Origin of the sequence: Kitasatospora sp. NBC_00070 (assembly GCF_045041205.1) — a bacterium.
Lineage (GTDB): Bacteria > Actinomycetota > Actinomycetes > Streptomycetales > Streptomycetaceae > Kitasatospora.
Map to the genome: position 1 here is coordinate 5,981,123 of NZ_CP108247.1, position 55,991 is coordinate 6,037,113.

General features: G+C 72.7%; 52 protein-coding genes, 1 pseudogene and 1 riboswitch (2 of these 54 running past the window's edge). Of the genes and pseudogenes, 32 read left to right on the plus strand and 21 right to left on the minus strand.

Translation table 11 applies throughout. From position 1 onward, the window contains the following. From OHV05_RS27150 to OHV05_RS27160, 3 genes and pseudogenes are all read right to left on the minus strand, one after another. Positions 1-432: the 5' portion of a leucyl/phenylalanyl-tRNA--protein transferase gene (locus OHV05_RS27150; RefSeq protein WP_405019977.1), read on the minus strand. It extends 252 nt beyond the left edge of the window; only the first 432 of its 684 coding nucleotides appear in the window; it begins with the start codon at positions 430-432; its stop codon lies off the left edge, out of view. A 7-nt stretch (positions 433-439) separates the two neighbouring features. After that, positions 440-3,439 (minus strand): amino acid adenylation domain-containing protein, encoded by a 3,000-nt coding sequence (locus OHV05_RS27155; protein ID WP_405021557.1) that lies wholly within the window; start codon positions 3,437-3,439, stop codon positions 440-442. 63 nt (positions 3,440-3,502) lie between these two features. Next, positions 3,503-3,631, minus strand: a pseudogene (locus tag OHV05_RS27160) (MbtH family NRPS accessory protein); the annotation flags it as partial. A 105-nt stretch (positions 3,632-3,736) separates the two neighbouring features. On the opposite strand from OHV05_RS27160, the gene OHV05_RS27165 reads away from it, so the two are divergent. The 4 genes from OHV05_RS27165 to OHV05_RS27180 all read left to right on the plus strand — a co-directional run bounded on the left by OHV05_RS27165 (position 3,737) and on the right by OHV05_RS27180 (position 8,376). Further along, positions 3,737-6,874: an EAL domain-containing protein gene (locus OHV05_RS27165; protein WP_405019978.1), complete on the plus strand. Its 3,138-nt coding sequence runs from the start codon at positions 3,737-3,739 to the stop codon at positions 6,872-6,874. Between the two features lie 85 nt (positions 6,875-6,959). Next, the gene (locus OHV05_RS27170; RefSeq protein ID WP_405019979.1) at positions 6,960-7,475 is read left to right on the plus strand and encodes a DUF4396 domain-containing protein; all 516 of its coding nucleotides are present in this window, start codon (positions 6,960-6,962) and stop codon (positions 7,473-7,475) included. 2 nt (positions 7,476-7,477) lie between these two features. After that, a complete protein-coding gene (locus OHV05_RS27175; RefSeq protein WP_405019980.1) occupies positions 7,478-8,110 on the plus strand; it encodes a DUF305 domain-containing protein in 633 nt (210 codons plus the stop codon). A gap of 53 nt (positions 8,111-8,163) precedes the next feature. Continuing rightward, on the plus strand, positions 8,164-8,376 hold the full coding sequence (locus tag OHV05_RS27180; protein ID WP_405019981.1) for a DUF4287 domain-containing protein: 213 nt from the start codon (positions 8,164-8,166) through the stop codon (positions 8,374-8,376). Between the two features lie 16 nt (positions 8,377-8,392). Here the strand turns inward: OHV05_RS27180 and OHV05_RS27185 are convergent, their stop codons facing one another. Further along, entirely contained in the window at positions 8,393-8,947 is a 555-nt protein-coding gene (locus OHV05_RS27185; protein ID WP_405019982.1) for a histidine phosphatase family protein, read from the minus strand. 150 nt (positions 8,948-9,097) lie between these two features. Next, a riboswitch (cobalamin riboswitch) is annotated at positions 9,098-9,183 on the plus strand. A 60-nt stretch (positions 9,184-9,243) separates the two neighbouring features. Between OHV05_RS27185 and OHV05_RS27190 the strand changes: the two genes are divergently transcribed. Beyond that, the gene (locus OHV05_RS27190; RefSeq protein ID WP_403039306.1) at positions 9,244-9,456 is read left to right on the plus strand and encodes a CbtB-domain containing protein; all 213 of its coding nucleotides are present in this window, start codon (positions 9,244-9,246) and stop codon (positions 9,454-9,456) included. A 14-nt stretch (positions 9,457-9,470) separates the two neighbouring features. Further along, on the plus strand, positions 9,471-10,280 hold the full coding sequence (locus OHV05_RS27195) for a CbtA family protein (protein WP_405019983.1): 810 nt from the start codon (positions 9,471-9,473) through the stop codon (positions 10,278-10,280). A 97-nt stretch (positions 10,281-10,377) separates the two neighbouring features. On the opposite strand, the gene OHV05_RS27200 is transcribed toward OHV05_RS27195, so the two are convergent. Then, positions 10,378-11,742 carry a PepSY-associated TM helix domain-containing protein gene (locus OHV05_RS27200; protein WP_405019984.1) on the minus strand — a complete coding sequence of 455 codons (1,365 nt, stop codon included), beginning with the start codon at positions 11,740-11,742 and terminating at the stop codon, positions 10,378-10,380. Between the two features lie 160 nt (positions 11,743-11,902). Further along, entirely contained in the window at positions 11,903-12,535 is a 633-nt protein-coding gene (locus OHV05_RS27205) for a hypothetical protein (protein ID WP_405019985.1), read from the minus strand. A gap of 213 nt (positions 12,536-12,748) precedes the next feature. On the opposite strand from OHV05_RS27205, the gene efeO reads away from it, so the two are divergent. From efeO to OHV05_RS27225, 4 genes are all read left to right on the plus strand, one after another. Further along, positions 12,749-13,888 carry an iron uptake system protein EfeO gene (gene efeO, locus OHV05_RS27210; protein ID WP_405019986.1) on the plus strand — a complete coding sequence of 380 codons (1,140 nt, stop codon included), beginning with the start codon at positions 12,749-12,751 and terminating at the stop codon, positions 13,886-13,888. Between the two features lie 16 nt (positions 13,889-13,904). Next, the gene (efeB, locus tag OHV05_RS27215; RefSeq protein ID WP_405019987.1) at positions 13,905-15,191 is read left to right on the plus strand and encodes an iron uptake transporter deferrochelatase/peroxidase subunit; all 1,287 of its coding nucleotides are present in this window, start codon (positions 13,905-13,907) and stop codon (positions 15,189-15,191) included. Positions 15,192-15,228: 37 nt separating this feature from the next. Further along, on the plus strand, positions 15,229-16,074 hold the full coding sequence (gene efeU / locus OHV05_RS27220) for an iron uptake transporter permease EfeU (protein WP_405019988.1): 846 nt from the start codon (positions 15,229-15,231) through the stop codon (positions 16,072-16,074). Between the two features lie 77 nt (positions 16,075-16,151). Beyond that, the gene (locus OHV05_RS27225) at positions 16,152-17,309 is read left to right on the plus strand and encodes a magnesium and cobalt transport protein CorA (protein WP_405019989.1); all 1,158 of its coding nucleotides are present in this window, start codon (positions 16,152-16,154) and stop codon (positions 17,307-17,309) included. Here the strand turns inward: OHV05_RS27225 and OHV05_RS27230 are convergent. Further along, positions 17,276-17,770 (minus strand): anthrone oxygenase family protein, encoded by a 495-nt coding sequence (locus OHV05_RS27230; RefSeq protein ID WP_405019990.1) that lies wholly within the window; start codon positions 17,768-17,770, stop codon positions 17,276-17,278. The genes OHV05_RS27225 and OHV05_RS27230 overlap by 34 nt on opposite strands. A gap of 124 nt (positions 17,771-17,894) precedes the next feature. Between OHV05_RS27230 and OHV05_RS27235 the strand changes: the two genes are divergently transcribed. After that, positions 17,895-18,647 (plus strand): GntR family transcriptional regulator, encoded by a 753-nt coding sequence (locus tag OHV05_RS27235; RefSeq protein ID WP_405019991.1) that lies wholly within the window; start codon positions 17,895-17,897, stop codon positions 18,645-18,647. 175 nt (positions 18,648-18,822) lie between these two features. Next, on the plus strand, positions 18,823-20,319 hold the full coding sequence (locus tag OHV05_RS27240) for an alkaline phosphatase family protein (RefSeq protein WP_405019992.1): 1,497 nt from the start codon (positions 18,823-18,825) through the stop codon (positions 20,317-20,319). A 49-nt stretch (positions 20,320-20,368) separates the two neighbouring features. Here OHV05_RS27240 and OHV05_RS27245 read toward each other — a convergent pair whose 3' ends face one another. Together OHV05_RS27245 and OHV05_RS27250 are read right to left on the minus strand one after the other, a co-directional pair. Next, positions 20,369-21,850: a M1 family metallopeptidase gene (locus OHV05_RS27245; protein ID WP_405019993.1), complete on the minus strand. Its 1,482-nt coding sequence runs from the start codon at positions 21,848-21,850 to the stop codon at positions 20,369-20,371. A gap of 96 nt (positions 21,851-21,946) precedes the next feature. Then, complete coding sequence (locus tag OHV05_RS27250; RefSeq protein WP_405019994.1) at positions 21,947-22,462, minus strand: hypothetical protein; 516 nt, start codon at positions 22,460-22,462, stop codon at positions 21,947-21,949. Between the two features lie 320 nt (positions 22,463-22,782). Here OHV05_RS27250 and OHV05_RS27255 point away from each other — a divergent pair, with 320 nt between their 5' ends. Together OHV05_RS27255 and OHV05_RS27260 are read left to right on the plus strand one after the other, a co-directional pair. Beyond that, entirely contained in the window at positions 22,783-25,338 is a 2,556-nt protein-coding gene (locus tag OHV05_RS27255) for a collagenase (protein ID WP_405019995.1), read from the plus strand. A 260-nt stretch (positions 25,339-25,598) separates the two neighbouring features. Continuing rightward, the gene (locus OHV05_RS27260) at positions 25,599-26,156 is read left to right on the plus strand and encodes an RICIN domain-containing protein (RefSeq protein ID WP_405019996.1); all 558 of its coding nucleotides are present in this window, start codon (positions 25,599-25,601) and stop codon (positions 26,154-26,156) included. A 76-nt stretch (positions 26,157-26,232) separates the two neighbouring features. Here the strand turns inward: OHV05_RS27260 and OHV05_RS27265 are convergent, their stop codons facing one another. Both OHV05_RS27265 and OHV05_RS27270 read right to left on the minus strand, forming a co-directional pair. Next, a complete protein-coding gene (locus OHV05_RS27265; protein WP_405019997.1) occupies positions 26,233-27,423 on the minus strand; it encodes a PLP-dependent aminotransferase family protein in 1,191 nt (396 codons plus the stop codon). A gap of 60 nt (positions 27,424-27,483) precedes the next feature. Next, positions 27,484-28,530 (minus strand): phosphatidylinositol-specific phospholipase C domain-containing protein, encoded by a 1,047-nt coding sequence (locus OHV05_RS27270; protein WP_405019998.1) that lies wholly within the window; start codon positions 28,528-28,530, stop codon positions 27,484-27,486. 207 nt (positions 28,531-28,737) lie between these two features. Between OHV05_RS27270 and OHV05_RS27275 the strand changes: the two genes are divergently transcribed. Continuing rightward, complete coding sequence (locus tag OHV05_RS27275; RefSeq protein ID WP_405019999.1) at positions 28,738-30,084, plus strand: M14 family metallopeptidase; 1,347 nt, start codon at positions 28,738-28,740, stop codon at positions 30,082-30,084. Positions 30,085-30,130: 46 nt separating this feature from the next. Here OHV05_RS27275 and OHV05_RS27280 read toward each other — a convergent pair whose 3' ends face one another. Next, a complete protein-coding gene (locus tag OHV05_RS27280; protein WP_405020000.1) occupies positions 30,131-30,982 on the minus strand; it encodes a helix-turn-helix transcriptional regulator in 852 nt (283 codons plus the stop codon). Between the two features lie 136 nt (positions 30,983-31,118). Here OHV05_RS27280 and OHV05_RS27285 point away from each other — a divergent pair, with 136 nt between their 5' ends. Together OHV05_RS27285 and OHV05_RS27290 are read left to right on the plus strand one after the other, a co-directional pair. Then, entirely contained in the window at positions 31,119-32,156 is a 1,038-nt protein-coding gene (locus tag OHV05_RS27285; RefSeq protein ID WP_403039606.1) for an NAD(P)-dependent alcohol dehydrogenase, read from the plus strand. Positions 32,157-32,166: 10 nt separating this feature from the next. Continuing rightward, complete coding sequence (locus OHV05_RS27290) at positions 32,167-32,436, plus strand: putative quinol monooxygenase (protein ID WP_405020001.1); 270 nt, start codon at positions 32,167-32,169, stop codon at positions 32,434-32,436. 4 nt (positions 32,437-32,440) lie between these two features. Here the strand turns inward: OHV05_RS27290 and OHV05_RS27295 are convergent, their stop codons facing one another. After that, entirely contained in the window at positions 32,441-33,310 is an 870-nt protein-coding gene (locus OHV05_RS27295) for an Fpg/Nei family DNA glycosylase (RefSeq protein WP_405020002.1), read from the minus strand. A gap of 10 nt (positions 33,311-33,320) precedes the next feature. Further along, the gene (locus OHV05_RS27300; protein ID WP_405020003.1) at positions 33,321-34,775 is read right to left on the minus strand and encodes a PLP-dependent aminotransferase family protein; all 1,455 of its coding nucleotides are present in this window, start codon (positions 34,773-34,775) and stop codon (positions 33,321-33,323) included. Between OHV05_RS27300 and OHV05_RS27305 the strand changes: the two genes are divergently transcribed. After that, positions 34,774-35,670 carry a DMT family transporter gene (locus OHV05_RS27305; RefSeq protein ID WP_405020004.1) on the plus strand — a complete coding sequence of 299 codons (897 nt, stop codon included), beginning with the start codon at positions 34,774-34,776 and terminating at the stop codon, positions 35,668-35,670. The genes OHV05_RS27300 and OHV05_RS27305 overlap by 2 nt on opposite strands. A gap of 25 nt (positions 35,671-35,695) precedes the next feature. Here the strand turns inward: OHV05_RS27305 and OHV05_RS27310 are convergent, their stop codons facing one another. Then, positions 35,696-36,778 (minus strand): sugar ABC transporter substrate-binding protein, encoded by a 1,083-nt coding sequence (locus OHV05_RS27310; RefSeq protein WP_405020005.1) that lies wholly within the window; start codon positions 36,776-36,778, stop codon positions 35,696-35,698. Positions 36,779-36,985: 207 nt separating this feature from the next. Beyond that, entirely contained in the window at positions 36,986-37,939 is a 954-nt protein-coding gene (locus tag OHV05_RS27315) for an EamA family transporter (RefSeq protein ID WP_405020006.1), read from the minus strand. A 221-nt stretch (positions 37,940-38,160) separates the two neighbouring features. On the opposite strand from OHV05_RS27315, the gene OHV05_RS27320 reads away from it, so the two are divergent. Together OHV05_RS27320 and OHV05_RS27325 are read left to right on the plus strand one after the other, a co-directional pair. Further along, complete coding sequence (locus OHV05_RS27320; RefSeq protein WP_405020007.1) at positions 38,161-39,588, plus strand: lipase maturation factor family protein; 1,428 nt, start codon at positions 38,161-38,163, stop codon at positions 39,586-39,588. A 170-nt stretch (positions 39,589-39,758) separates the two neighbouring features. Continuing rightward, positions 39,759-41,306, plus strand: a complete 1,548-nt coding sequence (locus OHV05_RS27325; protein WP_405020008.1) for a hypothetical protein — start codon at positions 39,759-39,761, stop codon at positions 41,304-41,306. A 77-nt stretch (positions 41,307-41,383) separates the two neighbouring features. Here the strand turns inward: OHV05_RS27325 and OHV05_RS27330 are convergent, their stop codons facing one another. Then, positions 41,384-41,872 carry a cupin domain-containing protein gene (locus OHV05_RS27330; RefSeq protein WP_405020009.1) on the minus strand — a complete coding sequence of 163 codons (489 nt, stop codon included), beginning with the start codon at positions 41,870-41,872 and terminating at the stop codon, positions 41,384-41,386. Between the two features lie 137 nt (positions 41,873-42,009). Here OHV05_RS27330 and OHV05_RS27335 point away from each other — a divergent pair, with 137 nt between their 5' ends. From OHV05_RS27335 to OHV05_RS27360, 6 genes are all read left to right on the plus strand, one after another. Next, positions 42,010-42,411: a PPOX class F420-dependent oxidoreductase gene (locus OHV05_RS27335; protein WP_405020010.1), complete on the plus strand. Its 402-nt coding sequence runs from the start codon at positions 42,010-42,012 to the stop codon at positions 42,409-42,411. 171 nt (positions 42,412-42,582) lie between these two features. Then, positions 42,583-44,112 (plus strand): alkaline phosphatase, encoded by a 1,530-nt coding sequence (locus tag OHV05_RS27340; RefSeq protein WP_405020011.1) that lies wholly within the window; start codon positions 42,583-42,585, stop codon positions 44,110-44,112. 105 nt (positions 44,113-44,217) lie between these two features. Next, positions 44,218-44,736: a hypothetical protein gene (locus OHV05_RS27345; RefSeq protein ID WP_405020012.1), complete on the plus strand. Its 519-nt coding sequence runs from the start codon at positions 44,218-44,220 to the stop codon at positions 44,734-44,736. A gap of 27 nt (positions 44,737-44,763) precedes the next feature. Next, complete coding sequence (locus tag OHV05_RS27350) at positions 44,764-45,549, plus strand: EI24 domain-containing protein (protein WP_405020013.1); 786 nt, start codon at positions 44,764-44,766, stop codon at positions 45,547-45,549. Positions 45,550-45,611: 62 nt separating this feature from the next. After that, positions 45,612-46,883 carry a cytochrome P450 gene (locus OHV05_RS27355; protein WP_405020014.1) on the plus strand — a complete coding sequence of 424 codons (1,272 nt, stop codon included), beginning with the start codon at positions 45,612-45,614 and terminating at the stop codon, positions 46,881-46,883. Positions 46,884-46,906: 23 nt separating this feature from the next. Next, positions 46,907-47,374: a GNAT family N-acetyltransferase gene (locus OHV05_RS27360; protein WP_405020015.1), complete on the plus strand. Its 468-nt coding sequence runs from the start codon at positions 46,907-46,909 to the stop codon at positions 47,372-47,374. A gap of 42 nt (positions 47,375-47,416) precedes the next feature. On the opposite strand, the gene OHV05_RS27365 is transcribed toward OHV05_RS27360, so the two are convergent. Then, positions 47,417-48,388 carry an RICIN domain-containing protein gene (locus OHV05_RS27365; RefSeq protein ID WP_405020016.1) on the minus strand — a complete coding sequence of 324 codons (972 nt, stop codon included), beginning with the start codon at positions 48,386-48,388 and terminating at the stop codon, positions 47,417-47,419. A 295-nt stretch (positions 48,389-48,683) separates the two neighbouring features. Between OHV05_RS27365 and OHV05_RS27370 the strand changes: the two genes are divergently transcribed. Next, positions 48,684-49,949, plus strand: a complete 1,266-nt coding sequence (locus OHV05_RS27370) for an ATP-binding protein (RefSeq protein ID WP_405020017.1) — start codon at positions 48,684-48,686, stop codon at positions 49,947-49,949. Here OHV05_RS27370 and OHV05_RS27375 read toward each other — a convergent pair. Continuing rightward, a complete protein-coding gene (locus tag OHV05_RS27375; RefSeq protein ID WP_405020018.1) occupies positions 49,927-50,205 on the minus strand; it encodes a Prokaryotic metallothionein in 279 nt (92 codons plus the stop codon). The two genes, OHV05_RS27370 and OHV05_RS27375, sit on opposite strands and share 23 nt — an antisense overlap. Positions 50,206-50,333: 128 nt before the next feature. Here OHV05_RS27375 and OHV05_RS27380 point away from each other — a divergent pair, with 128 nt between their 5' ends. After that, a complete protein-coding gene (locus OHV05_RS27380) occupies positions 50,334-50,684 on the plus strand; it encodes an antibiotic biosynthesis monooxygenase family protein (RefSeq protein WP_405021558.1) in 351 nt (116 codons plus the stop codon). Here the strand turns inward: OHV05_RS27380 and OHV05_RS27385 are convergent. Further along, positions 50,648-51,118 (minus strand): Lrp/AsnC family transcriptional regulator, encoded by a 471-nt coding sequence (locus OHV05_RS27385; RefSeq protein ID WP_403039412.1) that lies wholly within the window; start codon positions 51,116-51,118, stop codon positions 50,648-50,650. The two genes, OHV05_RS27380 and OHV05_RS27385, sit on opposite strands and share 37 nt — an antisense overlap. A gap of 119 nt (positions 51,119-51,237) precedes the next feature. On the opposite strand from OHV05_RS27385, the gene OHV05_RS27390 reads away from it, so the two are divergent. After that, on the plus strand, positions 51,238-51,861 hold the full coding sequence (locus OHV05_RS27390) for a LysE family translocator (RefSeq protein WP_405020019.1): 624 nt from the start codon (positions 51,238-51,240) through the stop codon (positions 51,859-51,861). Positions 51,862-51,992: 131 nt separating this feature from the next. Next, positions 51,993-52,955 carry a hypothetical protein gene (locus OHV05_RS27395; RefSeq protein WP_405020020.1) on the plus strand — a complete coding sequence of 321 codons (963 nt, stop codon included), beginning with the start codon at positions 51,993-51,995 and terminating at the stop codon, positions 52,953-52,955. 10 nt (positions 52,956-52,965) lie between these two features. On the opposite strand, the gene OHV05_RS27400 is transcribed toward OHV05_RS27395, so the two are convergent. Further along, entirely contained in the window at positions 52,966-53,613 is a 648-nt protein-coding gene (locus OHV05_RS27400; RefSeq protein WP_405020021.1) for an HdeD family acid-resistance protein, read from the minus strand. Between the two features lie 159 nt (positions 53,614-53,772). Between OHV05_RS27400 and OHV05_RS27405 the strand changes: the two genes are divergently transcribed. Both OHV05_RS27405 and OHV05_RS27410 read left to right on the plus strand, forming a co-directional pair. Beyond that, a complete protein-coding gene (locus OHV05_RS27405) occupies positions 53,773-55,509 on the plus strand; it encodes an NAD-binding protein (protein WP_405020022.1) in 1,737 nt (578 codons plus the stop codon). Positions 55,510-55,579: 70 nt separating this feature from the next. Beyond that, positions 55,580-55,991, plus strand: partial view of an amidase gene (locus tag OHV05_RS27410; RefSeq protein WP_405020023.1) — the 5' portion only. The gene runs 992 nt beyond the window's last position; the window shows 412 of its 1,404 coding nt (coding positions 1-412); its start codon is at positions 55,580-55,582; the stop codon falls past the right edge of the window.

The window sequence follows — 55,991 nt, forward strand, 5'->3', positions numbered from 1 at the left end:
CTCGCCCTCCCAGACCTCCCCGCTCACCGCCCGCCCGTCCCGGTGCAGTTGCTCCAGCGCGGCCAGCAACTCGTCGGTCATCCACCGGGGTTCACGCCCGGTCCGGCACTCCTCCAGCACCCGGCCGAAGGCCCGCCCGACCGTGCAGTGCAGGCCGGTCCTGCGCCGGGCCCGCAGTCGGGCCACCGGGAGCACCGGCCGGGGGTCGGGCGACCACCAGGCCAGCGCGTACGGGTCGGCGCCGCCGACCAGCGGGGCCCGCCCGCCCGCCCAGCGCGCCTCGTTGAAGGCGGCCAGCACCGGATCGGCCGCCGGGAAGGGGAACAGGCCGGCCCGGCAGGCCCCCAGCAGGGTCGCCGCGTCCAGCACCCCGCCGAACGCCACCGGTCCGTCGGTCGGGGCCTCGCTCAGGTCCAACTCCTGCCACCACACCGCCCGTTCACCTGCTCACGGACGGCGGGTCGAGGTAGCCGGAGCCGATCAGGTGGCACAGGTAGCGGTCCAGCAGCGGCCCGTCCACCGGCGGGAACTCCAGCCCGCTGCCGGCCAGGTCCGCGACCACCCGGGACCGGTCGAAGCGTGGGAAGGTCCGGCGGAAGTACATCTCGCTGACCGTCAGGTCGGGCCGCCCCGCACAGCGGTCCACGAACAGCGGCAGGAACGGGGTGGCCGGGTGCTTGGGGTGCTCGGCGGCGTACCGGGCGAACTCGCGCACCCAGTCCTGGTACGGCAGGTCCCGCACCGGGTACCCGAACGCCCGCAGCCGGGAGGTCAGTTCGCCGATCAGCGGGTGCCGGGGATTGGTCAGGTGGTACGCCTGTCCGGTGGCCTCGACGTGGGTGGCGAGGTAGGTCACCGCGCGGGCGAAGCTGTCGGCGGGCAGGAAGTCCATCGGCAGGTCCACGTCGGGTGCGGAGCCGCTGTCGGCGAACAGCCGGATCAGCGCGCAGATCTCGGTGCTGCTGTTCATCGCGCCGGTGGCCCGGTCGCCGGTGACGTCGTTCAGCCGGTGCGAGACCACCGGGAGCCCCGCCTCGGACGCCTGCCGCAGCAGCTCCTCGGCCACCCACTTGGTCTCCGCGTACCCGACCGAGAGGTGCCCGGGGTACCCGAGCGGGGTGCGCTCGGTGACCTGCCGGATCCCGGCCGCCCCGTACCCGGCCAGCACCGACATGCTCGACAGGTGGTGCAGCGGGATGCCCCGGGAGTGCCCGGCCAGTCGGACCAGCTCGCGGGTGCCACCGACGTTGACGGCGCTCAACTCCCGGTACGGATAGATGAAGTTGACCCGCGCGGCGCAGTGCAGGATCAGGTCGAGGCCGGACGCCAGCTCGGTGAAGCGCCGTTCGGTCAGCCCGAGCAGCGGCGCCCCGAGGTCGCCGGTCTCGGGCACCACCCGGCCCGGGGCCGTCCCGTCCAGCGGGTCCCGGAGCAGGTACCGCAGGCCGGCCGCCCGGATCCGCTCCAGCGCCTGCCCGGGGTCGGTCTCGCGGACCAGGCAGTGCACGGTGGCGTCGGTCTCCCGGAGCAGGGCGTCCAGCAGGTGCGAGCCGCAGTAGCCGGTGGCTCCGGTGAGCAGGATCGCGCCCGGCCGGCGCCAGTTCGGCGGCGGGCCGCCGTCGGACCGGATCGGCACCCCGAGTTCGGCCTCGGCGGCGAAGTCGGGCGGCGGGTCACCGGGCGTCAGGGTGCCGGCCCGGGCCGCCTGGGTGTTCCCGGCGAACGCCGCCAGCGTCGGCTCCTCCAACAACGCCCGGGTGAGCGCCCGGAGTTGGCCCACGCCGATGCCGAACATGATCCGGGCCCGGGCGAGCATCTCGGTGGCCAGCAGCGAGTCGCCGCCGATCCGGAAGAAGTCGTCCCCGGGCCGTACCTGCGGCAGGTCCAGCAGCCGGGCCCAGAGCTCGGCGACGCCGGTGCCGACCGGGGTGAGCACCCCGGTGGTGGTCGGCACCGGCGGGGGAGCGGCGGACAGCAGCAGGCCCTTCCGGTCCACCTTGCCGTTGTGGTCCAGCGGCAGTTCGGCCACCTCGTCCAGCCTGGCCGGGAGCATCCAGCGGGCCAGCCGCTCGGCCAGGAACCGGCTCAGCTCCTCGGCCCGGACCGGGGCCGAGGCGGTGTAGAAGGCGGCCAGCGTCCCGCTCTCGGCCACCACGGCGGCCTGGTCCACCGCCGGGTGGTCGGTGAGCGCCGACTCCACCTCGGCCGGGTCGACCCGGTAGCCGCGGATCTTCACCTGCCGGTCGATCCGGCCCAGACACTCCAGCTCGCCGTCCGCCCGCCACCGGCCCAGGTCCCCGGTCCGGCACATCCGGGCGCCCGGCTCGGCCGCGAACGGGTCCGGCCGGAACAGTTCGGCGGTCCGCCCGGGCTGCCGCCACAGCCCGAGCGCCACGCCGGGGCCGCCGAGGTAGATCTCCCCGGGCCGCCCCGGCGGGACCGGCCTGAGCTGCTCGTCCAGCAGGTGCACGGTGGCCCCGCCGACCGGCCGCCCGATCGGTGCCGGGGCGCCGACCGGGCCCACCAGCAGCTCGGGGTGCAGCTCGCAGAGGGTGGAGGTGATGGTGGTCTCGGTCAGCCCGTAGGCGTTCATCAGCCGGACCCCGGGCCGGCGCCGGAGCCAGCGCCGGCAGTCCGCCGGCCGGACGGTGTCGCCACCGACGATGAGCAGCCGCAGGTCACCCGGCGGCGCCGGGTCCCGCTCGGTGGCGTTCTGGAACTGGTGCCAGTACGCGGGGGTCAGGTCCGCCACGGTGACCCGGTGGTGGGCGAGCCGGTCGGCCAGCTCGGTCGGCGCGCACCCCCGCCGGTCCGCCAGCACCAGGGTGGCGCCGCCGACCAGGGTCGCGAAGACCTGCTCTAGCGAGGTGTCGAAGCCGAGCGCGGCCAGTTGCAGCACCCGGTCGGCCGGGCGCAGCCCGTACGCCGCGACCAGCGCGGTCAGCACGGTGGCGAACGAACGGTGACCGACCAGCACGCCCTTGGGCTCACCGGACGATCCGGAGGTGTAGATCAGGTACGCCGGGTCCTCCGGCCCCGGGGCGGGTAACGGCCCGTCCTGGTCGGTCCCGGGCCGGTCGAGCTCGTCGTCGACCACCATGGTGTGTTCGGTGAGCCAGCCGTGGTCCCGGTCGGTGAGCACCGGCTCGGCCCCGGCGTCGGCGATCAGCCGGTCCAGCCGGCGCCGGGGCAGCGCGGGGTCGAGCGGCAGGAACGCGGCGCCGGACTTGAGCACGCCGAGCAGGGCGACCACCATGCCGGGGGAGCGGTCGTGACAGACCGCCACCGTCCGCCGGGCCCCGACGCCGCGGCCGCGCAGCCGACGGGCCAGCAGATCCGAGCGCCGGTCCAACTCCGCGTAATCGAGCGAACCGTGTTCCGAAATCACCGCAGGGTGACCGGGAATCAGCCGGGCCCGGGCCCGGACCAGCTCCGGCACGGAAAATTCCGTGGATTCCCCGGAATCCGGCCTGATATCCGTCCACAGAGCGTCGACGGCCGCTGTACAGTCGGCCAACACCGCTGGTGGTCCCACCTGTTGCCAGCCCGACGGCAGCTCGCGGAGACTCGGCCAGATCGAGTACTGGCCGTGCGAGTTCAGTACCGTCACCTGCAATTCACGATCAGCCACCTGTGCTCTCCCGGTGTGCTTCGGACCCGCGGTGAACTGTTCTTCGAATATACGCCGTCAGGTATTCTGGTCAGGATTCCATTCGGCTCCCGCCCAGAGGCTGCGATGACCAGATGGCGATGGCCCTACCCGGCGTTCGTCTTCCTCGGCTGGATGACCCTGCTGACCGCGCTGTACTACACGCACCCGGATCAGCGGATCATCTGGTGGACCGGGATCGGCCTGAGCGGTGTGGTCGCCATCGTGCTCGGCGTCGTCCGCAACCGGCCGGCCCACCCGCTGCCCTGGTTCCTGCTCGCCGCCGCGAACCTCAGCTTCACCGCCGGCGAGGTCGCCGAGGTGGTGCAGACCGAGATCCTCCAGCTGGTCAACCCGTTCCCGTCCATCGCGGACGGCTTCTACCTGCTGACCTTCCCGCTGTACGCGGCCGGGCTGCTGCTCTTCATCCGCCGCCGGAGCGCGGGCCGGGACCGGGGCAGCCTGCTGGACGCGCTGACCTTCACCGCCGGCCTGGCGCTGCTGGTCTGGATCTACATCGTGCTGCCGTCCGCGCAGAACTCCGAACTGACGTGGGTTCAGAAGGCGTTCTCGATCGCCTACCCGCTCGGCGACATCCTGGTCCTGGCCATGCTGGTGCGGCTGTTGGTGCCACCGGCGCCGCGCAGCTGGTCGCTGCGGCTGCTCACCGTCGGCACCCTCGGCATGCTGGTCTCGGACGTCATCTTCGGGCTGATCCAGCTGCACGGGACGTGGCGGATCGGGACTCCGGTGGACCTCGGCTGGGCCGCCTTCTACACCGCCTGGGGCATTGCCGCGCTGCACCCCTCGATGGTCACCATGACCCGCCCGGCCCCGCGCCGGATGCTCGAGGTGGCCCGCGGCCGGATCGGGCTGCTCGCCGTCGCCTCGCTGATCGCCCCGGCGATGCTGATGCTGGACGCCTTCGTCGGCGACACCAGCAACGTCGGGGTGGTGGCCGCCTTCTCCGCGCTGATCTACCTGCTGGTGCTGGCCCGGCTGGCGGGCGTGGTGCGGACCCACCGGAAGGCCGTGGCCCGGGAGCGGGTGCTCCGGGTGGCGGTCAGCTCGCTGGCCGCCGCCACCCGGGTGGACGAGATCACCAGTGCGCTGCGGGCGGCCGGTGCCGCGCTGCCGCCACCCGACCCGGGCCGCCGGGTGCTGTTGGGGCTGAGCGACCAGGAGGGCGGGGTCAGGTTCCAGCCGCCGCACGGCCGTCCCGACGAGTGGCCGCCGTTCCGGGTGCCGCGGGCCGTCCGGCTGCTGGCCGCCACCGGGCGCAGCCACCAGTGCCGGCCGGCCGAACTGGGGGCGGAGCTGGCGTCGGTGCTGGACGGCGCGGACCAGGCGCTGGTCTGGCCGCTGGCCCTGCGGGAGCGGCCGACCGGCGATCCGCTGATCGGGGTGCTGATCGTCGGCGGCGACGAGGAGGAGCTGTTGGCGCTCACCGACACCGTGGGCTCGCTCGCCTCGCAGGCGGCGCTGGCGCTGGAGCGGATCACGCTCAGCGAGGAGGTCAACCGCCGCAACAGCGAGGCGTACTTCCGCAGCCTGGTGCAGAACGCCTCGGACGTCATCCTGATCCTGGACGAGGGCGACCGGGTCAGGTACGCCTCCACCTCGGCGGACCGGGTGCTCGGCTACCCCGACCTGGTCGGCACGCCGATCGGGTCGCTGGTGCCGCCGGAGGAGAGCCTCTCCGTGCTGGGTGCGCTGGACCAGATGCGCCGCGGCCCCGCCACCCGGGAGCGGCGCGAGCACTGGCGGATGCTCCGGCACGACGGGGTGGCGATCGAGGTCGAGGTCAGGCACAGCGACCTGCGCGGCGACCCGACCGTGGCCGGGTTGGTGCTGACCCTCCGGGACGTCACCGAACAGCGCCAGCTGGAGCGCGAGTTGAGTCACCGGGCGTTCCACGACGCGCTGACCGGTCTGGCCAACCGGGTGCTCTTCCACGACCGGGTCAACCAGGCGTTCCGGCGCGGGGTCAGGGGCGGCCGGGCGGCCGGGGTGCTGCTGATCGACATCGACGACTTCAAGGTGGTCAACGACGCGATGGGCCACAGCGTCGGCGACGAACTGCTGGTGGCCGTCTCGCTGCGGCTGTCCACCATCGCCCGGGCCTCGGACACCGCCGCCCGGCTCGGCGGCGACGAGTTCGCCGTGCTGATCGAGGACGCCCTCACCCCGGCGGACGCGGAGGGCTTCGCCGAGCACGTGATCCGGGCCTTCGACGAGCCGTTCCGGCTCAGCGTCGGCCCGGTGACCGTCTCGGTCAGCCTGGGGGTGGCGACCACCGACGACAGCGTCGACTCCACCGAGCTGATCACCCACGCGGACCTCGCGCTGTACGCGGCCAAGGGCTCCGGCAAGCGGCAGTGGCGGCGCTTCCAGCCGGTCCTGCAGGAGGGCATGATCGAGCGCCACGAGCTCCAGGAGAGCCTGTACGGGGCCGTCGCGGACTCCGCTTTCCACCTGCTCTACCAGCCGATCGTGGAGATCGGCAGCGGCACCCTGGAGGGCTTCGAGGCGCTGGTGCGCTGGCCGCACGCCAAGCGCGGGATGGTCCCGCCGGAGCAGTTCATCACGCTGGCCGAGGAGAGCGGGCAGATCGTCCCGCTCGGTGCCTGGGTGCTCGGCCGCGCCACCGCCGAGGCGGCCCGCTGGCAGCAGGTGACCGGCACCGGCGGGTCGCTGTACGTGAGTGTGAACGTCTCGGCCCGGCAGTTCCGTGACCCGGGCTTCGTCGAGGTGGTGCTGGCCGCGCTGGACGGGTGCGGGATGGAGCCGGAGTCGCTGGTGCTGGAGCTGACCGAGAGCGTGCTGATGCAGCGGGACGACCGGGTCAGGTCCGACCTGACCGCGCTGAGCCGGCTGGGGATCAGGCTGGCGATCGACGACTTCGGCACCGGGTACTCCTCGCTCAGCTACCTGCGGGAGTTCCCGATCACCATCCTGAAGATCGACAAGTCCTTCATCGACGGCCTGGAGCGCTCCCCGCAGCAGTACGCCCTGGTCGAGGGCATCACCCGGATCGCCGAGACGCTGGGGGTGCGGGTGATCGCGGAGGGGATCGAGACCGCCCGGCAGCGCGAGCTGCTCGGTGCGATGGGCTGCCCGCTCGGGCAGGGCTACCTGTTCTCCCGCCCGATGGACCCGGACCAGGCGGAGGCCCTGATCCGCAGCGGCCGGGCGTACGCGGAGCTGCCCCGGACGGTCTCCTGACCGAGCGCCGACGGCCGCTGAGGAATACCCCACGGGGGTATATGGTTCGGGTGTCCGAAGGGACGACCGAGCACGGGGAGAGCCGATGAGCCACGAGCACGCGCAGCACGGGCACGACCACCACGACCGCCACGACCACCACCCGCACCAGGGGCACGCCGGGGCCGGCAGCTGGCGGAACGCCGCGCAGGCGACCCTGCACTGCCTCACCGGCTGCGCCGTCGGCGAGATCCTCGGCCTGGTGATCGGGACGGCCCTCGGCCTGCACACCGGCGCGACCGTGCTGCTCTCCGTCCTGCTGGCGTTCGTCTTCGGTTACGCGCTCACCATGCGCGGCGTGCTGCGGGCCGGCCTGGACCTGCGTGGCGCGTTGAAGGTCGCGCTGGCGGCTGACACCGTGTCGATCGTGGTGATGGAACTGGTGGACAACGGCGTCATGGTCGGCGTTCCCGGAGCGATGGACGCCGGTCTGGACAGCCTGCTGTTCTGGAGCTCGCTGGCCTTCTCGCTGGTGGTCGCCTTCGTGCTGACCGTGCCGGTGAACCGCTGGCTGATCGCCAGGGGCCGGGGCCACGCCGTGGTCCACGCCCACCACCACTGAGCATGAACACCAAGCCGAACCGTCGTGTCCCGCTCGCCGCAGCCGCGCTGCTCGCGAGTGCCCTGCTGCTCACCGCCTGCGGCAGCGGCGGTGGTGGCCACGACGCGCACAACGCCGCCCCGGCGGCCACCGGTGCGAGCACCGGGAAGGCGTACAACGCCGCCGACCTGGCCTTCGCCCAGGGCATGATCCCGCACCACCGACAGGCGCTGGAGATGGCCGAGTCGGCCGCCACCCGGGCCGGCTCGCCCGAGGTCCGGCAGTTGGCCGCCGCGATCCGGGCGGCGCAGGACCCGGAGATCGCCACCCTGTCCGGCTGGCTGACCGGGTGGGGCGAGCAGGTCCCGCAGCCCGGCGCGGCCGGAGCGCACGCCGGTCACGGCGGCGCCGGGGCGGCGGGCATGATGACCGAGGCCGAGCCGGCGGGGCTGAAGGACGCCACCAGGGTGGCCCTCGACACCGCCTTCCTGAAGCTGATGACGGCGCACCACACCAGGGCCGTCGAGATGGCCAGGACCGAGCAGGAGCAGGGGAGTTATGCCCCGGCGAAGGAGCTGGCGGGGGCGGTGGTCAGCGGTCAGAGCGCCGAGATCGAGCAGATGCGGAAGCTGCTCGGCGGCACCGCGGCCCGCTGACCGACGGGTCGTCAGCGGCCGGACTGTCGGGGCCCCGTGGCAGAGTGAGGTCCATGACCGAAGCTGTGAAGGGCCCCGCCAGTTACTTCCCGTCGATCGAGCAGAAGTACGGCCGGCCGATCGCCGAGTGGCAGGAGCTGATCCGCGCCTCGCCGCTGACCAGGCACCTGGAGCTGGTGGGCTGGCTCAAGGCCGAGCACGGTCTCGGCCACGGGCACGCCAACGCGCTGGTCGCGTACACGCTGGCGGAGGACGGCAAGCGCTGACCGTCCCGCGCTGCGGTCACCCGAGCGGGTGGCCGCAGCGCAGGTTCCACCGGCCGGCCCGGCCGGTCAGTTCGGTGGCGGTGAGCGGCGGTACGTCGATCCGCCAGAACGCCTGGGCCGGTACGGCGAGTGCGTGCACCACGGCCGCCCGGATCAGCTCGGGTTCGGCCACCGCCAGCACCGGTCCGTCCGGCAGCGCGGTCAGCCAGTCGGCGGTCCTGGCGCAGAGCGCGGTCAGCGACTCCCCGCCGTGCGGTGCGGCGTCCGGGTCGGCCAGCCACTGCCCGACCGCCTCCGGTTCGGCGGCCGCCACCTGGTCCAGGGTCAGGCCCCGCCAGCGGCCCATCGACCACCCCGCCGGGCCTGCCGGGCCGGTGAGCCCGAGCGCCTCTGCGGTCTCCCGGCAGCGTGCGGTCGGGGAGACCAGCACCGCCCCGTCGGCGCGGACGCTCCCGGCCGCCGCCTCGGCCCGGCTCCGCCCGACGGCGTCCAGCGGCTCCCCGTCCTCGAACCGGGCGCCGCGCAGCGCCGCCCCGATCGCCGGTGAGATGAACATCACCCGTACCGTCATCCGTCCCGCTCCCTCTGCTCAACTGCTGGTCACCGGTGCCGGATCGGCCGCCTCCCGGCGCATTCGGACGAACCGGGCGCCGCCTCGCGCTCCCTTGGCTGCCTCCCCCGAATGGCGGTACGGTTCGCAGCGACATGACGACGGCAGGACGGAAGCCGGTGAGAACCCGGCACGGTCGCGCCACTGTATGCCGAGCAGCACCCCGCCCGAGGGCGGGAACTGCCGGTGAGTCAGACCCGAGGGTCGTCGTCCGAGCTCCAACGACTGGGACGCGCGTTCCCCAAGGAGGTCCTGCCATGGCTCAGGCCATTGTCTCTCCCGTCACCGAGGTCACCGAGACGCTTCCGATCCGGGCCCTGCTGCCCTGGGCGGTCTTCCTCGGCACCCTGATGCTGGTGCTGCTCTACTTCGTCGGTGCCGAACAGGGCGCCACCTCCGTGTTCTCCGGCGCCTCCGTACACGAGTGGGTCCACGACGGTCGCCACCTGCTCGGCTTCCCCTGCCACTGACGGAGAACACGTACATGCCTTCCACCACCGTCAGAAACCTGCTGGTCCGCGGCATGCTCGCGGGCCTGCTGGCCGGCGTGCTGGCCTTCGCGTTCGCCTTCCTGGTGGGTGAGCCGTCGGTCGACGACTCGATCGCCCTGGAGAGCGCCGCCTCCGCGCCGCAACACGTGCACGGCGGGGACGCCGCCGCCGCCCCGGCGGCTCCGGCCGCCGAGGAGGAAGAGGAACTGGTCAGCCGGTCGATGCAGTCCACCTTCGGGCTGGCCACCGGCGTCCTGGTCTACGGCGTCGCGCTCGGCGGCATCGCCGCCATGGTGTACTGCTTCGCGCTCGGCCGGATCGGCCGCTTCTCGCCCAAGGTGACCGCTGCCCTGGTCGCGGCGGCCGCGTTCACCACCGTGTACCTGGTGCCGTTCCTCAAGTACCCGGCCACCCCGCCCGCGGTGGGCAACCCGGACACCATCGGCAAGCGCACCACGCTGTTCTTCCTGATGATCCTGCTCAGCGTGCTGCTCGCGGTCGCGGCCGTCATCCTCGGCCGCCGCCTCGCCCCGCGCCTGGGCAACTGGAACGCCTCGGTGGTGGCCGGCCTCGCCTTCGTGGCCGCCGTCACGCTGGCCTTCGTGCTGCTCCCGGGCAACGGGGACGCCATCAAGGAGACCTTCCCGGCCGCCCTGCTGTGGAAGTTCCGCCTCGCCACCCTGGGCCTCCAGGCCGTCCTGTGGACGAGCTTCGCCCTGCTCTTCGGCCACTTCGCGGAGCGCCTGCTGGCTCCCCGCCCGGCCACGGTCACCCCGCCGGCCACGGCGGTCCCGGCCGCCTGACCCACCGTCACACCCTCTCGGGGCCCGCCGCACGCGCGACCGTCGGCGGGCCCCGAGGCGTGTCCCGCCCTCCTCGCGGGAGGCGGGACCGCGCCGGTCAGCTCTTCTTGCGCAGGCCCAGCAGGACGTCGACCGTCAGGAAGGCGGCCAGCGAGATGCCGAGCAGCGGGAGGAACCAGCCGACCGCGACGGCGCAGCCGGCCAGGGCCGCGGCGGCCTTGGGGGACTGCCGCCAGGCGCCCGCGGGGTAGGGGCGGCCGAAGGCGCGCGGGCCGGGTCGGCGGTGCCACCACATGCGGTAGCCCAGCAGGGTCATCGCGACCAGGCCGGCCGCCAGGGCGATCAGGGCGAGCTGGTTGGCCAGGCCGAAGGTGACGCCCATGTGCAGGTCGATGCCGAAGCGGGTCAGCTTGGCGCCCAGCGGGTGGTCGGCGAAGCGGAGTTCGGAGGTCACCGCGCCGGTGCCGGGGTCGACGGCGACCTGGTCCAGCCGGACCGGCCACTGCTTGTCGATCTCCTTGACCGCGTAGGCGCTGCCGGCCCCCTTCGGCGGGACCAGCTCGACCGGCCCGTCGATGCCGGCGGCGGTGGCGGCCGCCATCACCCGGTCGACGCCGACCGGGGCGGCGGGCGCGGCCGGAGTGCCGGCGTGGCCCTCGTGCGCCGAGTGGTCGCCACCGCCGGTGGCGGTGCTGAGCGCGGGGGTGGTCCAGCTCAGCGAGGTGCGGAGCCCGTCGATGTGCTCACCGGCGTAGGTGGACCAGGTGAGGCCGGTGGCCGAGAGCCCGAGCAGGCCGACGGCGGCCCAGAGGCCGATCGCACCGTGCCAGGAGAGCGCCCGCCGACGCCCCGTCAGCCCGCCCTCGGGGCGGGCGTACCGCTTGCGGCGGCGGCCGAACCAGAGCGCGAGCCCGCCGAGCACCACCACCCAGAGCCAGCTGGCGGCGAGTTCGCTGTAGATCCGGCCGGGTTCACCGAGCTGGAGGTTGGCGTGCAGCTTGGACAGCCAGGCCCGGAACGGCAGCGCTCCGGAGCTGCCGTAGCTCTCCAGCGCGCCGCGCACCTCGGCGGTGTACGGGTCGACGAAGACCGCGAGCTTGAGGCCCTCGTCGAGGGTCGGCACGTTCAGCAGCACCTGGGTGGTGGCCGCCGGGTCGTCGGAGGTGCGGACCAGCGCGAAGGTGCCGTCGGGGTGGGCGGCGGTGGCGGCCTCGATCTGGCGGGACAGCGGCAGCGCGGTCCCGCCGACCCGGGAGACCGTCAGCTGGTCCGCGTAGACGAAGCGTTCGATCTGGTACGAGCCCGCGTACAGCAGCCCGCTGACGGCGGCGACCAGCAGGAACGGGGCGATCAGGATGCCCGCGTAGAAGTGCAGGCGGAGCAGCAGGGGCCGCAGCCCGGCCCACGTGGAGGGTGCGGCGGTGGGCGCCGCGGTGGGCGGTCGTTCGGTTTCGGACAGCATGGAAGCAGCTCTCTCCGGCTCGGGAGGACGTGCGTGCGACGGCGCGGCACGACAGGGTGAAGGTCCGGCCGCAGGTGCGGAAGAAGGCACGGCGGACGGACCGGCGGCACCCGGGAACGGGCGCGGCCGTACGGCCGGTCGGCCCCGATGGGCGCCGGCGCTACGAGCAGGAGAGAGCGGGTGGCCCGCGCCGCGAGACGGCGGTCGAGAGCAGCAACAGCAGCGCGGGCGCCGGGCGGTACCGGAACGTCAGGCTGCGCGGCCGGGGGAGGGCGGGCACCGCGGGTGCGGCGGTGACCAGGCGGATCAGCCGGCCGCCGAGGGCGACGGCCGCGCCGAGCAGCAGCCCGGCCAGGGCGTGTTCACCCTGGGCCAGCCACCAGGCGCAGAGCAGCGCGAGCACGGCGTGCACCAGGAGCATCTCCGGCTCCATCGACAGGTGCCCGACCGGGGCGGAGACGGCCTCCGGCATCTCGTGCGCCATGCCGTGGCCCGGGCCGTGCGCCATGCCGTGCCGGTGCACCGGCTGACGGTCCGGCACCGCCCCCAGCCCGAACAGGTGGTGCAGCCCGTACTGGGTGGCGAAGCACGCCCCCAGCAGCGAGCCGAGCCCCCGGCGCCGCCCGGCCAGCAGGTAGCCGCCGCCGGCCGTCAGGCCGACCGCGAGCCCGAGCGTCCCGGCCTGGACCGGGGCCCCGCCCGCCAACCGGTGCACACCGAGCGACGCGGCCGCGCACACCGCCGCGAAGGCGAGGGCGCGGAACGCGCGGAACGGAGGCTGGCCGGTGTGCACCCGGGAAGGATGACAGACCTGACGCCCGGTCGGCAGAGGGGGTGTCCCGGTCCGTCAGGAACGGGAGCCGGGACGGGGCCGGGGGTCTTTGCCGATCTGTGACCACCCCCGGTGTGGGCATCGGCTTAGGCATGGCTTACTTTACTGGTGGGTGAGGGTGTCCTAACTAGGTGCCCGCCCGTCCCTCAAGCCGTCCCCGTCCGTGGAGTCCTGATGCCCGTCCGTCGCCCGCACCTCGCCGCGCTGCTCACCTTCGCCGTGGCCGGTGCCGCGCTGACCGCCTGCACCGAGCAGAAGAAGGACGTCTCGGCCGACGGCGCGATCCAGGTGAACGCCTCGGACAGTGCCTGCGAGCTCTCGAAGACCAGCTTCCCGGCCGGCGCGGTCAACTTCGCCGTGCAGAACAAGGGTTCCAAGGTCACCGAGGTCTACGTCTACGCCCCGGGCGACAAGATCGTGGCCGAGCGGGAGAACATCGGCCCCGGCACCAAGGCCACCATCACCTCGGAGATCAAGGCCGGCGAGTACGAGGTCGCCTGCAAGCCGGGCATGACCGGCGACGGCATCCGGCAGAAGATCACCGTGACCGGTGACGGCGCCCAGGCCAAGGGCGACCCGCGCCTGGACAAGGCGGTCGCCGAGTACCGCAAGTACGTCCAGGAGCAGGCCGACGCCACCATCCCGCTGGTGCAGAAGTTCGCCGACGCGGTCAAGGCCGGCGACCTGGCGGCCGCCAAGGCGGCGTTCGCCCCGTCCCGGGTGGGCTGGGAGCGGACCGAGCCGGTGGCCGAGAGCTTCGGTGACATCGACCCGAAGACCGACGTCCGCGAGGACGGCCTGGAGGCCGGCCAGGAGTGGACCGGCTGGCACAAGCTGGAGAAGTCGCTCTGGGAGGCCGGCGCGATCACCGACGCCGACAAGAAGCTGGCCGACCAGCTGGTCACCGACCTGAAGGAGTGGCAGAAGGTGGTCGGCACCGCCGACATCACCGCCACCAGCATGGCCAACGGCGCCAAGGAGCTGCTGGACGAGGTCGCCACCGGCAAGGTCACCGGCGAGGAGGACCGCTACAGCCACACCGACCTGTCGGACTTCGCGGGCAACGTCGAGGGCGCGCTGAAGGCGTACGAGCTGATCAAGCCGGTCGCCGCCGAGAAGGACCCGGAGCTGGCCAAGACGCTGGACCAGGAGTTCGCGGCGCTGCAGGCGATGCTCGCCAAGTACAAGCAGGCCGACGGCAGCTACACCTCGTACGACAAGGTCGCCGAGCCCGAGCGGAAGACCTTCTCGGACGCGGTCAACGCGCTCGCCGAGCCGCTCTCCAAGCTCGCCGCCGCCGTCGTGGTCAAGTAAGACCTGAGGGAGAGTCATGGTCGAGCAGACGCAGGAGACCGGCGCGGAGCAGGGCCCGGAGCCGAAGGGCGCGGTCAGCCGACGCGCCGTCATCGGCTGGGCCGGGGCCGGGGTGGCGCTCGGCGCCGCCGCAGTCGGCACGGTGGCCGCGGCCACCCGGAGCTCCGACGAGGAGGCCGAGGCCGCCCTCAAGGCGGTCCCGGACATCGAGTTCTACGGCGAGCACCAGGCGGGCATCGCCACCCCGGTCCAGGACCGGCTGCACTTCGCCGCCTTCGACGTCTCCACCACCAGCCGGGACGCCCTGATCCGGGTGCTCAAGGAGTGGACCAAGGCGGCGGCCGTGATGACCGGCGGCCGCGAGGTCGGCACCGGGGCGACCGGCCTGGCCGAGGCCCCGCCGGACGACACCGGCGAGGCGCTGGGCCTGCCCGCGTCCCGGCTGACCCTGACCATCGGCTTCGGCCCGACCCTGTTCGAGAAGGACGGCAAGGACCGGTTCGGCCTCAAGGCCAAGCGGCCCGAGGGCCTGATCGACCTGCCCGCCTTCCCGCACGACAACCTGGACCCGGCCCGCAGCGGCGGCGACCTCTGCGTGCAGGCGTGCGCGGACGACCCGCAGGTGGCGGTGCACGCGATCCGCAACCTGGCCCGGATCGGGATGGGCGTGGTCACCGTGCGCTGGTCCCAGCTCGGCTTCGGCAAGACCTCCTCCACCACCCCGGAGGCGCAGACCCCGCGCAACCTGATGGGCTTCAAGGACGGCACCCACAACGTCTCGGGCCAGGACACCCCGACCCTGGACGAGCACATCTGGGCGGCGCCCGGCGACGGCCCGGAGTGGATGACCGGCGGCTCGTACCTGGTGGCCCGGCGGATCCGGATGCACATCGAGACCTGGGACCGCACCCCGCTCAAGGAGCAGGAGGACATCTTCGGGCGGACCAAGCGCGAGGGTGCCCCGTTCGGCAAGCAGAAGGAGCACGACGCTCCGGACCTGTCGGCGATGCCGAAGGACTCGCACGTCCGGCTGGCCCACCCCGACAGCAACAGCGGGGCCAAGCTGCTCCGCCGGGGCTTCTCCTTCACCGACGGCTCGGACGGTCTGGGCCGACTGGAGGCCGGGCTGTTCTTCCTGGCGTACCAGCGCGACACCCGCAAGGCGTTCGTGCCGGTGCAGCGCAAGCTGGCCGCCACCGACGCCCTCAACGAGTACATCCAGCATGTCGGTTCGGCGCACTTCGCCTGCCCGCCGGGGGTCCGCAAGCCCGGCGAGTGGTGGGGTCAGTCGCTCTTCGGCTGACCTGCCCCGATCCCACAAGTACTGGAAGGACACCGCCGTGTTCGGCAACTACCTGATCGGCCTGCGCGAGGGGCTCGAAGCCAGCCTGGTGGTCTGCATCCTGATCGCCTACCTGGTCAAGACCGAGCGCCGGCAGGCGCTCGCCCCGGTCTGGATCGGCATCGGGGTGGCGGTCGCGCTCAGCATGGCGTTCGGCGCCCTGCTCCAGTTCGGCTCCAACCAGCTCACCTTCCAGGCCCAGGAGACCCTCGGCGGCACGCTGTCGATCATCGCGGTCGGGCTGGTCACCTGGATGGTGTTCTGGATGCGCCGGACGGCCCGTCACCTGAAGACCGAGCTGCACGGCAAGCTGGACGCGGCGGTCGCGATGGGCACCGGCGCGCTGGTGTTCACCGCCTTCCTGGCGGTCGGCCGGGAGGGCCTGGAGACCGCGCTGTTCATCTGGGCGGCGGTGCAGGCCACCAGCGACGGCGTCCGGCCGCTGGTCGGCGCCTGCCTCGGGCTGCTCACCGCGGTCTTCCTCGGCTGGTTGTTCTACCGGGGTGCCCTGAAGATCAACCTGGCCAAGTTCTTCACCTGGACCGGCGCGATGCTGGTCGTGGTGGCCGCCGGGGTGCTGGCCTACGGCCTGCACGACCTCCAGGAGGCCGACATCCTGCCGGGCCTGGCGAACCGCGCGTTCGACATCAGCAGCACCGTCCCCCGGGACAGCTGGTACGGCACCCTGCTCAAGGGCGTCTTCAACTTCCAGCCCGACCCGACGGTGCTCCAGGTCTCGGCCTGGACGCTGTACGTGGTGCCCACGCTGTTCCTGTTCCTGCGTCAGCCCGGCAAGGTGGCCGTGCCGCCGGCCCCCGCGAAGGCTCCGGCCGACGCGGGCTGACGCTCCGCCACCCGTCGCGTGTCCCTGGGTGCGCGGCGGGTCGCCCGGCGGGAGACTGGGCGGCGGAGGTGCCTCCCATGTCCGACTGGCGTTCCCGCGCGGCCCGCGCGAGCAGGCGTCCGTTCGCCCGCCCGACGGGGCAGCAGACCGGTCCCGCCCCCGAGCACTCGATGGACCCCCGCGCCGAGCTGCTGGACGACGGGGTGCAGCTGGAGCGCTCGGTGGTGGACGCCGCCGTGTACCGGGGCGGCCACCGGATCGCCGGTGCCGACAGCCTGGCCGAGGTGTACCGCCAGGTGCCGGGCGAGCCCGGCACGATGGCCTGGATCGGCCTCTACCGCCCGGCCGAGGAGCAGATGCTGGAGGCGGCCGAGCGGTTCGGCCTGCACGAGCTCGCGGTCGAGGACGCCATCGTCGCCCACCAGCGGCCCAAGCTGGAGCGCTACGGCGCCACCCTGTTCGTGGTGCTCCGGGCGGCCCGCTACCTGGACGAGAGCGAACAGGTCGACTTCGGCGAGATCCACCTCTTCGTCGGCCCGCAGTTCGTCCTGACGGTGCGCCACTCGCAGTCCCCGGACCTCTCGGTGGTCCGCCGCCGGCTGGAGGACGACCCCGAGCTGCTGGCGCTCGGCCCGGAGGCGGTGCTGTACGCCGTGCTGGACGCGGTGGTGGACGGCTACGCCCCCGTGATCGCCGGGCTCCAGCACGACATCGACGAGATCGAGACCGAGGTCTTCAGCGGCGACCCGAAGGTCTCCCGACGGATCTACGAGCTCTCCCGCGAGGTGATCGAGTTCCAGCGCTCGACCCGCCCGCTGCTGCAGATCATGGCCAGCCTGGAGGCCGGCTTCGGCAAGTACGGCACCGACGAGGAGCTCCAGCGCAACCTGCGTGACGTGGCCGACCACGCCACCACCGCCGCCGAACGGGTGGACGGCTTCCGGCAGATGCTGCAGAACATCCTCACCGTCAACGCCACCCTGGTCTCGCAGGCGCAGAACGAGGAGATGAAGCAGCTCGCCGAGGCCGGGCACGCCCAGAACAACGAGATCAAGAAGATCTCCTCCTGGGCCGCCATCCTGTTCGCGCCGACCCTGATCGGCACCGTCTACGGGATGAACTTCGCCCACATGCCGGAGCTCGGCTGGGTGTTCGGCTACCCGTTCGCGATCGGGCTGATGGCGCTGGTCTGCGGCGGGCTCTACCTGGTCTTCAAGCGCCGGGACTGGCTCTGAGCGGGTGATCCGGCCGACAGGGCGAGGGCGATCAGCAGGCCGAACGCGAGGACGGCGGTGAGCGTGCGCAGGTCGTTGAACAGCTCCCAGCGGCGCAGGACCTCCGCGTGGTCGGCCGGGGCCGAGGTGCGGGCCCACTCCTTGATCCGGCCGTTGATCGGTACGTTGCCGAACCGGGTGGTCAGGAAGGAGACCAGGGTCAGCGCGGCGGCCGCGCCCGCGAGCAGCCGGGCCCGGCCCCGGGTCAGCAGCGCGAGCGCGAGGGAACTCAGGATCGAGACCGCCATCGCGGCCTGCATGGTGATGCCGTTCATCTTCATCAGCTCGGTGTGGAAGGAGAGCCGGAGGTCGAGCGGTACGGCGTCGAAGGTGGGGACGAGGTTGGCGGCGCCGTAGCCGAACGCGCCGGCCAGCAGGCCGGTGGCGAGCAGGGCGAGCCCCTGGAGGAGTCGGGTGCGCATGGTGGTGGCTCCAGTACGTGGGTGCGGGTGGGTGCGGTGGGTCAGTGGTCCGACGACGCAGGCCCGCGAATTGTGAGGTCGGGCCGCCCGGAGCGGCCGCCGACCGGGCTGGGAGGATGGCGGGGTGAACGACGTCCCAGGCTCCCCGATCCGGTCCGGCATCCCCGAGCACGGCCGGGTGCCCAAGTACTACGCGGTGAAGGCGGAGCTGGAAGCCCTGCTGGACGAGCTCGGCGAGGGCGGTGCGCTGCCCACCGAACGGGAGTTGGCGGCCAGGTACGAGGTGTCCCGGGAGACCCTCCGGCAGGCGCTGCGCGACCTGCTGATCCAGGGCCGGGTCCGGCGCCGGGGCCGCAGCACGGTGGCGGCGGGCCCGAAGCTGGAGCAGCCGCTCTCGCTGGCCAGCTACACCGAGGGCGTCCGCCGGCAGGGCCGGGTGCCGGGTCGGACCCTGATCGGCCTCGAACAGCTCGGCGCGGACGGGCAGTTGGCGGACCAGCTGCGGCTGCCGGCCGGGGCGCCGGTCTGGCACCTGGAGCGGGTGCTGCTCGCCGACGGCGAGCGGGTCGGCCTGGAGAGCACCTATCTCGCGGTGGCCCGGATCCCGTCCCTGGAGCGGGAGTTCGATCCGGGGGCGTCGCTCTACGCGTTCCTGACCGAGAAGCTCGGCATCGGGTTCGGCGCGGCCGACGAACGGATCGAGACCGTGCTCGCCACCCCCCGGGAGGCCCTGCTGATCGGCACCCCGCCGGCCCTCCCGATGCTCCTGCTGCACCGGCTCACCCGGGACACCACCGGCACTCCGTTGGAGCGGGTCCGCTCGCTCTACCGGGGTGACCGTTTCAGCTTCACCACCCGCCTGGAGCCGGATTCCTGAGTGCACGAAGGGAGTTGGGCCCGGCCGCACATAGGTCACGAAACGGTAACGGGTCTGGACCGAAGTTCGGACGCTGTTCACGCCGGGTACCGCAGCCGGGGGAGCTCGCGCCACCGGACGGCCCGAGTGTGGTCCGCGCCCCGCTCCAGCTCTGACGCTTCCTCAGGAGGACGACGTGACCGCAGGACTCCCCAGGCGCAGCCTGCTCCTCGGCACCGCCGCAGCCGCTCTCGTGACCGGCCCGCTCGCCCGCACCGCGCTCGCCGCCACCGCCGCCCGGACCCCCAAGGTGCTGGTGATCGGCCTGGACGGCACCATGCTCAACCGGATCAAGGACGCCGACGCGCCGAACCTGGACGCCCTGATGGCCGGCGGGCTGACCGCCGCGAGCAGCCTGTACGCCAACCCGATGGCCGAGACCTCCTCGGGCCCGGGCTGGACCACCATCGCCACCGGCGTCTGGCCGGACAAGCACAACGTCAAGGACAACAACTTCACCGCGCCCAACCTGGCCGCCTACCCGGACTGGCTGACCCGGGTGGAGCGGGCCGACTCGGCGTTCTCCACCTACGTGGTGGCCTCCTGGGCGTCGATCCCGAACACCATCTACTCGGCGACCGTGGACACCCGGGTGGCCACCCCGAGCGCCGAGTACGACACCGGCACCACCTCCCGCGCGGTGGCCAAGCTGCGGGACGGCAACCCCGACGCGGTCTTCGTCCAGCTCGACAACGTCGACCACGCGGGTCACGCGAGCGGCTCGGCCAGCCAGGCGTACCTGGACGCGATCAAGGGCGTGGACGGCCAGGTCGGCCAGATCGTCGCGGCGGTCCGGGGCCGGGCCGGCTACGCCCAGGAGGACTGGCTGATCATGGTGACGGCCGACCACGGCCACACCCCGACCGGCGGCCACGGCGGCTCGACCTGGGAGGAGCGGCAGACCTTCGTGATCGCCAACGGCGGTGGCCTGGCGGCCGGTTCGGTCCGCTACGACGTGCGGATGGTGGACATCGCGCCGACCGCGCTGGCCCACCTGGGCATCGCGATCGACCCGGCCTGGAGCCTGGACGGTGCCCCGATCGCGAGCCTCACCCCGGACGCGTTCGACGCGCTGCGTCCGCAGCTGACCGGCCGGGTGGACGAGACCGGCATCGCGGCGGGTGTGCTCGGCTTCACCCGCACCGCGCCGAGCGGCTGGTCGGTGGACAACTCGGCGATGGGCACCGGCGGGGTCACCGAGTGGCGCGGCTGGTCGTTCACCACCGACGAGTTCTGGACGAAGACCCAGCGCGACCAGTACCGCGAGCTCAACGTGCGCTCCCGGAACGTCTTCGCGGTCGCCGACTCCGACGAGTGGGCCGACAAGTCCTTCTCGGGCAACTACGACACCACCCTGGTCAGCCCGGCCTACCCGGTCTCCGGCCTGGCCACCGTCAAGGTCGAGTACACCAGCTACTACCAGCAGGACGGTGCCCAGACCGCCAAGGTGCTGGCCTCCTGGAGCGGCGGCACGCCGGTCCAGCTGGCCTCGTACAGCAGCCTGGTGAACGGCCGTCAGACCCACACCCTGACCGTCCCGGCCGGCGCCGGCACCCTCCAGCTGCGGTTCCGCTACACCGGCAGCAACAACTGGTACTGGGTGGTCGACAACGTCCGGGTCTACGGCGTCTGATGCCTGCCCGGGTGGCCCGTCGATCCGGCGGGCCACCCGGGACCGGGGGTCAGCGGGTGTCGTGTGCGGTGTCGGTGGCCTTGATCTCCGACCAGGACTTCGGCTCCTGAACGGCCTTGGCCCGCAGGGTGGGTGAGGTCCCGGCGGCCGGCTTGCCGCTGGTGTAGAGCCAGGTCTGCAGCAGGTCGCCGAGCGGCTTGCCGGAGACCCGCTCGGCGTACCGCCGGAAGTCCGCGATGGAGGCGTTGCCGTACTTGCGCTCGGCCGGCCAGCCGCGCAGGATCGCGAAGAACGCCTGGTCGCCGACGGTGTTGCGGAGGGCCTGGACGGCGAGTGCGCCGCGGTCGTACACCGCGGCGTGGAACTGGTTGTCCGGGCCCGGATCGCCGGGGAGCACGGTCCAGAACGGGTCCTCGGCGGGCTTGCTCGCGTACGTCCAGTCCGCCAACTCCTGGGCGGTGCCCTCGTTCTCGTGCTCGGACCAGAGCCACTGGGCGTACCGGGCGAAGCCCTCGTTCAGCCAGATCTCGCTCCAGTGGTCGAGCGAGACGCTGTCGCCGTACCACTGGTGCGCCAACTCGTGGACGACGATCGAGGTGTTGGAGCCGGCCGCGAAGATCCGCGGGCTGTAGTAGATCTGGCTCTGGGTCTCCAGGGCGTAGCCGGGGCGGGTGTTGGGGACGTAGCCGCCGACGGTGTCGAAGGGGTACGGGCCGAGCAGGGTGCTGAGCCAGTCGGTGAGCTCGCCGGTCCGCTCCAGGCTGGCGCGGGCGGCGCCGGCGTTGGCGCCGAGGTCGCGGCTGTAGGCGGTGAACACCGGGATGCCGCCCTCGGTGACCGAGGTGCCGATCTCGAACCGGCCGACCGCCAGGGTGGCCAGGTAGGTGGCCTGCGGCTTGGTCTGCCGCCAGTTCCACCGGGTCCAGCCGAGGCGCGAACTCTGCGACACCAGCGCGCCGTTGCTGATCGCCTGGGTCCCGTCGGGGACCAGCACGGAGACGTCGAAGGTGGCCTTGTCGGAGGGGTGGTCGTTGCTCGGGAACCACCACCAGGCGGACTCCGGCTCGTTGGCGGCCACTCCGCCGTCCGGGGTGCGCTGCCAGGAGGTGAAGCCGTACGCCGTGACGGCGGACGGGACGCCGGAGTAGCGGACCACCACGGTGGCGTGCTCGCCCTTGCCGAGCGGGGTGGCCGGGGTGATCTCCAGCTCGTGCTCACCGGTCCGGGCGAAGCCCGCCTTCCGCCCGTTGACCTGCACCTCCTCGACGGTGAGTGCGAAGTCGAGGTTGAACCGGGACAGCGCGGCGGTGGTGGTGGTCAGCAGCGTCGCGGTGCCTTCGAGCCGGTCGGTGGCGGGCTGGTACTTCAGGCGCAGGTCGTAGTGCGAGACCTGGTAGCCGCCGTTGCCGTACTGCGGGTAGTAGGAGTCGCCGAGGCCGGACGCGCCGACGGCGCCGGTGGCGGCGCCGGCCGGATCGGCCAGCAGCAGGGCGGCGGTCAGCGCCGCGGAGATGGTCAGCCTTTTGCGCACGGGTCCTCCGAAGTACCGGGGCGGTGAGCGGACTGATCGACCGTAGGACGCGCGGCGGGCCGCCGGGGGCGACCCGGGGCAGCTGTTATGAAATGTTCACGCTAAGAAACGCCGGGGCACCTGGGCCCGGGTCTCGGCCTGCGGGCGTCGGACGGGCTGCGGTGCCAGGCGCGGACGCACGGGCGGGTGCGGCAGCAGTCGGAGCACCCGGGTGACGGTGGCCCGGCCGGGTCGGAGCAGCAGGGTGCAGAGCACGGCGGCCAGCAGGTGGGCCAGGGCCAGCGCGACCGAGGGGCTGGGGACCGGCAGGGCCGGGTCGGTCAGGCCGAGCAGGTGGCTCGGCCGGGGGATCGGGGCCGGGGTGGCCGTGGTCCGGGCGAACAGCACGTAGAGGGCGATCTGAGTGGCCGTCATCCAGGCGCCGGTCAGGCCCAGGCCCGGGGTGCCCCGGGCCAGCAGCCCGTTGCAGAGGGTGGTGCCGACGACCGCCAGGGCCAGTGCCGGGAGGTGCGGCCGGGCGCCTTCGAGGGCGAGGTGGGCGGTGGCGGTGAGGGTCACGCAGAGGACGGACGGGACGGCGACGCGGAGGGTGCGGAGCTGCCAGGTCTTCACAGTCGGTCACTGTGGCATCACCGCCTTGTGGCGGGCTTGTGCCGCCGGATCACCGTCGGGCCCCGGGGGTGACCGCCCGGCGGGCACGAACCAGCCAACCACCGCAGGGCGAAACCGGCCTGACGGTCGCTCAGTTCGAGTCGTTGGGGTCGGACCTCTTCCCCAGCCATGTGATGTATGCAATGGTACATGTCACACTCCCCACCGTGTTCACGACAGAACCGGGTCCGAGCTCGACTCCCGGCGCTGCCACGGTCCGCAATCCCCCACTGTCGCGTGTCCCCAACACGCGGCCGCAGACCGGCCCGGAGGCCACCTTCATGCGTAGTTCCCCCACGACGAAAGACGTCGTCCGGCTGCTGATAGCCGCCCTGATCTGCTGTCTCGGGCTGACCCTGCTCGCGCCGGCCGGCCACGCCGCCGCCGTCGGCGGCAAGGGCCCGCAGCCCACCCCGGCCCCCGCGCCGAGGTCCGGCCCGGCGCCGCAGCCGGCCACCCTGGTGGCCGCCGCGGACCTGCCCGCCGAGGAGAGCAAGCAGCCCGTCGCGATCTCCGAGCGCGCCCCGCTGCGGGCGGTCAAGGACAAGACCCAGCACGTCCCGAACCTCGCCAAGTCGCAGGCGGCGCCCGGCGCGGCCGGTGCCGCGGCCACCTGCAACGTCACCGACTTCACCTCGAAGACCGGCGCCGCGCTGGTCCAGCAGATCAAGGGCTCGGACCTGACCTGCGTGAACACGCTGTTCGGCCTGACCGGCCCGAACGCGCAGGCGCTGTTCCGCGAGGCGCAGATGGTCACGGTCTCCGACGCGCTGCGCAGCGCCGCGGCCAACTACCCCGGTGACAACAGCACTTCGACCGGGCAGCTGGTGCTGTTCCTGCGCGCCGGGTACTTCGTGCAGTGGTACAACGAGTCCACCGTCGGCAGCTACGGCCCGGCACTGAAGAGCTCGATCCAGGGCGCCCTGGACTCCTTCTTCGCCGCCCCGCGCGCCGCCGACGTCAACGACGCCAACGGCACCACGCTGTCCGAGGCGGTCATCCTGGTCGACAGCGCCCAGGAGAACGCCCGCTACCTGGGCTTGGTCAAGCGGCTGCTGACCAACTACAACAGCTCGTACGACAGTTCGTACTACATGGTGGCGGCGGTCAACAACGCCTACACCATCCTGTTCCGCGGCCACCAGACGGACGAGTTCCTGCCCGCCGTGCAGGCCGACCCGAGCATCCTCACCGTGCTGCGCGACTTCGCGGTCGCCCACGACAACCTGCTCGGCACCGACAAGTCCTACCTGACCGCCAATGCGGGTCGCGAGCTCGGCCGCTTCCTGGTCCACCCGGAGCTGAAGTCGGCCGTCAGCCCGCTGCTCAAGCAGCTGCTGGACCGGACCACGATGACCGGCCGGACCGCGTCGATCTGGGTCCCGATGGCGGACATGACCGCCGAGTACGACGCGGCCAACTGCGCGTACTACGGCACCTGCGACCTGTCGAACCGGGTGCGCGCCGCCGTGCTGACGATCAACCACACCTGCAGCCCGAGCATCAAGATCGTCGCCCAGGCGATGACCGCGGCCGACCTGGCCGCCACCTGCACCAGCCTGAACAACCAGGACGCCTACTTCCACAGCGTGGTCAAGGACACCGGGGCGGTGGCGAACGACAACAACAGCACCATCGAGGTCAACGCGTTCGACTCCAGCGCCGACTACCAGACCTACGCCGGCGTGATCTTCGGGATCAGCACCAACAACGGCGGCATGTACCTGGAGGGCAACCCGGCCGCCGCCGGGAACCAGCCGCGGTTCATCGCCTACGAGGCCGAGTGGGTGCGTCCGGACTTCCAGATCTGGAACCTCAACCACGAGTACACCCACTACCTCGACGGCCGGTTCGACATGTTCGGCGACTTCAACGCCGGCATGACCACCCCGACCGTGATGTGGGTCGAGGGCTTCGCCGAGTACATCTCCTACTCGTACCGGAACGTCACGTACACCGCCGCGCTGACCGAGGCGGGCAAGAACACCTACAAGCTCAGCACGCTGTTCGACACCACCTACGACAACGCGGACTCCACCCGGGTCTACAACTGGGGCTACCTGGCGGTCCGTTACCTGATCCAGCAGCACCCGGCGGACGTCACCACGCTGCTCGGGTACTACCGGGCCGGCAACTGGGCGGCCGCCCGCACCCTGCTCACCTCCACCATCGGCACCCGCTACGACGCGGACTTCGCCGCCTGGCTGGCGCGCTGCTCGACGGGCAGCTGCGACCCGACGCCGCCCGCCAACAAGCCGCCGGTGGCGGGCTTCACCGCGCTGGTGACCGGCCTCGCGGTGAACTTCACCGACGTCTCCACCGACCCGGACGGCACCATCGCCGCCCGCGCCTGGAACTTCGGTGACGGCACCACCTCGACCGCCGCCAACCCGGCCAAGACCTTCGCCGCGGCGGGCACCTACAGCGTCAAGCTCACGGTGACGGACAACAAGGGCGCCACCGCGACCACCACCCAGCCGATCACGGTGGCCGTGGCCGGCCTGCCGGAGTGCGCCCCGGCCGACGACACCCGGGTGCTCGGCAAGAACTGCCGCCGCACCAACGTGTCCAACACCGTGGCGAACTACAGCTACTTCTACCTGAACGTGCCGGCCGGCACCGCCTCGATCAAGGTCACCGTCGCCGGTGGCACGGGCAACGCCGACCTGTACTACAGCCCGAGCAACTGGGCCACCACCACCAACTTCACCCAGCGTTCGGTGAAGAACGGCAACACCGAGACCCTGACCATCAAGAAGCCCCCGGCGGGCTACGTCTACCTGAGCCTGTTCGCCGCGGCCAACTTCGACAAGGTCAGCATCACGACCGAGTTCTGAGCCGTCCGATCCACGGGCCGCCGCACCCCTCCGGGGGTGCGGCGGTTCCGGCATTTCCGGGCCGGAGGTGCGGGGCCGGAAAAGCGCGGCCGGTTCACCACCGTGCGCCGCTGATATCTGCTCTGACTGCGAACTACCTTGATGAAGAACCCGATTGTCGGTCGGGTTCGGTAATACACGGTATTTGTACGATATTCCAGTGCAGATGAAGTGAGGCACAGATGAGCAGGTCCCGCATCGCTCTCGGTATCGCGACGGGTATGAGTGTCCTCTCGCTGGCCCTGTCGGCCGGCACCACCGCCGGGGCGGTCGCCCCGACGGCCACCGACGGCCTCCGGGCGGTCAAGGCGGCACCGCCGGGCGTGGGCGCCACGGCCGCGCCGTCGCTCGCCGCCAGCTACCGCACCACCCGCTTCACCAGTGGCCACGGTGGCCGGTGCCTGGACGCGGACCTCAACACCATCAACGGCAACGGCACCAAGGTGCAGCTCTGGGACTGCAACGGCTGGTCGAACCAGACCTGGATCTGGACCCCGGCACCGGGCCAGCCGGTCGGCTACTACAAGATCCAGACCGAGAAGAACTACCGGTGCCTGGACGCGGACCTCAACACCATCAACGGCAACGGCACCAAGGTGCAGCTCTGGGACTGCAACGGCTGGGACAACCAGATCTGGATCTGGGACGGCCAGACCCTGCAGACCAAGAAGAACGCCCGGGTCCTGGACGCGGACCTGAACACCATCAACGGCAACGGCACCAAGGTGCAGCTCTGGGACCGCAACGGCTGGGACAACCAGCGGTGGATCTTCGGCTGACGCACCGTCCGTTGACCCACCGTCGGTGAGCGGCCCGGCCCCACCCGTCCCCGGACGGGTGGGGCCGGTGCCGTGGTCAGCCCTCGGCGAAGGCGTCGGCCAGCCGGCGCAGGCCCTCGCCGATCTCCTCGGGGCCGTGCGTGGTGAAGGACATCCGCAGCGTCCGCCGGTCCGGCTCGGCGGCGTAGAACGGCGCACCGGGGACGTACGCGACGTCGTGCCGGACGGCGGTCCGCAGCAGGGCGGTCGCGTCGTGGCCGTCCGGCAGCCGGACCCAGAGGAACATGCCGCCGGCCGGGTGGTTCCACCGGCTGCCCGTCGGCAGGGCCTTGGGCAGACCGGCGAGCAGCGCGTCCCGCCGCTCGCGGTAGGCGGTCCTGATCCGTCCGAGGTGCCCGTCGAGGTCGGCGTCGCGCAGGTAGCGGGCGGCGGCGGCCTGGTCGACGGTCGAGGTGTGCAGGTCGACCGACTGCTTGACGATCACACAGGCGCGGCGCAGCGCGGCGGGCGCGCGCAGGAAGCCCAGCCGCAGGCCGGGCGCGAGGATCTTCGAGAACGAGCCCAGCAGCACGGTCCGGTCGGCGGCCGCCGGGAGCCCGGCGATCCACGGCTCGGCCTCGCCGTCGTAGCGCAGCTCGCCGTACGGGTCGTCCTCGACGATCCAGAAGCCGTGCCGTTCGGCGAGTTCGGCCACCGCCCGGCGGCGGGCGGTGGCCAGCGTGCGACCGGTCGGGTTCTGGAAGGTGGGCACCAGGTAGAGCAGCTTCGGCCGCTCGGTGGCCACCAACTCGGCCAGCGCGTCCGGGATCAGGCCGCCGTCGTCGGTCGGCACCGGCACCACCCGGGCGCCCGCCAGGGCGAAGCACTGCAGCGCGGCCAGGTAGCCGGGGTCCTCCACCAGCACCACGTCGCCGGGCTCCAGCAGTGCGGTGGCGAGCAGGGTCAGCCCCTGCTGGGAGCCGGTGGTGACCAGCAACCCGTCCGGCCCGGTGGCCAGTCCACGACCCGTCAGCCGTTCGGCGATCGCGGTGCGCAGCTCCGGGTCGCCCTCGGTGGTGGAGTACTGCAGGGCCCGCTCCGGGATCTCGGTGAGCACCCGGTGGTAGGCGGCCCGCAGGCCGGCCGCGTCGAAGAGTTCGGGAGCGGGCAGGCCGCCCGCGAACGAGATCACCTCGGGCCGCGCGGTCAGCGCGAGGATCTCCCGTACGGCGGACGGCCCGACGGTGGCGGCGCGGGCGGCGAGGGGCGGCAGTTCGGCTCGGGTCATGGCCGGAGCCTACGAGCAGTGGGGCCGCCCGATCGAGCCCCTTCCACCATGTGACCGGCGTCAGCCCCGGGGCAGCACCAGGGACTGGATCTCCGGCAGCGAACGCCAGTCGCTGGTGGCGATGCTGGCGTGGGCGGCGGCCAGCTGGGTGACCCTGGCCCGGGCCTGGTCGGCGGTGGGGGCGGTGCCGGAGATGGCCGGGGCGACGTTGTGCGCGTCCGTCATCACCAGCAGGTAGTGCCGGGCCTGGTACCAGGAGGTGTCGATGTTCCCGGCCAGGTAGGCGGCGGCGTCGCCGTCGAAGACCACGAACCACGGGCGCAGGTTGGTCTCGCCGTACCTGCCCCGGGGGTCGCCCGCGGCCGCGCCGTGCACCACCGGGAAGACCTGTGCCTGGCCGACCCGGCCGGCCGCCGCCAGGTCGCGCAGGTAGCGCCCGTACTCGACGTCGGTGTGCAGGGTGTCGAACGGGTTCTGCTCCTCGACGGTGCCGGGGATGACGTCGACCAGCACCCGCCCGGCCAGCGCCGACCGGCTCGGCCAGTTGCCGGCCCGGGCGGCGTCGTCCAGGGTGGCGTACGAGCCCAGCAGGTCGGCCGGGCGGAACACCCGGCTGCCGAGGTGGGCGGCGATCAGCGCGTCGAGCTGGGCCGGGCCCATGCCCCGGTTGGCGGCGAAGCCGCCCTTCAGCTCCAACTTGACCACCAGCGGCCCGGACTGGGGGTGCGCGCCGAGCCAGAGCCGGATGTCGTCCAGGCAGTGTTCGAGGTTCTTGTTGGTGCCGCCGCCGTACAGCTGGGAGGCGTCGGTGGCCGCGACACAGTTGTTGCTGTTGCCCAGCGGGTTGGAGTGGCTGACCTTCCACTCCTTGGTGACGGTGTCGGTCCAGGCGTCCAGCTCGATCAGGCTGGTGCCGGTGTCCAGCGAGCGGGCCAACTGGGCGAAGGCGGCCGGGTCGTAGGTGTTGTGCAGGCCGACCGTGGTGGACCCGGCGAACGGGAGGTCGGTGGTGGCGGCGGCCTGTGCCGGGGCGGTCGGCAGCAGGGTGGCGACTGCGACGGCGACGGTGGTGGCGAGCAGGGCGGCGGCGGTCCGGCGAAGGCTCAACGGTCTCTCCTGGTCGGGGGGTTGGCGAGGTGGCCAGCATCGGACAGTCGAGCGGACGTCAGGTGACATGACAAGTACATCTGGCAGAAGAGTTCGTCACGGATGGGCTTGACCCACGCATGACAGTGCCGCCACCATCGTGCTTGGCGCGCGCCGCAGTTCCTCCCGCCATCCGTCCTACCGGACAACCCCCACAGGAGGACAGTCATGCGACTGCTCAGTCGCGGAAGGCCCGCTGCGGCCGTTGCCGCCCTGCTCGCGATAGCGCTGGCGATGCCGCTGGCGTCCGAGGCCAGCGCCAAACCCGCACCGGTGAACGAGAGTTCGTCCGCCGCCCAGGACGAGGCGATCGTCCAGTACGCCATCGACGGCCCGCGCACGCCGGCCGAGCGCACCGCCATCGCCGCCGTCGGCGTCTCGATCGACGAGGTGGACGCCCAGTCGGTGGTGGTCTCCGCCACCGCCGCCGAGGCCCGCCGACTCCGGACCCAGGGCTGGAAGTTGACCGCCCTGCCCGGCCCGGAGCCGGAGACCGGACTGGGGGTCACCATCAACGACTTCCCGTCCAAGGACTCGATGTACCACAACTACGCCGAGGCCACCGCCGACATCAACGCCGTGGTGGCGGCGCACCCGGCCATCATGAGCAAGCAGGTGATCGGCAAGTCCTACGAGGGCCGGGACCTGTTCGCGATCAAGATCAGCGACAACGTCGGCACCGACGAGGCCGAGCCGGAGGTGCTGTTCACCCACCACCAGCACGCCCGGGAGCACCTCACCGTCGAGATGGCGCTCTACCTGCTGCACGAGTTCGGTGACAAGTACGCCACCGACAGCCGGATCGCGGGCGTGGTGAACAGCCGGGAGATCTGGATCGTGCCGGACGTCAACCCGGACGGCGGCGAGTACGACGTGGCCACCGGCAACTACCGCAGCTGGCGGAAGAACCGGCAGCCCAACTCCGGCTCCAGCTACGTCGGCACCGACCAGAACCGCAACTGGAACTTCAAGTTCGGCTGCTGCGGCGGCTCCTCGGGCTCCACCTCCAGCGAGACCTACCGGGGCAGCGCCGCGGAGTCCGCCAAGGAGGTCAAGGTGGTGGCCGACTTCGTCCGCAGCCGGATCGTCGGCGGCAAGCAGCAGATCACCGCCGCGATCGACTTCCACACCTACAGCGAGCTGGTGCTCTGGCCGTTCGGCTGGACGTACAACAACACCGCCACCGGCATGACGGCGGACGAGTACAACACCTTCGCCACCTTCGGGAAGACCATGGCGAACAGCAACGGCTACACCCCCGAGCAGTCCAGCGACCTGTACATCACCGACGGGACGATCGACGACTGGCTGTGGGGCACCCAGCGGGTCTTCGCGTACACCTTCGAGATGTACCCGTCCGAGAGCGGCGGCGGGGGCGGGTTCTACCCGCCCGACGAGGTGATCGCCCGGGAGACCAGCCGGAACCGCGATGCCGTGCTGCGGCTGCTGGAGAACGCGGACTGCATGTACCGCGCGATCGGCAAGCAGCAGCAGTACTGCGGGATCGCGTCCTGAGCGCGCTCCGTCGGCCGGGCCTGCCCGGGTCCCGGCCGACGGAGCGTCAGAACCGGCCCGGGGCCGCCCCGGCCCGGGCACCGTCGACCACCGCGCGGAGCGCGGGCTCGGCGGGCGAGCCGGCCTCGGCGGTGTAGACGACCAGCGCCTGGTCCGGGTCGTCCGGCAGCCGCAGGGTCTCGTAGGCGAGGGTGAAGGTGCCGGCCGCGGGGTGCCACACGGTGTACTCGCCGTGGGTCTTCTCGCGGACCTCCTGGTTCTCCCAGAGCCGGGCGAACTCCGGGCTCCGGTCGGCCAGTCGGGCCACCAGGTCGGTGTACCCGGGGTCGCACTGGTGCCGGCCGAGGTCCATCCGCAGGATCGCCACCAGGTCGCGGGCCTTGCCCTCCCAGTCCAGGTACCGGCTGCGCATCCGCTCGTCGCAGAAGTGCAGCCAGGTGAGGTTCCGCTGCTCCGGCGGCAGCCCGGCCAGGTCCACCAGCATCAGCGCGGCGAGCGCCTCGTTCCAGGCCAGCACGTCCGTCCGCCGCCCGACCACCAGGGCGGGGGTGTCCGGCATCGAGTCGAGCAGCCGCAGCAGCCCCGGACGGACCTGCTGTGCGGGCCGGCGGCCGGTGGGATCGGGGCGGACCAGGTGCAGCAGGTGCTGCCGCTCGGCCTGGTCGAGCCGCAGGGCGGTGGCCACCGCGTCGATCACGCTGTCCGAGACGTTCTCCGCCCGGCCCTGCTCGAACCGCACATAGTAGTCGACGCTGACCCCGGCCAGCTGGGCCAGCTCCTCCCGGCGCAGGCCCGGCACCCGGCGGCGTTCGCCGTACTGCTGCAACCCGGCGTCGGCCGGCTGCAGCCGGGCCCGTCGTGACCGCAGGAAGGTCCCCAGTTCACCCTTTTTGCCCATGCTCCGATCCTAAGGGTGGTTCTCGCAGACCCAGGTCCGGTTGTTCCCAGGTGGCGTGGAGTGCTGGGTAACCCGCCCGGGCCCCGGCAGGATCTGTTCTGACAGCACGCCGGACCGAAAGGCACCGCTCATGAGCATCACCACCGTCGCCGCCTACGCCGCCCCCGCCCCGAAGGCCCCACTGGAGCGCATCACCGTGCCGCGCCGCCCGGTCGGCGAGCACGACGTCCTGATCGACATCAAGTTCTCCGGCATCTGCCACTCCGACATCCACCAGGTCAACGAGGACTGGGGCCAGGCCCCGTTCCCGATGGTGCCGGGCCACGAGATCGCGGGCGTGGTCTCCGAGGTCGGCCCCGGGGTCACCCGGTACGCGGTCGGCGACCGGGTCGGGGTCGGCTGCTTCGTGGACTCCTGCCGGGAGTGCGACAACTGCCTGGCCGGGCACGAGCAGTACTGCACCGGCGGGCTGACCTTCACCTACCCGGCGGGCCCGGACGGGCAGCCGACCTACGGTGGCTACAGCACCCACGTCGTGGTGGACGAGAACTACGTGCTGGGCATCCCGGAGGGCATCGGCCTGGCCGAGGCCGCTCCGCTGCTCTGCGCCGGGATCACCCTCTACTCGCCGCTCAGCCACTGGGAGGCCGGCCCGGGCAAGAAGGTCGCCATCGTCGGCCTGGGCGGTCTCGGGCACATGGGCGTCAAGATCGCCCACGCGATGGGCGCCGAGGTCACCGTGCTCAGCCAGTCGCTGCGCAAGCAGGAGGACGGCCTGCGGCTGGGCGCGGACCACTTCCACGCCACCGCCGACCCGGCCACCTTCACCGAGCTGGCCGGCACCTTCGACCTGATCGTGAACACCGTCTCGGCCAACCTGCCGCTGGACGACTACCTCGGCCTGCTCCGCACCGGCGGCACCCTGGTCAACGTCGGCGCCCCGGCCGAGCCCGCCCCGGTCAACATGTTCTCGCTGATCGGCGGCCGCAAGCAGCTGGCAGGCTCGATGATCGGCGGCATCCGGGAGACCCAGGAGATGCTGGACTTCTGCGCCCGGCACGGCCTCGGCGCGGAGATCGAGACCATCGCGGTGGACCAGATCAACGAGGCGTACGCCCGGGTGCTGGCCAGCGACGTGCGGTACCGCTTCGTCATCGACACCGGCACGTTCTGACGGTGCCCGAGTGCTCACCGTACTGGTCGGGTACGAGGCCGCCCCGGGTCGGCAGGACGAGCTGAGGACGGAGCTGGAGGCCCAGTTGGAACCGGCCGCCGAGCTGCCCGGCTGCCTGGCCTTCGAGCTCTACATCGACCCGAACTGCCGGGACCGGATGCTGACGGTGGAGCAGTGGACCTCGTTGGCCGGCTGGCGCCGCCACCGGCCGACGCGGCTCGGGCAGCTTGCGGAGCTGCTCGCCCGCCCCGCCACCGTCCGCTGCCTGACGGTGAGTTGAGCCGTCACTTGAGCAGTCTGGACAACCGGCGGTCGGCCAGCACCCGGCCGCCGGTCTGGCAGCTCGGGCAGTACTGCAGCGAGGAGTCGGCGAAGTTCACCGAGCGGACGGTGTCCCCGCAGCGCGGGCAGCGTTCGCCGGCCCGGCCGTGCACCGCCAGGCCCGCCTTCTTCTCCGCCTTGAGCGCGTCGGCGGTGGTGGCGCGGGCCCGCTCGACCGCCGAGCCCAGCACCTGCCGGGTGGCGGTGTACAGCCGCCCGAGCTGCTCCCGGTCCAGCGCCGGGGCCAGCGCGTACGGGGAGAGCCGGGCCTCGTGCAGGATCTCGTCGGAGTAGGCGTTGCCGATGCCGGCCAGCCCGGTCTGGTCGGTGAGGAAGGTCTTCAGCCGGTGGCGCTGCGCGGCCGCCAGCTCGGCCAGCCGCTGCTCGGTGAACTCCGGGCCGAGCGGGTCCGGCCCGAGCCGGGCGACGCCGGGCACCAGCTGAGGGTCGGTCACCACGTAGGCGGCCAGCCGTTTGGTGGTGCCCTGCTCGGTGACGTCGAACCCGGAACCGTCGTCCAGCACCAGCCGCAGCGCCCCCGGGCCCCGGCCGGGGCGGGCGCCGCCCGGGCGGTCGGCGAAGGCGGCGCGGTGCCTGATCCAGCCCGCCCTGGCCAGGTGCAGCACCAGGTGCGGGCCGTCCCCGGCCAGCAGGTCGAGGAACTTCCCGTGCCGGGTGACCGAGCTGACGGGCTGTCCGTGCAGGGCGGTCACCGGCGGGTCGAAGGTCTTCAGCACCTGGATCGACAGCACGTCCACCCGCTCGACGGTCCGTCCCTCGGACGCCTCGGCGATCCGTTCGGCGAGCGCCTGAACTTCCGGCAATTCGGGCATACCACCCAGTCTAGGCACTGCCAGGAGCGGGCCGTTCTTCCATGGTGCGGGCCAGCCGGGTGATGCCCTCGGTGAGGTCGGCGAGGTTGCGGGAGGCGGCGTAGCTGAGCCGCAGGTGCGGGGCGGGCGGCTCGGCGGCGAAGTACGGGCGGCCCGGGGTGACCGCCACCCCGTTGCGGCGGGCGGCGGCGACCAGTTCGCGGTCGTCGGTGCCGTCCGGCAGCCGCAGCCAGAGGTGGTAGCCGCCGGTCGGGATCCGCTCGCCGAGCAGCTCCGGCCGCAGCCGGGCCAGCGTGGAGACCGCCGACCGCCGACGCTCCGCCAGGGCGGCCGAGATGTCCCGGAGTTGGCGGGCCCAGGAGGGCGAGCCGACCAGTTCGAGGGCGGTCTCCTGGAGCGGCCGGGGGACGAAGAAGCTGTCCACCGCCTGCATCGCCCGCAGCCGCTCGAAGGCCGGGCCGCGGGCGGTCAGCCCGCCGATCCGCAGGCTCGGCGAGGTGGCCTTGGTCAGCGAGCGGACGTGCACCACCACCCCGTCCGGGTCGTCCGCCGCCAGCGCCGGGGCCGCCGGCGGGGCGTCGGCGTGCACCAGCAGCCGGGCGAAGTCGTCCTCCACCACGAATGCCCCGGCCGCCCGGGCGATCCGCAGCACCTCGGGCCGCCGCTCGGCGGAGAGCACCGCGCCGGTCGGGTTGTGGAACAGCGGCTGGCAGACGAAGGCCCTGGCCCGGGTCGCGGCGAAAGCCTCGGCCAGCAGGTCGGTCCGTACCCCGTCCTGGTCGACCGGCACCGGGACCGGCCGCAGCCCGGCTCCCCGGGCCACCGCCAGGATGCCCGGGTAGCTCGGGGACTCCACCAGCACCGGCGCGCCGGGGGCGACCAGCGAACGCAGCGCGGTGCTCAGCCCGCCCTGCCCGCCCGCCGTGACCAGCACGTCCGAGGCGCTCAGCGTGCCGTCGGGGCCGCCGATCTCGCGGGCGAACCAGGCCCGTAGCTCGGGCAGTCCGGCCACCGGCGGACGGCCCCAGGCGCCCGGCCGCCGCCCGGCCCTGGCCAGCGCGGCGGCCAGCGCCCGCTCGGGCTGGAGCGAGGGGTGCAGGTAGCCGCTGTTCAGGTCCAGCACGTCGGCGGGCTGCATGGCGAGGGCGCCGAGCACCCCGCTGGCGTCGGTGCGCCGGTCCTGCCCGCCGAAGGTCTCGGCGCTCAGCGCCAGCTCCTGCCAGGAGACGTCCCCGGGCTGGGCCGGGGCGGCCCGCCGCTCGGCCCGGTACACCCCCGCGCCCGGCCGGGACACCACCAGGCCCTCCGCCACCAGTACGGCGATCGCCCGGGAGACGGTCACCGGGCTCACCTGGTGCCGCTCCACCAGGGCCCGGCTGGACGGCAGCTTCTCATGTGGTGAGTAGCGGTTCAGCTCGCCCCGGAGGATGGCGGCCAGTTCGGCCACACTGCTACGCTCGGTCATGACAGCGAACAATAGCGCTATCCGATCCAGCACGATAGCGGTCGGCGGTGGGACGGCCCTGGCCGCGCTGGCCGTGGTCTCCTTCTCGCTCAGCTTCCCGGCCACCGTCTGGTCGCTCGGCGGCTTCGGCCCCTGGACCTCCACCGGCCTGCGCGGGGTGCTCGCGGCCGTGGTCGCCGCGATCGCGCTGACCGTGGCCCGGGCCCCGCTGCCCGCCCGCCGGCACCGGCCCGGGCTGCTGGTGGTGGCGGGCGGCTGTGTGCTCGGCTTCCCGCTGCTCACCACGCTCGCGCTGGGGATCTCGTCCACCGCGCACACCGCCGTGGTGGTCGGGCTGCTGCCGCTGGCCACGGCCGGCTGCGCGGCGCGGCGCTCGGGCAACCGCCCGTCCCGGACCTTCTGGTACGCCGCGCTGGCCGGGGCGGCGGTGGTGCTCGGCTTCACCCTGCAACAGAGCGGCGGGGCGCTGACCCTGGCCGACCTCTACCTGCTCGGTGCGCTGGCGGTCTGCGCGGCCGGGTACGCCGAGGGCGGGCGACTGGCCCGGGAGCTGCCCGGCTGGCAGGTGATCGCCTGGGGCGTGCTGGCGGCCGCGCCGGTGATGGTGGTGACCGCGGCCGTCGCGGTGAGCTTCGAGCCGATGCAGCTGACGGTCCGTTCGCTGACCGGGCTGGCCTACATCGCGGCGGTCTCGCAGTTCGGCGGCTTCGTGCTCTGGTACCGGGGGATGGCCGAGATCGGCATCCCGAAGGCCAGCCAACTGCAGCTCGCCCAGCCGCTGCTGACCCTCGGCTGGGCGGTCCTGCTGCTTGGCGAGACCCCGGCCCCGGCCGCCCCGCTGGCCGCGGTCGGAGTGCTCGCCTGCATCGCCGTCACCCAGCGGGCCCGCAGCTGAGACGGGCCGGTCGGCCCGGTCGGTGCTACCTGACCCCGGCGTCCGCGCAGGCGGCCGCGTGCGCGGCGTCGCAGATCTCCTCGGCGGTGTACAGGCCGCCGGCCACGATGGTGTCGGCGACCTTGGCCTTGGTCACCACGATCGGGCTGAGCAGCATCGAGGGGATCTGCTCGCCGCCGCTGTCGGTCACCGAGGTGGCCACCGAGGTGATGCCGATGCCCTTGAGCAGGTAGACCGCGATGCTGGCGGCCGCGTCGGCCTCCGGGCGGTACGGCTTGTAGATGGTGTACGCCTGCTCACCCGTCAGCAGGCGGCGGACGGCGTCGATCGAGGCGTCCTGGCCGCCGACCGGGACGTTCTTCATCCCGGCGGCCTTCAGGGTGGCGATGATCGAGGTGGCCATGCCGTCGTTGGCCGAGTAGACCGCCTGGATGTTGTCCTTGCCGAGGCTCTGGATCGCCTCGGTGGTCTTCTGGGCGGCGGTCTCGGGCTTCCACTCGCCGGACTGCTCGTAGCCGATCCGCTTGACCTTGCCGTCCAGCACCTTGTGCGCGCCGGCCTTGAACATCGCGGCGTTCGGGTCGGAATCGGCGCCGTTGATCATCGCCACGGTGGCCTGCGCGGCCTTCGGGCCGAGCGCCTGGAGCAGCGCCTCGCCCTGGAGCTCACCGGTGCGCTGGTTGTCGAAGGAGACGTACGCGGTCACCTTGCCCGCCGCCAGCCGGTCGTACGCGATCACCTTCGCGCCCTGCTTGTTGGCCTGGTCGACCCAGTCCGCGGTGACCTTGGAGTTCACCGGGTCGAGCAGGATCACCTTGACGCCCTTGCCCAGCAGCTGGTCGAACTGCTGCCGCTGGAGGGTCTCGTCGCCGTCGGCGTTGGCGTAGTCCACGGTGCACTTGGTGCACAGGGCGGTGATCGCCGACTCGATCATCGGCTTGTCGAAGGTCTCGTACCGGGTGGACGAACTGCGCTCCGGCAGCAGCAGACCGACGGTCTTGCTGCCGGTCGAGTCGGAGCTCGGCGTGCCGTCCTGGCCACAGGCGGCCAGTGACAGCGTCATCGACACGGCGACCGCGGCGAGGAGGGTGCGGCGCGTTGCGTTCATGGTGGGTGGTGCCTCCCTGACTGCGTGCCGCAGCTTTGCGGCAGCGGGGGGAGTCAAGCTGTCGAGCCGATGTAACGTCAATAATTTAACCATGGGGATGGCGCGGGTATGCCAATCGTTACTTTCCCGAATCGAGCTGTCCCCCTTTGCTCGGTATATGCCAAGGGCCCGCCTTCAGAAAATGGCGGGCCCCCGGCTGACGTTCGATCACCGTTCCTTGCGCACCACCAGGCAGACGGCGGCGACCACGATCGCGCCGCCCAGCACGATCGGCCAGCTGAGCGGTTCGGCCAGGATCAGCCAGCCCAGCAGGACGGCCACCACCGGGTTCACGTAGGCGTAGGTGGCGACCAGCGGCAGCGGGGCGTTCTGCAGCAGCCAGGCGTACGCGGTGAAGGCGACCAGCGAGCCGAACACCACCAGCGCGGCCAGCGCGACCCAGGAACGGGTGGAGACGGTGGCCAGGTCCAGGGCCTGCGGTTCGCCCCGGAGCGCGGCGACCGCCAGGCAGCCCAGGCCGCCGACGATCATCTCGTAGGCGCTGGTGGCGAAGACGTTCTTCGGCATCGGCAGCCGGGAGGTGAGGAAGGAGCCACCGGCCCAGGAGAGCGTCCCGACGATCACCAGCAGCACGCCGGCCAGCTTGACGTCACCGCTCAGCCCCGGCACCGTCAGCACCCCGAGCCCGGCCAGGCCCAGCAGCACGCCGACCAGCCCGGCCTTCGAGGTCCGCTGCCCGGAGCCCGCCCGGAGCAGCACCAGCCAGAGCGGCACGGTGGCGACCAGCAGCGCGGCCAGCCCGGACGGGACGTCCTGCTCGGCCAGCACCACCATGCCGTTCCCGCCGAGCAGCAGCATCAGCCCGACCAGCCCGGCCGAGGCGAGCTGACGCCGGGTCACCTTCAACGCGGCCGGGCCCTGCCGCCAGGCCACCAGCCCGGCCAGCAGCAGCCCGGCGGTGATGAAGCGGGCGGCGGCGGAGAGGAACGGCGGCATGGTCTCGACCGCGATCCGGATGCCCAGGTAGGTGGACCCCCAGACCACGTACACGATGGCGAGCGCGCCCCAGACGGCGGGTGTGCTCCGGCCCGGACCGGCGCCGGGGACGGAGTCGTGGGGCGGTCGGGTCTTCGGCCGGCGGGACTGCTGAGGCGCGGTCATGGGTGTCTCCCGAGTTTGGTGCTGTCAGGCGAATGCCACCACATCGGGCCGGATCGCGCGAGCGCCTTTGCTGCCAACCACGCTCAACTTGCCGTCAGGGTCGGCCGAGTGGCTGACCCCGCCGGTGGTGTCGTCCGGGCACCGGCGGTTCCGGCGGCTCCGGTGGTAGGCATGGACGGTCCGGCGGGGGAGGAGCGACCCGGTGGGAGGAGCGGTCCGGCGTGGAGTGGTTCGCGGCACCCGAGTACTGGTGGGGTCGGCTGGTGTTCCAACGGCTGGTCGCCGCGGTGTACTTGCTCGCCTTCCTGGCGGCCGCCCGGCAGTTCCGGGCCCTGCTGGGCGAGCACGGCATGCTGCCGGTGCCCCGGTTCCTCGCCCGGACCGACTGGCGGCAGGCGCCCAGCCTGTTCCGCTGGCACTACTCGGACCGGGCGTTCGCGGCCCTCGCCCGGACCGGCGCGCTGCTGGCCGCCGCCCTGCTGGCCGGCGCGGGTGAACTCGTCCCGCTCTGGGCCGCGATGCTCGGCTGGGGCCTGCTCTGGCTGCTCTACCTCTCGATCGTCAACGTGGGCCAGACCTGGTACGCCTTCGGCTGGGAGTCCCTGCTGCTGGAGTCCGGCCTGCTGGCCGGCTTCCTCGGCAACGGCGAGGTGGCCCCGGCCGTGCCGCTGCTCTGGCTGCTCCGCTGGCTGCTGTTCCGGGTCGAGTTCGGCGCCGGGCTGATCAAGCTCCGCGGCGACCGCTGCTGGCGTGAACTGACCTGCCTGCGCTACCACCACGAGACCCAGCCGATGCCCGGGCCGCTCAGCTGGTTCTTCCACCACCTGCCCGCCCCGCTGCACAAGGTCGAGGCGGCGGCCAACCACCTGGTCCAACTGGTGGTCCCGATCGGCCTGTTCCTGCCGCAGCCGGTGGCCGGGGGCTGTGCGGCGCTGATCGTGCTGACCCAGCTCTGGCTGGTGCTGTCCGGCAACTTCGCCTGGCTGAACTGGCTCACCATCGCGCTGGCCTGCTCGGTCCTGCCGCTCGGCGGGGGCAGCCCGGCGGCCGGGCCGTCCTGGTACCTCGGCCTGGTGGCGGCCTTCACCCTGCTGGTCCTGGTGCTGAGTTACCGGCCTGCCCGGAACCTGTTCTCGCACCACCAGGTGATGAACCGTTCGTTCGACCGGCTGCACCTGGTGAACGCCTATGGCGCGTTCGGCTCGGTCAACCGGCTCCGACTGGAGGTGGTGGTGCAGGGCACCGCGGACCGCCGGGTGACCGCGCGGTCGGCCTGGCAGGAGTACGGATTCCATGGCAAACCCGGCGAACTGCACCGGATGCCGCGTCAGTTCGCCCCCTACCACCTGCGGCTGGACTGGCTGATGTGGTTCGCCGGGATCTCCCCGGCGTACGCGCGGCCCTGGTTCAGGCCGTTCGTCCACCGGCTGCTCGCCGGGGACCGGGACACCCTGCGGCTGCTCCGGCACAACCCGTTCCCGGACGCGCCGCCCGAACACGTCCGTGCGCTGCTCTACCGTTATCGCTTCACGGACTGGCGCACCCTGCGTACGACCGGCGCGTGGTGGGAACGCACGCTGGTGCGTGAGTACCTGCCGCCGGTGCGACTGTCCGACTTCCGTCCCGTCGTCCGAGGTGATCCCCGCTGAACGGTACGTCCGGCGCGCCGGGCCCGAACCCGACCGGGTGCGTGCACGGCTCGAACGCCCACCCGTATCCTGGGCGTCCGCACCGGGCGTTCCGCTAGTCCCGCCCGTGCCGGCGGACCACACCGCCGCCACCGCCCCCCGTCCGCCCAGCCACGAACCGGACTTCACACATGACCGTGAACTATCTGAACGACGCCGACAACCCGGCGGTGGACGCATCTTCCTCCTCGGTGGGTGACCCGCGTGAGGATCTCGGCCGCTACGCCGAACTGGGCGGTTTCACCCTGACCGCCGAGGCCAACCCCTGGTACGCGGCGCAGGCCGTCGCCAGTTCCGAGGACGCCCGCGCCGCCTCCACCGCCCTGGCCGAGCTCCGCAGCCACGACCTGATCGCCACCCGGGACGGCCTCACCGCGCTGCTCGGCGACGCGGCCGCCGACGCCACGCCCGCCACGCTGACTGAACTCACCCGGCTCACCGCTATCCTGCAGCGTGCCCAGGGCACCTCCGCCACGCTGCGCCGCGAGGTCTACGACGCCGACCTGGACGCGCTCACCGCGGCTCTCGCCCCGGCGCGCTGGCGGCGTGAGCAGGGCGTGAAGCTCGGCTGGGGGCGCCGACGGGCGCTGCGCGCCGAGGCCAAGAGCTTCGCGCTGGACGGCCGGGCCCGCCGGGCCGACCTGCTCGACGCGGTCCGCTCCGCGGCCGCGACGCAGTCCGACTGGAGCGCCGCCGCCGGTGCCGCCGGCCGTCCCGTGGTGGCCGATGCCGCCGGGCTGTCCGCCGTCGCGCAGACGGTCGAGGAGCTCGGCCAGGCGGTCCGGACGCTGTCCGCCCTGCTGCCCGGCCAGTCCCTGGACACCCTGCCGCTGGCCGAACTCGCCGACCTGGTCGACCGCCTGGCCGCCGACGAGGGCACCCTCTACCGGCTCCCCGCCCTCCGCGCACTGCACGCTGTCCTGACGGACGGTGGCCTTACCGAGCTGCTCACCGAGCTGGCGGAGCGTCAGGCCGACCGGGACGCCGCACTCGCGGCGTACGACCGGCTGAACGGCACCGCCACCGAGGCGGCGGCCATCAGCGCGCTGGCGGCCGGTCCGCGCGAGCCGGAGGCGGCGGCGGTCGCGGTCGTCGAGCCCGAGGCCGTGGTCGAGACGGCCGTCGAGGCCGAGCCCGAGTTTGAGGCCGAGGTCGAGGTCGTGGCCGAGCCTGAGGTCGTCGTCGAGGTGACCCCGGAGCCCGTGGCCGAGGTCGAGCCCGAGGTCGTCGCTGAGGTGACCCCGGAGCCCGCGGTCGAGCCCGAGCCCGTGGCCGAGGTGACCCCTGAGGTCGAGCCCGAGGTCGAGCCTGTCGTCGAGCCCGAGCCCGAGCCCGAGCCCGAGGCCGTGGCCGAAATCGCCGTCACCGAGCCCGAGGCGGCGACGGTCGTGGTCGAGCCCGTGGTTGAGGTCGAGCCCGAGCCCGTGGTCGAGGAGCCGGTCGTCGCGGAGTCGAAGCCGGCCCGCCGCCCGAAGAAGCCGGCCATCACCGCCGGCCGCGCCGTGACCGCGTACGAGCCCGCCGAGCTGACCGCCCTGATCCGCTGGATCGACAGCGACGGCACCGAGCGCAGCGAGGACGAGCTGCTCCGCGCCGCCGTGAAGGAGCTCGGCTTCTCCCGGGTCGGCCCCCGCCTCAAGGAGGCGCTCGCCCCGGCGGTCGCCGAGGCCCGCGCCTGACCGAGGCACCGTCAGCACCGGGACCGACCGAGGCGCCCCCGGACCACACAGGTCCGGGGGCGCCTCGGCGTCCGGCGTCAGCGGGCGGCGCGCCCGGCCCAGACCGGGCTCTCGAAGTAGTGGTTGTCGAAGTGCTGCCCGGACTCGCGGATCTCCTGCACGCTCGCCTCGCCCTTGTTCACCCGGTCGAGCAGGCGGTAGTAGTCGAAGCGGTCCATCCCGGGGGTGAACACCACCAGCACGTCGGCGGTGGAGTCGGCGGCCGGGGCGAAGGCGTGCGGGGTGCCGGGCGGCACCGCCAGGAAGTCGCCGCGGCCGAGGGTCTCGATCCGGTCGCCGATCAGGACGTCCAACTGCCCCTCCAGGCCGAAGAAGAACTCGGTGGCCCGGGTGTGGAAGTGCGGGGGAGCGCCGATCGCGCCCTTCTCGAAGGTCGCCCGGTTGCTGGTGACCTTGCCGCCGGTCCGTGCGGAGTCGGCCAGCAGGGTGATCAGGCTGCCCGGTGCGTCCGCCAGGACCTCGGCGTCGGCGGCGCGGACCAGGACGACATCGTGAGCGTTGGACATGGTGCGTTCCCCTCGAACTGCTGTGCTCGTCTTGACAACCCGTAATCTACCGAGCTGGCGGCCCATCAGTTCGGTTCATTCGCCCGCCATTTCCTTGGGCCACTTCGCGTGCGGTCGTTGCCCGTACACTTCCCGCCATGGACGCGACGCCCGAGCAGCTCGAACGTATCCGCAGCCTGGCCGCCGGGAGCTACCTGCTGGTGACCACGTACAAGAAGGACGGCACCCCCGTCCCCACCCCGGTCTGGGTGGTGCGCGACGGCAACGCCCTCGGCATCTGGACCGTCACCGACTCCTGGAAGGTCAAGCGCATCCGCAACCGCGCCGACGTCCTGGTCGGCCCCTGTGACCTGCGCGGCAACCCGACCGGCGACCCGGTCCCCGCCACCGCCGAGATCCTCGCCGCCGAGCAGACCGCCGCCTACCGCACCCTGCTGCGCCGCAAGTACGGCCTGCTCGGCGTGGTCACCCTGCTCGGCAGCAAGCTCCGCCGCGGTGACCGCGGCACCGTCGGCATCCGCATCACGCTCAAGGGCTGAGCATCCTCAAGGGCTGAGCCGCACCGGTTGGTCGAAGTGTTCGACCGGGGGTCTCCCCGGCATGGGGGTGCGTTCATGTGCCACCCCTAGCTTGGCGACGCCCGGGTGAACCGGGCCCGCGCATGGCGTGAAGGCCGCGCGCGTCAAGACGCTTCGAGGAGACATCGCTCCATGCGACGCAGCCTTTGGCAGACCTCCGCGGTACTTCTCGCGGTCGGTGCGCTGGTGGGTGGCACTGCCGCCACCGCCAGTTCCGAGACGTACGAGAGCCGGCACGGCAACCAGGACCAGATCCGCAACGTGATCTACCTGCTCGGTGACGGCATGGGGCGTACCCACGTCACCGCCGGCCGGGAGCGCTTCTACGGCGCGGCCGGGAAGCTGGCGATGGAGCGGCTGCCGTACACCGGCGCCGTGTCCACCTACGCGGTGGAGAAGGGCAGCAAGCAGCCCGCGCTGGTCACCGACTCGGCCAGCTCGGCGACCGCCTGGTCCTCCGGCGTGAAGACCTACAACGCCGCGCTCGGCGTCGACAGCTACGAGAAGCGGGTCGTCACCCTGATGGAGCAGGCCCACGCGGCCGGCTTCGCCACGGGCAACGTGTCGACCGCCGAGATCACCGACGCCACCCCGGCCGGGCAGTTCAGCCACGCGCTGCTGCGCGGCTGCCAGGGCCCGGTCTACTCGGACGCCGCCTGCCTGCCGAAGAACGCCGACGGCAGCTACGAGGCCAAGCCCTCCGACGCCACGCTGATCACGCCGATCGCCGAGCAGATCGCCCGCAACGGCACGGCGGACGTGATCCTCGGTGGCGGCCTGGCCCGCTTCGAGCCGGACGACCAGCAGGCGCTCAAGGCCCAGGGCTACCAGGTGCTGGGCAGCTTCGGCGACCCGGCGCTGCCCGCGCAGACGGCCGCCAGCCAGAAGGTCGCCACCAAGGCCGACCTGGACGCCGCCAAGGGCAAGAAGGTCATCGGCCTGTTCAACCGGGGCAACCTGACGGTCGAGCGGGCGAAGGCCGGGCTCCCCGCCGGTGCGCCGGAGAAGCTGGAGCCGACCCTGGCGGACCTCACCCGCAAGTCGATCTCGCTGCTGAGCGGCCGCCGGGACGCGAAGGGCTTCGTGCTCCAGGTCGAGGGCGCGCAGATCGACAAGCGCTCGCACGCCAACGACGCCGACCAGACGCTCGGTGAGATCAAGGCGTTCGACGACGCGGTGGCCGCCGCGGTCGACTTCGCCAAGAAGGACGGCCACACCCTGGTGATCGTCACCGCCGACCACGAGTGCGCCGGCTTCAACATCATCGAGAAGAACAGCTTCACCAACGCCGAGGCCGCCGCCCCGCCGGTGAATAGCGACCCGGGCAACCCCGCCAACAACAGCACCCCGGCCCGCTCGGCCGGTGCCAACGTCAAGGACCCGGCCCGCTCCGGCGGCATCGTCAACGGGACCGGCTCGCAGGACCCGAAGAACTTCGCCCCGGCCACCTTCCGGACCCCGGACGACCCGGCCGGCGTGGTCGACGGCAGCCCGCAGGCCAGCCTCTGGCTGACCTACCTGTCCGGTAACCACACCGGCGCGGACGTGCCGATCTTCGCGTACGGCCCCGGCGGCGAGGCGTTCGCCGCCAGCCAGGACAACACCGAGCTCTACACCAAGATGTACCGCTCGCTGTTCCGCAAGGCGCCCCACCAGCACTGACCCACCGTCAGCAGCGACGTCCGGGAGCACCGCGCCGGGCAGTCGTGCACGTACCGGGGCCGGGAGGATCTCCTCCCGGCCCCGCACCCGCCTCAGGAGTTGGCCATGAACCCCGTCACCCGCGCCGCGGCGGCCGCCCTCGCCGCCCTGGCCCTCACCCTCGCGGTCGGCTGCTCGGCCTCGTCGGACGACGCCCCCGTGCAGACGCCCTCGGTCGCCGCCGTCGCGCTGCCTGCCCCGCGCGAGGCGCCCGCCCCGGCCGCCGTCCTCGCCAGTCCGGCGGCCGCCGGCCAAGTCCGGCTGGAGGAGGGCCCGTTCACCGACCGGATCAAGTTCACCGGCCTGGCCCTGGCCCCGCAGGCCACCGCCGTCACCGGCCACCTGGCCATCACCTCGGACGTCAGCGACGTGCTGGTGCTGGAGGTGCGGGCGGCCTTCTACGACGCGGCCGGCCGGCTGCTGGGCTCCGGCAGCTTCCAGTACCAGGAGGAGGAGGCGACCGGTACCAGCCACGACGACCGCCGGGCCGAGGGCGCGGGCATCGACTTCACGGTCCCCGCCACCGGCGTCACCGGGACCCCGGCCGGCGCGGTGCTCACGGTGCCGGTCCTGGTCAACGAGTAGTGGCCGGCGGATCGTAGGCTTCCCCGCATGCGAGATTTTGTGGCGGGGCTCGGCTATCTGTTCAAGGGTCAGAAGTGGGTGGCGCGGCACGGGCGCTGGTGGGGCTTCGGGATGATCCCGGCGCTGATCGCCCTGGTCGGGTACGTGGCGGCGCTGGCCGCCCTGGTGGTCTGGTCGGGGGACGTCACCGACTGGGCCACCCCGTTCGCCGACGACTGGGGATCGCCGTGGCAGGGCCTGGTCCGGGGCGCGGTGCTGGTCGCCCTGCTCGGCTCCGGGGTGGCGCTCTCGGTGGTGACCTTCACGGCGGCGACGCTGCTGATCGGGCAGCCCTTCTACGAGTCGCTCTGCGAGCAGGTGGACGAGACCGAGGGCGGCGCCCCGGCGAAGCCGGAACTCCCGCTCTGGCGGGAGCTGCTGATCTCGGCCCGGGACAGCCTGTACGTGCTGGTGCGGGTGCTGGCGTTCGGGATCGTGCTGTTCCTCTGCGGATTCGTCCCGGTGGTCGGGCAGACCGTGGTGCCGGTGGTCGCGCTCGCCGTCTCCGGCTACTTCATGGCGGCCGAACTGACCGCCGTCGGCCTCCAGCGGCGTGGCATCCCGCAGCGGGAGCGGCTGCGGCTGCTGCGCGGGCGGCTCGGTCTGGCCCTCGGCTTCGGCATGCCGCTGATGCTGCTGATGCTCGTTCCGTTCGTCACCGTGCTGGCGATGCCCGGTGCGGTCGCGGGCGCCACCCTGCTGGCGCGTGATCTGGCGCCGGTCGAGGAGCAGCCGGCGGAGGAGGACGACGAAGCGGAATTGCCCTATCAGTAGGTAAATACGATGCACCGGTGGGAATTTGACTTTCCGTCCGAGGCTGAACGATAACTGCCGACATGAGCGCAACGGCGGATATCGGTTCACGGCGGACGGACCTCGGAATTCCCACCGGCATCGACCTGGCGGACCCGGAGTTCTGGCGGCGCCCGCTACCGGAGAGAGCCGCCGCCTTCGCCCGGCTGCGCTCGCTCGGTGGCCCGGTGTACTTCACCGACCTGCGCACCGGCAAGGGCTTCCACGCGCTGGTCCGGCACGCCGACGTGGTGGCCGCCAGTCGGACGCCCGAGGTGTTCATCAGCGGCCCCGGCGTCACCACACCCGAACCGGCGCGCTGGGTACGGACCCTGTTCGGCGACTCGATGGTGAACCTGGACGACCCCCGGCACGCCGACCTGCGCCGGATCGTCTCCCGGGCCTTCACCCCCCGGCTGATCGCCAAGGTCGAGGACGACATCCGGGCGGTGGCCCGGGAGTTGGTGGACGAGGTGATCGCCCGCCGGCCCACCGACTTCGTCAGTGCGGTGGCCGCCGAGCTGCCCTATCGGGTGATCTGCAACATGATGGGCATCCCCGAGCCGCAGCGGAACCGCATCCTGGCCCAGATCAACCGGGCCTCCGAGCACACCGGCGTGGCCCGCAGCCGGATCCGGGTCCCGGGTAAGGGGCTTCGGGCACTGGCCCGGATGCAGGGCGTGATCGCCGCGCTCGGCCGGGAGCGCCGCCGCCGCCCGACCGACGACCTGATCTCCGCGCTGGTGACCGCCGATGTGGACGGCCGCCGGCTCAACTCCCGGGAGCTGGGCGCCTTTTTCTCGCTGCTGCTGGTCGCCGGGGTGGAGACCACCCGGAACGCGCTCGCCCACGGGCTGCACCTGCTCACCGAACACCCGGACCAGCGCGCGCTGTTGCTCGCCGACCCGGACACCCACCTGGGCGGCGCGGTGGAGGAGATGGTCCGGCACTCGACCCCGATCATCCAGTTCCGCCGCACCGTCGCCGTCGACCACCGGCTGAACGGCACCGACCTGGCCAAGGGCGAGAAGGTGGTGCTGTTCTTCGGCTCCGCCAACCGGGACGAGGCGGTCTTCACCGACCCGGACGCCTTCGACATCACCCGCTCGCCCAACCCGCACCTGGGCTTCGGTGGTGGCGGCCCGCACTTCTGCCTGGGCGCCTACCTGGCCCGCCAGGAGATGAGGGTGCTGTTCCGGGAACTGCTCACCCGGCTGCCCGACGTCCACTCGATCGGTGCGCCGGAGCTGATCCACTCCAACTTCGACAACCGGGTCAGGGCGCTGCGCTTCGGATACACGGTTCCGTCGAGCTGATCAGTTCGATTACGGTGCTCGGCATGACGACTTCGCCCCGCCTCGTACCCGTGACCGCCGACAACCTCGACGCCGTGCTCGGGGTGCAGGTGCACCCCGAGCAGGAGGTCGCGGTCAGCCCGGTGGTCAAGTCCCTGGCCGAGGCGTACGTGCACCCGGGGGTGGCCTGGCCGCGCGCGATCGTCGACGGTGACCGGGTGGTCGGTTTCGTGATGGCCTTCCTCGACATCGACTGGGCCGGGGACGGCCGGGGCACCGACCTCCGCTCGGGCCTGTGGCGGCTCAACATCGCGGCGGGTGAACAGGGCCACGGCTACGGGCGGTTCGCGGTGCACGCGGTGGCCGAGGAGATCCGCCGCCGGGGCGGCACCCGGCTGACCGTCACCTGGCACCCGGGCGAGCACGGCCCCGAGGGCTTCTACCTCGGGCTCGGCTTCCGCCCCACCGGCGAGCAGAGCGGCGGTCAGACGGTCGCCGCACTCGAGCTGTGACCGCGCGGGGCGGGTGCCCGCCCCGCGCGGTCGGACGGGCCGTCAGCTCCAGGGGTTGGCCGGCTGGTCGTTGATCGCGGTCCAGAACCGGACTCCGGTCGGCAGCGTGCCGTTGGCCCAGAACCCCCAGCCCGAGGCGTCGTGGAACTCCGCCATCCGCCAGCCGGTGCCGAAGGTGTTCGCGCAGGTCTGGTCCGCCACCGCCCGGCTGGTCAGCAGGGTGCCGGGCAGCGGGGCGGTCGCCTTGACCTGACCGCCGACCCAGCTGTGGTAGCCGCTGGTCGGGATCCCGGCGGGTGCCGGCCGGCCGTCCTGGCTGAGGCAGAGCAGCGGCAGCGCGGTCACCGGGGTGGTGTCGCCGTTGTACGGGTCACTGGCGGTGTCGTACCCGACGTGCACCAGGTTGCCGGCCCGCTGCTCCAGGTTGGCCCAGGTCATGCCCGGGTGGCCGCCGGTGAGCGCCTTGAAGGCCGGCTTGGTGATGTTCCACTGCTGGTAGGGACCGTTGTTGCAGCCGAAGATGTAGAGCCGCCAGCCGCCGCCGATCCGGTGCTCGGTGTTGTCCAGGCACTGGCTGCTCTGCACGTTCAGCAGGCGCACCCCGACCAGGTCGTACAGCGGGGTGCTGCCGGGGTCGGACCGGTAGGCGGTGACCCGCCACTGCTGGTTGGTGGTGCCGTTGCAGGCCTTGACGGTGGTGCCGCCGTCGAAGGTGCCCAGGCAGGCGGCGGTGTTCAGGTGGTTGTTGATGGTCACCACGCCGGCGAAGCCGGGCACGGGGGTGAACTCCCACCTGCCCGGGCTGTGGGCGTCGTCGCACACGACCAGGGTGGGCGGGCCGTCCTGCGGTCCGCTCGGACAGCGCGCGGACGCCTGGTTGAACAGCACGGTCTCGGGCGAGGTGGCCGAGGCGGAGCTCGGTGCCAGGCCCAGGGCGGTCAGGACCAGGACGATCCCCAGGACGAGGCGTTTCAGGGACGGGAGCAAGGCTTCCTCCGGATGCGTGGTGGACATGACGGCGGGAAAAGCCCCGGGCGGACCGTTCGGGTGCGCCGGATCGGGGTCGCCGTCAGTGTGTCAGCGCGGGATTCGCCGCCGATATCCCAGAAATCTGGGGACTTCCGGTGCGGTGCAGCCGAACTGACGATGCGTCAGGTCTGCGGCGGCCGGTGCCCCGTGCGGCCGGCCGGCCGCCGACAAGCGGCGGACCGTACGGTTCGGCGGCCCCGGTTGTCCGTTCCGGCGTACGGCGTGGACGGCGGCGGGGTTCTAGCGTTCCGGGACACCCAGAGGAGAGGCGGGCCCCGGCATGAACGAGTGGCTGATCCACGACTACCGCGAGGACGACCTGGCGGCGGTGGTGCACCTGATCGACAGCACGGCCGAGCTGGGCCAGGAGTCGGTGTACTCGCCGGCCGAGTGCATCACCGCGCTGACCTCTCGTCAGCCCGCCGTGGTGGCGGTCAGCCGGGGCGTGCCGATCGGGGCGGCGCTGGCGCACCTGGCGGGCGACCGGGCCTGGGTGATGCGGATCGCGATCGCCCCCGCCTGGCGCGGCCGGGGCCTGGCCAGCGGGCTGCTCCGGGAGCTGGAGCGGCGGCTGCTGGAGCGCCGGGTGCGCCGGATCGCGTACGTGCTGCCGGGGGAGGAGCTGCTCGGCGAGGGGCTGCGGAACGCCGGGTACACCCGGCGGCCGGCCGTCGCGTACTTCGAGAAGGCCGAGCCGGCCGGCCCGGGCGGCAACGCGCTGGAGGAGCTGGGCGGCCGGCTGCTGCCCGGCGACCTGTGGGGCAAGGTGGCCGGGATGGCGGCCGAGAAGGACCTGATCGAGCGTCGGGTGGTGCAGCCGCTGGCCGAGCCGGAGCGGGCCGCCCGGCACGGGGTGCGGCCGCCCCGGGCGATCGCGCTGTTCGGCCCGCCCGGCACCGGCAAGACCACCTTCGCCCGGGCGGTGGCCTCCCGGCTGGGCTGGCCGTTCGTCGAGCTGCTGCCGTCCCGGCTGGCCGACGAGGGCAACCTCGCGGCGGCGCTGCGGACCGCCTTCGGGCGGATCGCCGAGCTGGAGCGGGTGCTGGTCTTCGTCGACGAGGTGGAGGAGATCGCGCCGGTCCGGGGCGAGGGGGTGCCGTCAGGGCTGCACGGGGTGACCAACGAACTGCTCAAGCTGATCCCCGGCTTCCGGGAGGGCGAGGAGCGGCTGCTGGTCTGCGCGACCAACTCGATCCGCTCGCTCGACCCGGCGTTCCTGCGGCACGGCCGGTTCGACTACCTGATCCCGATCGGCACCCCCGACCCGGTGGCCCGGGAGGCGATCTGGTCCCGGTACGCCGAGGGCCGGACCGGGGTCGAGCTGGACCGGCTGGTCGAGCGGAGCGAGCTGTTCACCCCGGCCGACATCGAGCACGCGGCCCGGAGCGCGGCCCAGGCCGCCTTCGAACGCGACCTGGCGGGCGACGGCCCGGCGGGCGCCACCACCGGGGACTACCTGGCGGCGATCGACCAGTGCCGCCCGACCGTCACCCCGGCGATGATCGAGGACTTCGCCGCCGACATCACCTCGCACGCTCGGACGTGACACCGGGATGGGTGCCGACCGCGTCGCGGATCTGCTCGCCGAGGCCGCCGTCACGGCGGGCGCAGTTGGCACAGCAGAAGAACTTGCCGGAGACCTCGACGCCGTGGCCGACGATCCGGACCTCGCAGTACTCGCAGCGCGGCGCCAGCTTCTCCATCGCGCACTCGAAGCTGTCGAAGGTGTAGCTGTCGCCGGTGATCGTCCTGATCTCGAAGGACAGCCAGTAGTCGTTGCCGCAGGTCGCGCAGACCGCCATCGGGGAGCTCCGTCTCTCGGGGGCGGCCGGGCTCGGCCGCCTGCCTCCAATCTCCGGGCGGCGGCCGCGCCCGGCAATCGGCACGCGGCCGAACGGATACTGGAGGGAGTGGATCGGAGGTGGTCGAGATGATCGTCCGGATCTGGGAGGCCCAGGTGGCACCCCGACGGGTGGACGAGTTCTGCACCAGGCTGTGCGACGAGGTGCTCCCCGTCCTGCGGGAGACCGACGGGTTCGAGGGCGCCGAACTGCTCAGGTCGGTGACCGAGCTGGACCACCGGGTGCTGCTGGTGACCCACTGGCGGGACGAAGCGGCGGTGCGGGCGTACGCGGGGCCGATGTGGCGGATCAGGCCGGTCTGGGCGGAGGGCGAGTTCGGCTACCTGGAGCACCCGCCGACCGTCTCGCACTTCCGCCCGACCCCGCTGCTGCCGGAGGTGCCTCAGCGGGACCGGACGGCGCCCGTCGGCAGCCCCTGATCGGCCTTCACCTGCTTCATCGTCAGGTGCGAGTTCACCTGGGCGATCCCGGGCAGGCCGGACAGCACGTCGGTGATGAACCGCTCGTACGCGGCGATGTCCGCCACCGCGATCCGCAGCAGGTAGTCGGGGTCGCCGAACAGGCGGTGCGCCTCGACCACCTCGGGCAGCTCGGCGACCTGGCGCTCGAAGGCGGCCACCGTGGCCTTGTCCTCGTGCCGCATCACGATGGTGACGAAGGGCTGGAAGCCCCGGTCCAGCGCCGCCCCGTCGAGCAGGGCGCGGTAGCCGCGGATCACCCCGTCCTGCTCCAGCTGCCGGACCCGGCGCAGGCAGGGGGAGGGGGTCAGGTCCACCCGGGCGGCGAGTTCGGCGTTGGTCAGTCGGCCGTCCTGCTGGAGCTCGTGCAGGATTCTGCGGTCGATGCGGTCCATGGCGCAACATTGTGCCACTCCGCCGCCGGAACGAGCACGAAGTGGCCATCGGCTGCCGGGGCCTTCCGCCTACCTTCGGAGATCGACCCCCCCGATCGACCGAGGAGCCCCACCGCACCATGGCCCCGCACACCCTGCTGCTCTTCCTCGGCGTGGACCTGCTGCTCGTCCTCACCCCCGGCCCCGACTGGCTCTACATCGCCGCGCGCGGCCTCGGCCAGGGCCGCCGGGCCGCCCTGCTCGCGGTGGCCGGGGTCTGCGCCGGGTACGCGGTGCACACCGCGCTCTCCTCCGCCGGGCTGGCCGCCGCGCTGCGCGCGGTGCCCGCCGTGCTGCCCGCGCTGCGCTGGGCCGGGGCGGCGTACCTCGCGGTGCTGGCCGTCACCATGCTGATCGGCCTGCGCCGGACGGGGGGTCAGCTGCGGCCCGCCCCGGCCCAGTCCACCGGCACGGTGCTCCGGCAGAGCATGCTGACCGCGCTGCTCAACCCGAAGGGGCTGCTGCTCTACCTGTCGCTGGTGCCGCAGTTCGTCCAGCCGGACAGCGGGATGCCGGTCGGCGGCCAGGTGCTCGCGCTGGGCGGCCTGAACGTGCTCTGCTGCGCGGCGGTGTACGGCGCGGTCGCCGTGACGGCGGCCCGGCTCGGCGGTTCGCTGGCGGGCACGCCGGCGGCGGCCCGGCGACTGACGGCGGTCTCGGCGGTGCTGCTCCTGCTGGTGGCCGGGGCCACCGCGTCGGCCTGACCCGGGGCGCGCGGGCCCGGGCGAGTGCTCCGGTGCGACCGTTGACGCTCCGTCAGACCGGCTGGGACGCTCGGAGCCGGTCTGGGGGGTGCCCGGCCGAGCCACGCAGACCGCCGACACCGGGGGGCCCGATGAGTTCGCCTGCCTTCAAGAACACCTGTCGACTGGAGTACACCCTGACCTTCGTCGGGGCGGCCCAGCTGACCGGCCGGATCGACACCGAGTCGCACCAGCCGCTGGTGTGGTCGTACTACCACGGTCTGCCCGAGCCCACGGGCAGCACGCTCACCGGCCAGCAGCACGACCTGGACGCCGAGAAGCAGGCGATGAACATCCTGGCCAACCGGATCTACCGGCACCTCGCCTGCACCACCGACGACGAGTACCGGGCCCGGATCGGCCAGATCCGCCGGGGCGAGGTGACGCTGTTCTCCGCACTCGGCCCGTGCCACTCCTGCCGGGAGGTGCTCCGGCTGCTGCGCGCGGACCTGCCCACCGTCAGCTTCGAGGTCACCTACCGGAACAGCACCAGGGACGGCGGGAGCGCCCGGCTGCTGGCGGCGGGCGACGGGCTGAGCGGTGCGTACGGCTTCGGCGACGCGGAGCAGGTGCAGCCCGGCGGGCAGTGGCGCAAGAGCTTCCCCGGCGTGCCGGTCCCGGCCGCCACGGCGGCCTTTTGGATGCAGTTCACCGCCGGCCCCAGGGTGACCGGTGCGGAGGCGGCGGTGGCCGGGCAGCCGTACACCTCCTGTCGCTACCCGAGGGCCCGGCAGAGCGGCACCCCCGACGAGGTGACGGCCGTGGTCGACCAGGTGGCGGCGGCGGTCTGGGACGGCATCGCCCCCGGGCAGCAGTTCAACGACCGGACGTTCCCGCAGTTCGTCCGCAACGTCGGCTCCGGTGAGCTGCTGCTCGTCTGCGAGCAGGGGCCGTCGGCGGCCGGGCAGGCCACGGTCGCGGCCTTCGTCGCGGACTTCCCGAAGGTCCGGGTCCAGGTGGACTACCCGGGCGCCGCCGCCCGGAGCGGCGGCCTCGGCTACGCCGACGCGGTGCAGGCGGGCGGCGGCTGGCGGAAGGTGTTCCCGGCCGGGTAGTGATCCGGGGTCAGACCCCGGCCGGCAGTTCCCTGGCCCGGCGGCGGACCTGCAGCGCGGTGGCGATCTCGATCACGCCCAGCACCAGCAGGCCGCAGCCGGCCAGGACGGTCAGCGCGGTGACCGAGTGGGCCGGCCAGATCATCAGCAGCACGCCGGCCAGGGTGTTGACCGCGCCGCCGAAGAACTGCCAGCCCCGGGCCGGCATCGCCGGGTCGGAGGCGGCCGCCGCGATCTGGGTGATACCCCGGAACAGCCAGCCGATGCCGATCCAGATCGCCAGCAGCAGCACCGACTGCACGGCGCTGCGGAAGCACAGCAGGCCCAGCAGCACGCAGATTGCGCCGCTGATGAAGGCCAGCACCCGCATCGCGGTCGAGGCGTGGGTGCCGAACGCGGCGACCAGCTGGACCACGCCGATGATCAGCAGGTAGAGGCCGAACAGCACGCCGACCACGAACAGGGTCTGCTTCGGCCAGACGAAGACGATCACGCCGAGGATCAGCGAGGCGATGCCCGCCGCGAGCAGCGCCTGCCACGCGGCGTGCGCCAGTCGCTGCATCGGGCCGGTCATGATCTGCCCCTCCAGCGGAGGGCGCGCGGTGGGGTCGTACGGGTCGGCCATGGCGGTCTCCTGACGGGCAGTGGTGTTGATCATCCCCACTCTTCCGGCGGGCGCCGGGGCCCGCCGGGTGAGCGCGGCCGTTCGGGGGATGTGAACTGATGCCCCCTCAGTCGCCCCGGCGCCATCTGCCGGACACCCGGCTCGATATGATCGAGGTCGGAGGACTGCTGAACTGCATGGGTCGGGGGGCCGTTGAGTCACTACGTCGTGTGCGGTGGCAACGCTCTCGCCCACCGGTTGATCCGGGAGCTGATCGAGCAGTACGAGGTCCCGGTGGTGGCCCTGGTACCGGACCTGACGCAGGATCACGGGCCGCAGATCAGCCAGATCCCCGGCCTGTCCGCGGTGCACGAGTACCCCACCGTCTCGGCCGAGGCGCTGCGGGCCTGCGGGGTGGAGACGGCGGGCGGCATCGCCCTGGTGGACGGCACCGACGAGGGGAACATCCACGCCGCGCTGGCCGCCGCCAACCGCAACCCCGGCATCCGGATCGTGCTGCGGATGTTCAACCAGCGCCTCGGCGAGCACCTGGAGCGGCTGCTGCCGAACTGCGCCGCGCTCTCCGGCTCGGCCACCGCCGCGCCCGCCTTCGCCAACGGGGCGCTGAGCCGGCCCAACTCGGTCCGGGTGGGCAGCCGGTACCTGTACGTCGCGTACGACGGCGAGATCCAGGACAACCAGCTCTGCGTGGTGGCCGACCGGATCGACCCGCAGGACCTGGGCCGGATGCGGCTGCTGCCGCAGACCGCCGGGCGGGCGGCCGAGTTCATCGCGCTGGCCCGCCGGTTCGGCGACGAGGGGGAGTACGGGCCGAGGTCGCTGGAGGAGCACGAGCAGCGCGGCGGGATCGCCGCGCTGCAGGCGCTCACGGCGGAGCCGCCGGTCCGGATCGGCTGGTGGGCCCGGATCCGCTGGTGGCTGCTGGACACCCTGCGGTTCTTCACCAGTGCCCGGCTGCGGATGCTGCTCACCATCGCGGTGGTGGCGGTGCTGCTCAGCGGCGCGGTGATCTGGTACTCCACCGGGCACCTGGGCTGGGCGCTCTACTTCACCCTGCTGGACATGGCGGGCGCGGCCAGCCCGGACCAGCCCGGGCAGACCATGCCGGGCGGCAGTTGGCAGCGGGTGGCCCAGGTGGTGATCACCTTCTGCGGCATCACCTTCGTGCCGGTGGCCACCGCGATCGCGGTGGAGGCGCTGGCCAGCGGGCGGCGCGGGCTGCCCAGGGCGCCCGGCGCGGGCACCAGGGACCACGTGGTGGTGGTCGGGCTGAACCACCTCGGCACCCGGGTGGCCGGCATGGTGCGGGAGTCCGGGGTGCCGGTGGTCTGCATCGAGCGCGACCCGCAGGTCAGGGGCGTGGCGGCGATGCGGGCGCTCGGCGTGCCGGTGCTGGTCGGTGAGGCCCCGTTGGCCGGTCAGCTGCTCCGGGCCAGGGCCCAGTACGCCCGCGCGGTGGTCTCGGTGACCAGGGACGACGCGGCCAACCTGGAGGCGGCGCTGGAGGCCAGGGCGCTGCAGCCGGACGTCCTGATGATCCTGCGGTTGTTCGACGACGACTTCGCGCACCAGGTGTACGCCACCTTCGGCAACGTGGTGTCCCGCTCGACCTCGTACCTCTCGGCGCCGGGCTTCGCCTCCGCCCTGATGGGCCGTGAGGTGCTCGGGACGCTCTCGGTCTACCGCCGGGTGCTGCTGATCGCCGAGCTGACGGCGGAGCCGGGCTCCGGCCTGGTCGGCCGCAGCGTGCACGACCTGGAGGAGCCGGGCGGCGTCCGGGTGGTGGCCGTCCGGCTGGCCCGGCTGCCCGCCGAGTACCAGTGGAACTACCCCGACCGGGCCCGCCTGCTGGCCGAGGGCGACCGCATCCTGGTGGCCACCACCCGGAGCGGCCTGGCCCGGCTGAACAACGATCAGGACGCGGGCTGATGCGAACGGCCGCTCAGCCCTAGACTGCTGAACTCGCAGGGCTACTGGCCGGTAGGACAGGGGAGTTCGGATGACGGGCGAGCGGGTGCACGCGTTCGGGGACGACGCGTTGGGCGAGCACGACGCGGTGGCGCTGGCGGCGGCGGTCCGGGCCGGTGAGGTGAGTGCCGGGGAGCTGGCGGCGGCCGCCGTCGAGCGGGCCGGGAAGGTGGCCGGGCAGCTGGCGCCGGTGGCCTTCGAGGCGTACCGGAGCCCTCGGACCGGCAGCTCGGGCCCCGGGGCGGCGCTGGCCGGGGTGCCCACCTTCCTGAAGGACAACGTCGACCTGCGGGGGATGCCGACCGGCCAGGGCAGCGCGGCCTTCACGGCCCGCCCCGCCCGCCGGACGGCGGGCTTCGCCGAGCAGCTGCTCGGCACCGGGGTCACCGTGCTGGGCAAGACCCGGCTGCCCGAGTTCGGCCTGAACGCCTCCACCGAGTACG

Coding starts and splice junctions, on each gene's coding strand:
- OHV05_RS27190 (WP_403039306.1), top strand. CDS start 9,244: ATGGCTCAGGCCATTGTCTCTCCCGTCACCGAGGTCACCGAGACGCTT.
- OHV05_RS27185 (WP_405019982.1), bottom strand. CDS start 8,947: ATGACGGTACGGGTGATGTTCATCTCACCGGCGATCGGGGCGGCGCTG.
- OHV05_RS27325 (WP_405020008.1), top strand. CDS start 39,759: ATGACCGTGAACTATCTGAACGACGCCGACAACCCGGCGGTGGACGCA.
- OHV05_RS27180 (WP_405019981.1), top strand. CDS start 8,164: ATGACCGAAGCTGTGAAGGGCCCCGCCAGTTACTTCCCGTCGATCGAG.
- OHV05_RS27400 (WP_405020021.1), bottom strand. CDS start 53,613: ATGATCAACACCACTGCCCGTCAGGAGACCGCCATGGCCGACCCGTAC.
- OHV05_RS27340 (WP_405020011.1), top strand. CDS start 42,583: ATGCGACGCAGCCTTTGGCAGACCTCCGCGGTACTTCTCGCGGTCGGT.
- OHV05_RS27225 (WP_405019989.1), top strand. CDS start 16,152: ATGTCCGACTGGCGTTCCCGCGCGGCCCGCGCGAGCAGGCGTCCGTTC.
- OHV05_RS27230 (WP_405019990.1), bottom strand. CDS start 17,770: ATGCGCACCCGACTCCTCCAGGGGCTCGCCCTGCTCGCCACCGGCCTG.
- OHV05_RS27350 (WP_405020013.1), top strand. CDS start 44,764: ATGCGAGATTTTGTGGCGGGGCTCGGCTATCTGTTCAAGGGTCAGAAG.
- OHV05_RS27170 (WP_405019979.1), top strand. CDS start 6,960: ATGAGCCACGAGCACGCGCAGCACGGGCACGACCACCACGACCGCCAC.
- OHV05_RS27260 (WP_405019996.1), top strand. CDS start 25,599: ATGAGTGTCCTCTCGCTGGCCCTGTCGGCCGGCACCACCGCCGGGGCG.
- OHV05_RS27305 (WP_405020004.1), top strand. CDS start 34,774: ATGACAGCGAACAATAGCGCTATCCGATCCAGCACGATAGCGGTCGGC.
- OHV05_RS27385 (WP_403039412.1), bottom strand. CDS start 51,118: ATGGACCGCATCGACCGCAGAATCCTGCACGAGCTCCAGCAGGACGGC.
- OHV05_RS27395 (WP_405020020.1), top strand. CDS start 51,993: ATGAGTTCGCCTGCCTTCAAGAACACCTGTCGACTGGAGTACACCCTG.
- OHV05_RS27390 (WP_405020019.1), top strand. CDS start 51,238: ATGGCCCCGCACACCCTGCTGCTCTTCCTCGGCGTGGACCTGCTGCTC.
- OHV05_RS27345 (WP_405020012.1), top strand. CDS start 44,218: ATGAACCCCGTCACCCGCGCCGCGGCGGCCGCCCTCGCCGCCCTGGCC.
- OHV05_RS27195 (WP_405019983.1), top strand. CDS start 9,471: ATGCCTTCCACCACCGTCAGAAACCTGCTGGTCCGCGGCATGCTCGCG.
- OHV05_RS27315 (WP_405020006.1), bottom strand. CDS start 37,939: ATGACCGCGCCTCAGCAGTCCCGCCGGCCGAAGACCCGACCGCCCCAC.
- OHV05_RS27355 (WP_405020014.1), top strand. CDS start 45,612: ATGAGCGCAACGGCGGATATCGGTTCACGGCGGACGGACCTCGGAATT.
- OHV05_RS27275 (WP_405019999.1), top strand. CDS start 28,738: ATGCGACTGCTCAGTCGCGGAAGGCCCGCTGCGGCCGTTGCCGCCCTG.
- OHV05_RS27280 (WP_405020000.1), bottom strand. CDS start 30,982: ATGGGCAAAAAGGGTGAACTGGGGACCTTCCTGCGGTCACGACGGGCC.
- OHV05_RS27165 (WP_405019978.1), top strand. CDS start 3,737: ATGACCAGATGGCGATGGCCCTACCCGGCGTTCGTCTTCCTCGGCTGG.
- OHV05_RS27330 (WP_405020009.1), bottom strand. CDS start 41,872: ATGTCCAACGCTCACGATGTCGTCCTGGTCCGCGCCGCCGACGCCGAG.
- OHV05_RS27295 (WP_405020002.1), bottom strand. CDS start 33,310: ATGCCCGAATTGCCGGAAGTTCAGGCGCTCGCCGAACGGATCGCCGAG.
- OHV05_RS27360 (WP_405020015.1), top strand. CDS start 46,907: ATGACGACTTCGCCCCGCCTCGTACCCGTGACCGCCGACAACCTCGAC.
- OHV05_RS27375 (WP_405020018.1), bottom strand. CDS start 50,205: ATGGCGGTCTGCGCGACCTGCGGCAACGACTACTGGCTGTCCTTCGAG.
- OHV05_RS27265 (WP_405019997.1), bottom strand. CDS start 27,423: ATGACCCGAGCCGAACTGCCGCCCCTCGCCGCCCGCGCCGCCACCGTC.
- OHV05_RS27335 (WP_405020010.1), top strand. CDS start 42,010: ATGGACGCGACGCCCGAGCAGCTCGAACGTATCCGCAGCCTGGCCGCC.
- OHV05_RS27300 (WP_405020003.1), bottom strand. CDS start 34,775: ATGACCGAGCGTAGCAGTGTGGCCGAACTGGCCGCCATCCTCCGGGGC.
- OHV05_RS27310 (WP_405020005.1), bottom strand. CDS start 36,778: ATGAACGCAACGCGCCGCACCCTCCTCGCCGCGGTCGCCGTGTCGATG.
- OHV05_RS27175 (WP_405019980.1), top strand. CDS start 7,478: ATGAACACCAAGCCGAACCGTCGTGTCCCGCTCGCCGCAGCCGCGCTG.
- OHV05_RS27255 (WP_405019995.1), top strand. CDS start 22,783: ATGCGTAGTTCCCCCACGACGAAAGACGTCGTCCGGCTGCTGATAGCC.
- OHV05_RS27370 (WP_405020017.1), top strand. CDS start 48,684: ATGAACGAGTGGCTGATCCACGACTACCGCGAGGACGACCTGGCGGCG.
- efeO (WP_405019986.1), top strand. CDS start 12,749: ATGCCCGTCCGTCGCCCGCACCTCGCCGCGCTGCTCACCTTCGCCGTG.
- OHV05_RS27200 (WP_405019984.1), bottom strand. CDS start 11,742: ATGCTGTCCGAAACCGAACGACCGCCCACCGCGGCGCCCACCGCCGCA.
- efeB (WP_405019987.1), top strand. CDS start 13,905: ATGGTCGAGCAGACGCAGGAGACCGGCGCGGAGCAGGGCCCGGAGCCG.
- OHV05_RS27365 (WP_405020016.1), bottom strand. CDS start 48,388: ATGTCCACCACGCATCCGGAGGAAGCCTTGCTCCCGTCCCTGAAACGC.
- OHV05_RS27380 (WP_405021558.1), top strand. CDS start 50,334: ATGATCGTCCGGATCTGGGAGGCCCAGGTGGCACCCCGACGGGTGGAC.